The sequence below is a fragment of the Paenibacillus sp. J45TS6 genome (assembly GCF_018403285.1).
Classification (GTDB): Bacteria; Bacillota; Bacilli; order Paenibacillales; family Paenibacillaceae; genus Paenibacillus.
In genome coordinates this window covers 57,672-115,342 of the sequence record NZ_BOSJ01000012.1, presented here as the reverse complement: position 1 = coordinate 115,342, position 57,671 = coordinate 57,672, and the positions used below count along the sequence as shown (strand labels likewise).

56 protein-coding genes (2 of these 56 cut by a window edge) are annotated in these 57,671 nt (G+C 42.9%); 48 read left to right on the top strand and 8 right to left on the bottom strand.

All coding sequences use genetic code 11. From position 1 onward, the window contains the following. The 11 genes from dtd to KJS58_RS17445 all read left to right on the top strand — a co-directional run. A protein-coding gene (gene dtd, locus KJS58_RS17490) for a D-aminoacyl-tRNA deacylase (RefSeq protein WP_213534358.1) crosses the window boundary here: on the top strand, nucleotides 1-376 show its 3' portion. The gene continues 68 nt to the left of window position 1, outside the view; 376 of the gene's 444 nt are visible here — the last part of the coding sequence; the start codon falls outside the window, past its left edge; the stop codon is at nucleotides 374-376. A 109-nt stretch (nucleotides 377-485) separates the two neighbouring features. Beyond that, nucleotides 486-653 carry a hypothetical protein gene (locus tag KJS58_RS17485; protein WP_213534356.1) on the top strand — a complete coding sequence of 56 codons (168 nt, stop codon included), beginning with the start codon at nucleotides 486-488 and terminating at the stop codon, nucleotides 651-653. Nucleotides 654-830: 177 nt separating this feature from the next. Beyond that, nucleotides 831-1,337 (top strand): type 1 glutamine amidotransferase domain-containing protein, encoded by a 507-nt coding sequence (locus tag KJS58_RS17480; RefSeq protein ID WP_213534354.1) that lies wholly within the window; start codon nucleotides 831-833, stop codon nucleotides 1,335-1,337. A 49-nt stretch (nucleotides 1,338-1,386) separates the two neighbouring features. Further along, entirely contained in the window at nucleotides 1,387-1,833 is a 447-nt protein-coding gene (locus KJS58_RS17475; RefSeq protein WP_213534353.1) for a hypothetical protein, read from the top strand. A 749-nt stretch (nucleotides 1,834-2,582) separates the two neighbouring features. Next, nucleotides 2,583-3,827, top strand: coding sequence for a histidine--tRNA ligase (hisS, locus tag KJS58_RS17470; protein WP_213534351.1), 1,245 nt, complete (start codon nucleotides 2,583-2,585; stop codon nucleotides 3,825-3,827). Nucleotides 3,828-4,084: 257 nt separating this feature from the next. Continuing rightward, on the top strand, nucleotides 4,085-4,387 hold the full coding sequence (locus tag KJS58_RS17465; RefSeq protein ID WP_213534349.1) for a hypothetical protein: 303 nt from the start codon (nucleotides 4,085-4,087) through the stop codon (nucleotides 4,385-4,387). A gap of 74 nt (nucleotides 4,388-4,461) precedes the next feature. Next, on the top strand, nucleotides 4,462-4,593 hold the full coding sequence (locus KJS58_RS25675; RefSeq protein ID WP_283771301.1) for a hypothetical protein: 132 nt from the start codon (nucleotides 4,462-4,464) through the stop codon (nucleotides 4,591-4,593). A gap of 131 nt (nucleotides 4,594-4,724) precedes the next feature. Further along, complete coding sequence (gene aspS, locus KJS58_RS17460; RefSeq protein ID WP_213534348.1) at nucleotides 4,725-6,503, top strand: aspartate--tRNA ligase; 1,779 nt, start codon at nucleotides 4,725-4,727, stop codon at nucleotides 6,501-6,503. A gap of 22 nt (nucleotides 6,504-6,525) precedes the next feature. Then, complete coding sequence (locus KJS58_RS17455) at nucleotides 6,526-7,278, top strand: tRNA threonylcarbamoyladenosine dehydratase (protein WP_160034420.1); 753 nt, start codon at nucleotides 6,526-6,528, stop codon at nucleotides 7,276-7,278. Between the two features lie 111 nt (nucleotides 7,279-7,389). Further along, the gene (locus tag KJS58_RS17450; protein WP_213534346.1) at nucleotides 7,390-8,691 is read left to right on the top strand and encodes an NCS2 family permease; all 1,302 of its coding nucleotides are present in this window, start codon (nucleotides 7,390-7,392) and stop codon (nucleotides 8,689-8,691) included. Between the two features lie 232 nt (nucleotides 8,692-8,923). After that, nucleotides 8,924-11,092, top strand: a complete 2,169-nt coding sequence (locus KJS58_RS17445) for a HelD family protein (protein WP_213534344.1) — start codon at nucleotides 8,924-8,926, stop codon at nucleotides 11,090-11,092. Nucleotides 11,093-11,212: 120 nt separating this feature from the next. Here the strand turns inward: KJS58_RS17445 and KJS58_RS17440 are convergent, their stop codons facing one another. Continuing rightward, nucleotides 11,213-11,734 (bottom strand): hypothetical protein, encoded by a 522-nt coding sequence (locus KJS58_RS17440; protein WP_213534342.1) that lies wholly within the window; start codon nucleotides 11,732-11,734, stop codon nucleotides 11,213-11,215. A 112-nt stretch (nucleotides 11,735-11,846) separates the two neighbouring features. Here KJS58_RS17440 and KJS58_RS17435 point away from each other — a divergent pair, with 112 nt between their 5' ends. The 4 genes from KJS58_RS17435 (at nucleotide 11,847) to crcB (KJS58_RS17420) (ending at nucleotide 14,275) form a co-directional block, all read left to right on the top strand. Next, nucleotides 11,847-12,038 carry a hypothetical protein gene (locus KJS58_RS17435; RefSeq protein ID WP_213534340.1) on the top strand — a complete coding sequence of 64 codons (192 nt, stop codon included), beginning with the start codon at nucleotides 11,847-11,849 and terminating at the stop codon, nucleotides 12,036-12,038. Between the two features lie 48 nt (nucleotides 12,039-12,086). Continuing rightward, nucleotides 12,087-13,406: a replication-associated recombination protein A gene (locus KJS58_RS17430; protein WP_213534338.1), complete on the top strand. Its 1,320-nt coding sequence runs from the start codon at nucleotides 12,087-12,089 to the stop codon at nucleotides 13,404-13,406. Nucleotides 13,407-13,490: 84 nt separating this feature from the next. Next, nucleotides 13,491-13,895 (top strand): fluoride efflux transporter CrcB, encoded by a 405-nt coding sequence (crcB, locus tag KJS58_RS17425; RefSeq protein ID WP_213534336.1) that lies wholly within the window; start codon nucleotides 13,491-13,493, stop codon nucleotides 13,893-13,895. Next, nucleotides 13,892-14,275, top strand: a complete 384-nt coding sequence (gene crcB, locus KJS58_RS17420) for a fluoride efflux transporter CrcB (protein WP_213534334.1) — start codon at nucleotides 13,892-13,894, stop codon at nucleotides 14,273-14,275. The genes crcB (KJS58_RS17425) and crcB (KJS58_RS17420) overlap by 4 nt, the downstream gene beginning before the upstream one ends. A 92-nt stretch (nucleotides 14,276-14,367) precedes the next feature. Here the strand turns inward: crcB (KJS58_RS17420) and mnmA are convergent, their stop codons facing one another. Further along, a complete protein-coding gene (gene mnmA / locus KJS58_RS17415; RefSeq protein ID WP_374705831.1) occupies nucleotides 14,368-15,498 on the bottom strand; it encodes a tRNA 2-thiouridine(34) synthase MnmA in 1,131 nt (376 codons plus the stop codon). Between the two features lie 278 nt (nucleotides 15,499-15,776). Between mnmA and cymR the strand changes: the two genes are divergently transcribed. From cymR to KJS58_RS17390, 5 genes are all read left to right on the top strand, one after another. Beyond that, nucleotides 15,777-16,196: a cysteine metabolism transcriptional regulator CymR gene (cymR, locus tag KJS58_RS17410; RefSeq protein ID WP_191798711.1), complete on the top strand. Its 420-nt coding sequence runs from the start codon at nucleotides 15,777-15,779 to the stop codon at nucleotides 16,194-16,196. A gap of 77 nt (nucleotides 16,197-16,273) precedes the next feature. Beyond that, nucleotides 16,274-17,362 (top strand): cysteine desulfurase family protein, encoded by a 1,089-nt coding sequence (locus KJS58_RS17405; RefSeq protein WP_249717551.1) that lies wholly within the window; start codon nucleotides 16,274-16,276, stop codon nucleotides 17,360-17,362. A 155-nt stretch (nucleotides 17,363-17,517) separates the two neighbouring features. Then, a complete protein-coding gene (locus tag KJS58_RS17400; RefSeq protein WP_213534328.1) occupies nucleotides 17,518-18,039 on the top strand; it encodes a PRC-barrel domain-containing protein in 522 nt (173 codons plus the stop codon). Between the two features lie 11 nt (nucleotides 18,040-18,050). Further along, on the top strand, nucleotides 18,051-18,260 hold the full coding sequence (locus tag KJS58_RS17395; protein ID WP_160034442.1) for a hypothetical protein: 210 nt from the start codon (nucleotides 18,051-18,053) through the stop codon (nucleotides 18,258-18,260). Nucleotides 18,261-18,571: 311 nt separating this feature from the next. Further along, nucleotides 18,572-19,642, top strand: coding sequence for an AI-2E family transporter (locus KJS58_RS17390; protein ID WP_213534326.1), 1,071 nt, complete (start codon nucleotides 18,572-18,574; stop codon nucleotides 19,640-19,642). Between the two features lie 194 nt (nucleotides 19,643-19,836). Here the strand turns inward: KJS58_RS17390 and KJS58_RS17385 are convergent, their stop codons facing one another. After that, entirely contained in the window at nucleotides 19,837-20,037 is a 201-nt protein-coding gene (locus KJS58_RS17385) for a hypothetical protein (RefSeq protein WP_213534324.1), read from the bottom strand. 406 nt (nucleotides 20,038-20,443) lie between these two features. Here KJS58_RS17385 and alaS point away from each other — a divergent pair, with 406 nt between their 5' ends. The 10 genes from alaS (at nucleotide 20,444) to KJS58_RS17335 (ending at nucleotide 32,247) form a co-directional block, all read left to right on the top strand. Beyond that, the gene (gene alaS, locus KJS58_RS17380; RefSeq protein ID WP_213534323.1) at nucleotides 20,444-23,065 is read left to right on the top strand and encodes an alanine--tRNA ligase; all 2,622 of its coding nucleotides are present in this window, start codon (nucleotides 20,444-20,446) and stop codon (nucleotides 23,063-23,065) included. 142 nt (nucleotides 23,066-23,207) lie between these two features. Beyond that, nucleotides 23,208-23,468 carry an IreB family regulatory phosphoprotein gene (locus KJS58_RS17375; RefSeq protein ID WP_160034448.1) on the top strand — a complete coding sequence of 87 codons (261 nt, stop codon included), beginning with the start codon at nucleotides 23,208-23,210 and terminating at the stop codon, nucleotides 23,466-23,468. Nucleotides 23,469-23,484: 16 nt separating this feature from the next. Beyond that, nucleotides 23,485-23,901 (top strand): Holliday junction resolvase RuvX, encoded by a 417-nt coding sequence (gene ruvX / locus KJS58_RS17370; RefSeq protein WP_213534321.1) that lies wholly within the window; start codon nucleotides 23,485-23,487, stop codon nucleotides 23,899-23,901. Nucleotides 23,902-23,914: 13 nt separating this feature from the next. Beyond that, nucleotides 23,915-24,223 carry a DUF1292 domain-containing protein gene (locus tag KJS58_RS17365; RefSeq protein ID WP_213534319.1) on the top strand — a complete coding sequence of 103 codons (309 nt, stop codon included), beginning with the start codon at nucleotides 23,915-23,917 and terminating at the stop codon, nucleotides 24,221-24,223. Next, nucleotides 24,224-24,538: a DUF1292 domain-containing protein gene (locus KJS58_RS17360; RefSeq protein ID WP_213534317.1), complete on the top strand. Its 315-nt coding sequence runs from the start codon at nucleotides 24,224-24,226 to the stop codon at nucleotides 24,536-24,538. Between the two features lie 168 nt (nucleotides 24,539-24,706). After that, nucleotides 24,707-25,723 carry an endolytic transglycosylase MltG gene (gene mltG / locus KJS58_RS17355; RefSeq protein WP_213534408.1) on the top strand — a complete coding sequence of 339 codons (1,017 nt, stop codon included), beginning with the start codon at nucleotides 24,707-24,709 and terminating at the stop codon, nucleotides 25,721-25,723. A gap of 14 nt (nucleotides 25,724-25,737) precedes the next feature. Beyond that, entirely contained in the window at nucleotides 25,738-26,667 is a 930-nt protein-coding gene (locus KJS58_RS17350; RefSeq protein ID WP_213534315.1) for a peptidase U32 family protein, read from the top strand. Nucleotides 26,668-26,685: 18 nt separating this feature from the next. Beyond that, complete coding sequence (locus tag KJS58_RS17345) at nucleotides 26,686-28,014, top strand: peptidase U32 family protein (RefSeq protein WP_213534314.1); 1,329 nt, start codon at nucleotides 26,686-26,688, stop codon at nucleotides 28,012-28,014. Between the two features lie 174 nt (nucleotides 28,015-28,188). Beyond that, nucleotides 28,189-30,318, top strand: a complete 2,130-nt coding sequence (locus KJS58_RS17340; RefSeq protein ID WP_213534312.1) for a methyl-accepting chemotaxis protein — start codon at nucleotides 28,189-28,191, stop codon at nucleotides 30,316-30,318. 117 nt (nucleotides 30,319-30,435) lie between these two features. Further along, nucleotides 30,436-32,247, top strand: coding sequence for a peptidoglycan D,D-transpeptidase FtsI family protein (locus KJS58_RS17335; protein ID WP_213534310.1), 1,812 nt, complete (start codon nucleotides 30,436-30,438; stop codon nucleotides 32,245-32,247). A 64-nt stretch (nucleotides 32,248-32,311) separates the two neighbouring features. Here KJS58_RS17335 and KJS58_RS17330 read toward each other — a convergent pair whose 3' ends face one another. Next, a complete protein-coding gene (locus KJS58_RS17330; RefSeq protein WP_213534308.1) occupies nucleotides 32,312-33,442 on the bottom strand; it encodes an AI-2E family transporter in 1,131 nt (376 codons plus the stop codon). A gap of 158 nt (nucleotides 33,443-33,600) precedes the next feature. Between KJS58_RS17330 and KJS58_RS17325 the strand changes: the two genes are divergently transcribed. After that, nucleotides 33,601-35,049: a polysaccharide deacetylase family protein gene (locus KJS58_RS17325; RefSeq protein WP_306433101.1), complete on the top strand. Its 1,449-nt coding sequence runs from the start codon at nucleotides 33,601-33,603 to the stop codon at nucleotides 35,047-35,049. Between the two features lie 65 nt (nucleotides 35,050-35,114). Here KJS58_RS17325 and ilvD read toward each other — a convergent pair whose 3' ends face one another. Both ilvD and KJS58_RS17315 read right to left on the bottom strand, forming a co-directional pair. Next, the gene (gene ilvD / locus KJS58_RS17320) at nucleotides 35,115-36,803 is read right to left on the bottom strand and encodes a dihydroxy-acid dehydratase (protein WP_213534306.1); all 1,689 of its coding nucleotides are present in this window, start codon (nucleotides 36,801-36,803) and stop codon (nucleotides 35,115-35,117) included. A gap of 340 nt (nucleotides 36,804-37,143) precedes the next feature. After that, nucleotides 37,144-37,395 carry a con-10 family general stress protein gene (locus tag KJS58_RS17315; protein WP_213534304.1) on the bottom strand — a complete coding sequence of 84 codons (252 nt, stop codon included), beginning with the start codon at nucleotides 37,393-37,395 and terminating at the stop codon, nucleotides 37,144-37,146. Between the two features lie 249 nt (nucleotides 37,396-37,644). Between KJS58_RS17315 and KJS58_RS17310 the strand changes: the two genes are divergently transcribed. The 6 genes from KJS58_RS17310 (at nucleotide 37,645) to mgrA (ending at nucleotide 42,956) form a co-directional block, all read left to right on the top strand. After that, complete coding sequence (locus KJS58_RS17310; RefSeq protein ID WP_249717532.1) at nucleotides 37,645-38,607, top strand: sugar kinase; 963 nt, start codon at nucleotides 37,645-37,647, stop codon at nucleotides 38,605-38,607. Between the two features lie 78 nt (nucleotides 38,608-38,685). Continuing rightward, complete coding sequence (locus KJS58_RS17305; RefSeq protein WP_213534303.1) at nucleotides 38,686-39,354, top strand: bifunctional 2-keto-4-hydroxyglutarate aldolase/2-keto-3-deoxy-6-phosphogluconate aldolase; 669 nt, start codon at nucleotides 38,686-38,688, stop codon at nucleotides 39,352-39,354. A gap of 11 nt (nucleotides 39,355-39,365) precedes the next feature. Continuing rightward, nucleotides 39,366-40,157, top strand: a complete 792-nt coding sequence (locus KJS58_RS17300) for an alpha/beta hydrolase (protein WP_213534301.1) — start codon at nucleotides 39,366-39,368, stop codon at nucleotides 40,155-40,157. A gap of 114 nt (nucleotides 40,158-40,271) precedes the next feature. Continuing rightward, on the top strand, nucleotides 40,272-41,030 hold the full coding sequence (locus KJS58_RS17295; RefSeq protein ID WP_213534299.1) for an HAD family hydrolase: 759 nt from the start codon (nucleotides 40,272-40,274) through the stop codon (nucleotides 41,028-41,030). Nucleotides 41,031-41,060: 30 nt separating this feature from the next. Continuing rightward, on the top strand, nucleotides 41,061-41,798 hold the full coding sequence (locus KJS58_RS17290; RefSeq protein ID WP_213534402.1) for an NAD-dependent protein deacylase: 738 nt from the start codon (nucleotides 41,061-41,063) through the stop codon (nucleotides 41,796-41,798). Nucleotides 41,799-41,954: 156 nt separating this feature from the next. After that, on the top strand, nucleotides 41,955-42,956 hold the full coding sequence (gene mgrA / locus KJS58_RS17285; protein WP_213534297.1) for an L-glyceraldehyde 3-phosphate reductase: 1,002 nt from the start codon (nucleotides 41,955-41,957) through the stop codon (nucleotides 42,954-42,956). An 85-nt stretch (nucleotides 42,957-43,041) separates the two neighbouring features. Here the strand turns inward: mgrA and KJS58_RS17280 are convergent, their stop codons facing one another. Continuing rightward, nucleotides 43,042-43,929, bottom strand: coding sequence for an AraC family transcriptional regulator (locus tag KJS58_RS17280; RefSeq protein ID WP_213534296.1), 888 nt, complete (start codon nucleotides 43,927-43,929; stop codon nucleotides 43,042-43,044). A gap of 223 nt (nucleotides 43,930-44,152) precedes the next feature. Between KJS58_RS17280 and KJS58_RS17275 the strand changes: the two genes are divergently transcribed. The 11 genes from KJS58_RS17275 to KJS58_RS17225 all read left to right on the top strand — a co-directional run bounded on the left by KJS58_RS17275 (nucleotide 44,153) and on the right by KJS58_RS17225 (nucleotide 57,465). Next, nucleotides 44,153-45,331 carry a galactokinase gene (locus KJS58_RS17275; RefSeq protein ID WP_213534294.1) on the top strand — a complete coding sequence of 393 codons (1,179 nt, stop codon included), beginning with the start codon at nucleotides 44,153-44,155 and terminating at the stop codon, nucleotides 45,329-45,331. A gap of 3 nt (nucleotides 45,332-45,334) precedes the next feature. Further along, nucleotides 45,335-46,336, top strand: coding sequence for a UDP-glucose 4-epimerase GalE (gene galE / locus KJS58_RS17270; RefSeq protein ID WP_213534292.1), 1,002 nt, complete (start codon nucleotides 45,335-45,337; stop codon nucleotides 46,334-46,336). Nucleotides 46,337-46,349: 13 nt separating this feature from the next. Next, complete coding sequence (locus KJS58_RS17265; RefSeq protein ID WP_374705833.1) at nucleotides 46,350-47,966, top strand: UDP-glucose--hexose-1-phosphate uridylyltransferase; 1,617 nt, start codon at nucleotides 46,350-46,352, stop codon at nucleotides 47,964-47,966. 190 nt (nucleotides 47,967-48,156) lie between these two features. Beyond that, the gene (locus KJS58_RS17260) at nucleotides 48,157-49,320 is read left to right on the top strand and encodes an iron-containing alcohol dehydrogenase (protein ID WP_213534290.1); all 1,164 of its coding nucleotides are present in this window, start codon (nucleotides 48,157-48,159) and stop codon (nucleotides 49,318-49,320) included. 163 nt (nucleotides 49,321-49,483) lie between these two features. Further along, nucleotides 49,484-50,002, top strand: coding sequence for an NfeD family membrane protein (locus KJS58_RS17255; RefSeq protein WP_213534289.1), 519 nt, complete (start codon nucleotides 49,484-49,486; stop codon nucleotides 50,000-50,002). 28 nt (nucleotides 50,003-50,030) lie between these two features. Next, nucleotides 50,031-51,548: a flotillin lipid rafts scaffold protein FloT gene (locus KJS58_RS17250; protein WP_213534287.1), complete on the top strand. Its 1,518-nt coding sequence runs from the start codon at nucleotides 50,031-50,033 to the stop codon at nucleotides 51,546-51,548. A 140-nt stretch (nucleotides 51,549-51,688) separates the two neighbouring features. Beyond that, a complete protein-coding gene (gene glcT, locus KJS58_RS17245; RefSeq protein ID WP_213534285.1) occupies nucleotides 51,689-52,543 on the top strand; it encodes a glucose PTS transporter transcription antiterminator GlcT in 855 nt (284 codons plus the stop codon). 246 nt (nucleotides 52,544-52,789) lie between these two features. After that, on the top strand, nucleotides 52,790-54,835 hold the full coding sequence (ptsG, locus tag KJS58_RS17240; protein WP_213534283.1) for a glucose-specific PTS transporter subunit IIBC: 2,046 nt from the start codon (nucleotides 52,790-52,792) through the stop codon (nucleotides 54,833-54,835). Between the two features lie 106 nt (nucleotides 54,836-54,941). After that, entirely contained in the window at nucleotides 54,942-55,217 is a 276-nt protein-coding gene (locus tag KJS58_RS17235) for an HPr family phosphocarrier protein (RefSeq protein WP_160034496.1), read from the top strand. Beyond that, nucleotides 55,210-56,922 carry a phosphoenolpyruvate--protein phosphotransferase gene (ptsP, locus tag KJS58_RS17230; RefSeq protein WP_213534398.1) on the top strand — a complete coding sequence of 571 codons (1,713 nt, stop codon included), beginning with the start codon at nucleotides 55,210-55,212 and terminating at the stop codon, nucleotides 56,920-56,922. Before KJS58_RS17235 ends, ptsP begins: the two co-directional genes overlap by 8 nt. Before the next feature lie 204 nt (nucleotides 56,923-57,126). Next, nucleotides 57,127-57,465, top strand: coding sequence for a hypothetical protein (locus KJS58_RS17225; RefSeq protein WP_213534281.1), 339 nt, complete (start codon nucleotides 57,127-57,129; stop codon nucleotides 57,463-57,465). Between the two features lie 135 nt (nucleotides 57,466-57,600). Here the strand turns inward: KJS58_RS17225 and KJS58_RS17220 are convergent, their stop codons facing one another. Further along, nucleotides 57,601-57,671, bottom strand: the final stretch of a protein-coding gene (locus KJS58_RS17220; RefSeq protein ID WP_213534279.1) for a DUF2642 domain-containing protein. The gene runs 592 nt beyond the window's last position; 71 of the gene's 663 nt are visible here — the last part of the coding sequence; the start codon falls outside the window, past its right edge; its stop codon occupies nucleotides 57,601-57,603.

The following is a 57,671-nucleotide window of genomic DNA, read 5'->3' as shown; positions in this document are numbered from 1 at the left end:
TGATCAAGGTCTTATGCTTCTTGTGGGTGTTACTCATGAAGACGAGGAGAAAGATGCAGATTATCTGGCTGAAAAGATTGCAGGCCTGCGTATATTTGAAGACGAATCTGGGAAAATGAATCACAGTGTTCTTGATGTACAAGGGGCTATTTTATCGGTTTCCCAGTTTACGCTATACGCAGATACACGCAAAGGAAAACGACCTAACTTCATGGCTGCAGCGAAGCCAGATGTAGCTGAACCATTGTATGAATACTTTAACGAGCAGTTAAGAAAAAAAGGGCTGCGAGTGGAGACTGGAAAGTTCGGAGCCATGATGGATGTGTCACTTACAAACGATGGCCCTGTTACTTTGATACTGGAAAGTAAAGTGTGAGAATGCTTTGGAAGTTTGTTTAAGGAACGACTCTGACTAATAAGAAAAGGACCTGGACATAATAGGAGATATACCTGAAATGATCCGCTAAAAAGAAGGTGCTTTTCTTATGCGTCAATCTTTTAAACAAGCGAATATGAGTTACTCCTCTTTACTTCTGCCGAGCAGTGTTTCGGAAGCGATGCACCTTGCCAGGCAGGCATCAAGCAATCTACCGGCTTTTTTTGAAACAAGACAATTGGATAAACCGGCGAGAGAAAATATGCCTCGTCCTTAGAATTTATTGCGATCCTCCTGATTGGCTGTTAATTTTCAGTCAAACAAGGGGATCGCTTTTTTTGATGCATCGTTATGAAGAGAATACGACCAAGTATTTTTACCTTAGATGTTATAAAGACGGCATAGCAGGGTAATTACATCTCGAGGCACATTAGCCAGAAAGGAGACGATATCGATGAGTAAAATCGCATTTTTATTAGCAGACCAATTTGAAGATTCGGAGATGAAGGTACCTTACGATGAGGTGAAAAAAGCAGGACACGAAGTCGTTATTGTCGGACTTGAAGCAGGTAAAACCGTTAAAGGGAAACAAGAGAAAGCAGAATATAAAGTGGACAAAGCAATTGCGGATGTGAAAGCAAGTGACTTTGACGGCGTAGTCATTCCAGGCGGTTCTTCTCCAGAAGGACTAAGAGGTGATGAGAACATATTGAATTTTGTGAAAGAAATTAATCAATCGAAAAAACCAATCGCAGCGATCTGCCATGGTCCACAAATTTTAGCAAGTGCGGATCTGTTGTCCGGTCGGACCATTACTTCCTATCCACCACTGAAGGACGACATGGTTAATGCAGGCTCTACATTTGTGGATAAAGAAGTAGTCGTGGATGGTAACTTCATTACTTCCCGTACACCAGAAGATGAACCAGCATTTGTTCGTGAAATTCTAAAAGCAATTTAATTAGATATGTCACTTTACCTGGATAGATCACTTTAAAGGAGGGTTTGTCATGTCAAAGAGGATACAAGCGTATTTTAGAACGGAAAATGAGGCAGAAGGAGCAAGAACTTCACTACAGGTCTATGCGACAGAACAGCTTGAGGTTGGTGAATTAGAGTCCGGAGTAGGAAGGGAAAAACATATCCTGCTCCCCTTCGTACCGAATAACGGAGGTTCGGGCACAGCAAGCGGAACTGGAGGAGTTGGGGTAGCAGGTACAGGATCAGCTCAAGGCGTACCTATCGTACCTGTTATTACAAATGATGACCGTGGGGAAGTGACTACTGCTGATATTAACGGCAACCGGGAAGGCGGTATTCTAAATGCGGAGGATGTATCATCAGCGGATCATGACGACCTCCGGTATGTACTTTCTTGTAAAGTGAAAGATGAAGAATATAATGATGTAGTCAACAAAATTCGTCAGAACGGCGGTTTTGTAGAATCATTTGAATAACAAATAGTCAGTCAAGACAACAAGAGCTTTTTCCCAGGGGAAAGGGCTCTTGTTTTGTTATGATTTTTGTTATGATATGTATAGGAATCGACAAAATAATTAAAGCGCTTTCATATTTGTAACATACTTGTAATATAAACAACATCGTTCGTTAATATGGGCTGTTTATAATAACAGCATGACCCCCTTTTTTAATATATTTTTCTTTTAACCTACAAACCGTTTTTGTAGGTTTTTTTCTGTCTTTTTTTATTTGGTCAGCACAATAAGGCAATTTAAAATGGATATCCTTCACCTGTTGTGTAAATTTATGATGTGAAATGCTTGACTTTGAGGTATGGGTTCATTACAATCGAACAATAATAGATAATATAAATGATTCGATGACAGGACCAAGTACTCCGTGCCCCACATGCCTAGAGATGAATCCCTTTGGCTGGAAGGATTCTCATGATGACCGGACGAATGACTTCCTCGAGAACGAGTGGCGAAAGAAAGATGGAATCCTAGATGGGTTTTTGTTTGAGTAGCCATTACGCGCTGACGAGCGTTACACGTTGAAGCGAAGGAATGGCTGGTTTTTTCATGCCTGTATAAAGGGTGTGTACTAGTTCATCTTTCGAAATGTGGGTGGTACCACGGTAGATTCTTGCGATTCAGCAATCTCTCGTCCCTGTTTCAGTAATGAAACAGTGCGAGGGATTTTTTTGTTGTATAAAGATTGATTAGGATGTAGTGGAGGGATGAAAATGGCTTTTCAAAAACCGACAGGAACTCAGGATTTGTTACCAGGTGTCGTAGAAAAGTGGCAGTATGTCGAAGAGAAAGCAAGGGATCTCTGCAGACGGTTTAACTACCGCGAAATTCGCACTCCTATTTTTGAACAGACGAACTTGTTTGAACGTGGAGTGGGAGAAACAACGGATATAGTAGAGAAAGAAATGTATACGTTCCGCGATAAAGGGGATCGCAGTATGACACTTCGCCCTGAAGGAACAGCGGGGGTCGTTCGTTCTTATGTAGAGAACAAGTTATATGGAGAACCGGATGTAACTAAATTGTATTACACCGGACCTATGTTCCGTTATGAGCGTCCACAAGCGGGCCGCCAGCGTCAATTTCACCAGTTTGGTGTTGAGGTGTTCGGAGCTGTAGATCCTGCGATTGATGCTGAGGTTATCGCGCTTGGATATCAGTTCTGTCGTGAACTTGGGCTTCAAGGTGTTAGCGTAGAGCTAAACTCTGTAGGAAGTGCAGAGAGCCGTGCTGCGTACCGTGAGACTCTGCTTGGCTTCCTCAATCCAATGAAAGATACCTTGTGTAAGGATTGTCAATCTCGGATGGAGCGTAACCCGCTTCGTGTGCTGGACTGCAAAGTGGATCAGGATAAATTTACAGATGCACCTTCTATTTTAGATAGTCTTAGTGAAGAGGAAATGACTCATTTCAAAAAAGTGCAACAATACTTGGATGAAATCGAGATTCCATATACACTCAATCACCGTTTAGTAAGAGGTTTAGATTACTACACCATGACGGCGTTTGAACTCAAAGCCGAAGGAATTGGGGCGATTGATACCATTGGCGGAGGCGGAAGATATAACGGTCTGGTGGCTGGTATAGGAGGTCCGGATCAGCCAGGGATTGGTTTTGGTATCGGACTGGAAAGAATCTTACTCATCCTTGATAAACAGGGAGTAGATTTGCAGGCGGTCAAACCACTTGATGTTTATTTTGTAGCTTTAGGTGAAGCAGCTGAACATGAAATAGGAAAACAAATCTTCAAACTGCGTCAAGCAGGTTTCAGTGCAGAACGAGATTATTTGGGCCGTAAAATGAAAGCTCAAATGAAATCTGCCGATCGCTTAAAAGCACGTTACACTGCAATTCTTGGTGATGATGAACTTGAGCGTGGAGAAATTGCGATCAAGTCGATGGAAACCGGTGAGCAACAAGTTGTAAAACTAACAGATATCGAATCCGTATTACGTTAGAAGTTACAACAACTTAACATACAGCTCTATGCGAAGCAGAGCAGAACACGCCGAAGGCTAAGGGTTAAATCACTTGCCCTTACTGCTCCAAGCGAAGCGGAGTAAAACACGCCGAAGGCTAAGGTCTAAATCACTTGCCCTTACTGCCCCAAGCGAAGCGGGACAGAACATGCCGAAGGCTAAGGGTCTGAATCACTTGCCCTTACTGTCCTAAGCGAAGCGGGACAGAACACGCCGAAGGCTAAGGTCTAAATCACTTGCCCTTACTGCCCCAAGCGAAGCAGGGCAGCACACGCCGAAGGCTAAGGTCTAAATCACTTGCCCTTACTGTCCTAAGCGAAGCGGGACAGAACACGCCGAAGGCTAAGGGTCTGAATCACTTGCCTTTACTGCCCCAAGCGAAGCGGGACAGAACACGCCGAAGGCTAAGGTCTAAATCACTTGCCCTTACTGTCCTAAGCGAAGCAGGACAGAACACGCCGAAGGCTAAGGGTTTGGATCACTTGCCTTTACTGCTCCAAGCGAAGCAGGGCAGCACACGCCGAAGGCTAAGGGTCTGAATCACTTGCCCTTACTGCCCCAAGCGAAGCGGGACAGAACACGCCGAAGGCTACAAGGGTTTAAACTCTTTTAGATGTTTTTACCGGCGGCTCGAGCAAAGCTGAGCAGTGTACCAGCCGAAGGCGTATTCAGCGCATGGAAGCTGCGTCGGCGTATTTGCAAAGCAAGTACGCAAGACAAGCAGCGACTCCTTCCACAAACGTAAGTTTTTTCAACCATCCACTACCTGAGATCAGTTCGCTAGTTCCGGGTGTCCAGAGGGCAGCGCCTTCTGGGGTCCTCCCTGTCAGGGAGGATTTAGGTGGGTGCATTATAACTATAAGGGAGCAATCACAAATGAAAAGAAGTCATTATTGCGGTACACTGACGACCGAACATATTGGACAAACGGTAACACTGAACGGATGGGTACAAACTCGCCGTGACTTGGGAGGCGTTCTTTTTATTGACCTGCGTGACCGCAGTGGTATTGTACAGGTTGTATTTAACCCGGCATATTCCGGTGAAGCACTGAGTATTGCAGATCGCGTTCGTTCCGAGTATGTTATTGCCGTATCAGGAACCGTAGTGAAACGTGACGAAGAAACCGTTAACGCAAACTTGCCGACGGGGCAAATTGAAGTGCAAATCACAGAAATCGAAGTACTGAATGCAGCAAAAACACCTCCATTCTTCATTGAAGATGGAATTGAAGTAGATGAGTCTCTGCGTCTGAAATATCGCTATATGGACTTGCGTCGTCCTGAAATGCAAAAAACGCTTAAACTTCGTTCAAAAGCAGCAAAAGTATTCCGTGACTTTTTAGACGGACAAGACTTTGTTGAAGTAGAAACACCAATTCTGACGAAAAGTTCACCAGAAGGTGCACGTGACTATTTGGTACCAAGCCGTGTGCATGATGGAGAGTTCTTCGCTCTTCCACAATCTCCACAAATCTACAAACAGCTGCTAATGGTGAGCGGACTTGAGCGTTACTACCAAATCGCTCGTTGTTTCCGTGACGAAGATCTTCGTGCGGACCGTCAACCTGAATTTACACAAGTCGATATCGAAACTTCCTTCTTGCAGCAGGATGATCTGCTTCCAATGATGGAAGAACTCATGGTTAAATTGTTCCGTGAAACCAAAGGAATTGAACTTGAGACTCCTTTCCAACGTATTACTTATGCTGATGCCATAGGCAAATACGGTTCAGATAAACCGGATCTTCGTTTCGGACTGGAACTGGTAGAAATGAATGATATTGTATCCACAAGCGGAGTGAAAGTATTTGCTTCTGTCATTGAAAAAGGCGGAGAAGTAAAATGCTTAAACGCAAAAGGCTGCGGAACTTGGACGCGTAAAGAGATCGACGATCTTGGACCTTATGCTGCTCGTTATGGAGCTAAAGGGCTTGCATGGATTCAAGTAAAAGAAGGGGAATTCAAAGGACCTATCGTAAAATTCATGTCCCCGGAAGAAATTGAAGCAATTAGAGAGCGTACAGGCGCAGAAGATGGAGACTTGCTGTTATTCTCCGCGGATAACAAAAAAGTGGTAGCCGATGTACTCGGGGCGCTCCGTTTGAAAATCGGCCGTGACCTAGGTCTGATCGATGACAACAAATTTAAGTTTGCTTGGGTCGTAGACTTCCCTCTCCTCGGATATGATGAGGATGAAAAACGTTATGTAGCGGAACACCATCCGTTCACACGTCCAAAAGATGAAGACCTTCACCTGTTCGAAACAGATCCAGGTCAGATTCGTGCTCAAGCTTATGACCTTGTACTCAACGGTTATGAAGTAGGCGGTGGTTCGATGCGTATTTACAAACGTGACATCCAAGAGAAAATGTTTAATGCAATTGGTTTGTCTCCAGAAGAAGCAAACGATAAGTTTGGATATCTGATGGAAGCATTTGAATATGGTACACCACCACACGGCGGGATTGCGTTTGGATTTGACCGTCTGGTTATGCTTCTTGCAGGCCGTACAAACTTGCGTGAAACGATTGCTTTCCCGAAAACAGCAAGCGCAACAGATCTGCTTATGAATGCACCTTCCGAAGTTGATGCGAAACAACTCGAGCAACTTCATATCCGAGTGGCACGTAAAGTCAAAGCAGAAAAGAATTAAGTAAGGGGGACAAAAAGTCACCATGCTACATCAATTTTCTAGAACAGAACTTGCCATCGGAGCAGAAGGCCTCGACAAACTCAAGAACAGCACAGTAGCTGTTCTTGGAATCGGGGGCGTAGGTTCTATGGCAGTCGAAGCCCTGGCAAGATCTGGGGTAGGACGGATTATCCTGATCGATAAAGATGTCGTGGATATTACGAATATTAATCGTCAAATTCACGCGCTGACCACAACAATTGGTCAGAAAAAAGCGGATCTAATGGTAGATCGGGTAAAACTCATCAATCCAGAATGTGATGCAATCGCACTAAATATGTTCTACACGGACGAAACCTATGAAGAACTTTTTAAATACGATCTGGATTATGTACTAGATGCGTCCGATACGATTATTTACAAAATCCATCTGATTAAAGAATGCCGTAAGAGAGGTATTCCGATGATCTCTAGTATGGGCGCAGCGAATAAAATGGATCCAACCAAATTTGAGGTTGCGGATATTTCCAAAACATCAATGGATCCCATTGCAAGAGTAATACGCAATAAGCTTCGTAAAGAAGAAGGGATTAAAAAAGGAGTTAAAGTCGTTTTCTCTACCGAACAACCGATAAAGCCGCGTCAAGATGTGACTGAAAAGATTGTTCCCGAAAATGCACCTGAAATTCGTAAAGCAAAGCAGCCTCCGGCTAGCAATGCTTATGTCCCTCCCGTAGTTGGGCTTATTATGGTCAGTGAAGCCATTCGCGATCTGCTCGCTGACATTTCTGTGTAATGTAAGAGAACTATGTACAAACTAGATTTATCCGCGTGAACACTTAACGCTTGGTGTTCACGCTTTTCTATGTCTATAGGTGAATGTAGGAAAGGAAAGAGGAACATAAACATGAAGCAAAATGGGTGGACTCGTTCTCTGGGAATGAGGCAGGATGATGTAGTGAAGAAAGAAATAGGCGCGGGAATCATCTCGTATTTTGCCATTGTGTATATTGTGATGGTTAATGCTTCTATTCTGGCGGATGCGGGAATGCCGCTGCAGGCAGCAATGGTAGGTACGCTTCTGACTTCCATTGCAGGATGTTTACTGATGGCTTTCATCGGTAAATCACCTATTATTGTCGTTCCGGGTATGGGGATTAATGCATTTTTTACGTACACGCTTGTTCACTCTATGAATTTGAGCTGGCAAGAAGCGCTTGCAGTAGTTACCGTAACTGGGATCTTGTTTGCCGTGGTTGCTTTTACGAGTCTATATAAAGTGATCAGTGAGGCAATACCGCACAATCTGCAACATGGAATTACAGTAGGGATTGGACTCTTCCTTACGTTTATCGGACTGCAGAAGAGCGGGATCGTGGTTGCACATCAAACGACATTTGTTACGATCGGACATTTTGATGACCCAGGAGTGCTGACTGCCTGTATAACTTTACTGCTCGCGTTTGTTTTATTTGTTCGAAATGTGCCTGGAGGTCTACTGATCAGTATGGTATCGGGAACGGCCCTTGCTTATCTGCTGGGAGCGGCGGAACTTCCTGCACAAATGATGTCGGCGGCAGAGCCTCTTCAGCAATATGGCCAGCTCTTCGCTGAGTTGTCATTTGGGGGACTTGTACAGTTATCTTTTTGGATTGCTGTATTTTTACTATTGCTTATTGTCGTCTTCGAGAACATTGGACTCATTGCATCTCACACGAGTATTATTGGCCGGCCTGAAACATTCCCTGGGAGTCTGCGTGCTCTATCCATTACGAATGTGTTTGCCGGTATTTTCGGAACCAGTCCTGTCGTAGCTGCTGCGGAAACAACGGCAGGGATCGCTGCTGGGGGAAGAACCGGACTGACATCGTTTACGACTGCCATACTTTTCTGTGCTACCTTTTTCTTCATTCCTGTTCTTACGCTGATTCCGGATAGTGCAATTGCTCCAATTCTAATTGTAATCGGTGGACTTATGGTACAAAGCGTGAAAGATATGGATTTTTCCGAATACACGGAAGCTTTTCCGGCATTTTTAATTATGGTGATGATTCCATTCACATACAGTATTGTAGATGGGATGGCTTTCGGTTTTATTGCATACCCCGTAGCCAAAATCGCTGCTGGAAAAGCAAAAGAAGTACCTAAAGTCATGTATGGAATTGCGGCCCTGTTTTTACTTAACTTTATTATTTATGCACTCTTGTGAATCAATTTCATAACTCATATAAAGGTGCTGTGAAATTGAATCTTGTAAAATAAATAAGCTGTGAAATTTGTAAATGGAAGCTTCGCCCTAAGTGGCAAGGCTTCTTTCTTTATGCAATGTAGGGACAGGTAAACAGAATAGCTTTTTTCCATCAATTGTGTTATATTGATACTCCTTTTGCGGTACGGATAAACGTCCGAATGCAAAAACAATTCTTAGGAGGTAACTGAACATGGAGGAAACGTTTCAAAGTGCCTATCAAGAAGAAGAACAGAGGCTGAAAAACACAATGAAGGAAGTAGACCGGCAGCTCGCTAAGTTTAAGTCTATACCTGTGTATACAGGGCATGACTTTACAGAGCAAGTGCTTGAAGCAGGACGAGAAGAGCGCCGTCAGCGTCTTTCCAAAATTGTAAAAGAGCCTTATTTCGGACGTCTTGATTTTGAAGAACAAGGCACAAACAAGATGAAGCCGCTATACATTGGCAAGGTTGGTGTAGATCGGGAAGATTATACAGACCAGCCGCTCGTAATCGACTGGCGTGCCCCTATAGCTAGTCTCTTTTATTCCTTTACCGGGGGAGAAGGGCCTGCGGAGTATGAATCTCCAGAAGGGGTCGTAGAAGGACTTGTATATCTAAAACGAAATATCGTCATTAGACAACAAATTTTAGAACGTGTGGCAGATACCTATAATCGGGATAGTGATCAGCCGGCTGTATCGGATGAGTTTCTCGTTTACCGACTAGGTGAGAATAAAGATAATAAACTGCGTGACATTGTATCTACGATTCAGGCTGAACAGGACCGGATCATTCGGGCAGCACGGAATACAGCGCTGATCATACAAGGGGTGGCGGGAAGTGGTAAAACTACCGTTGCTTTGCATAGACTTGCTTTTTTACTGTATCAGTATAAAGAACAAGTATCTGCAGATAAAATGATCATATTTGCACCGAGTAATATGTTCCTTGATTATATTTCTAATGTACTGCCTGAACTGGGTGTCGGCGATATTCAGCAGAGTACATTTTCGGACTGGGCTCTTCAAATACTGAACCTTGATATACGGCTTGCCGATGCGACAGAGACACTGGATTATTGGTTCGAGAGAGAAGGAGAACTGCCTGAGATTACGGATGAAGTCCCGGGTAGGTTTAAGGGTTCAATGAAGTTCATGGACATCTTGCGTAGCTGTGTAGAGCAGATGGAGATGACCTCAGTTCCTGATATGGATTTCTCTCCATGGGATGGGAAGGTGCTGCCGCGGGCAGAGATTATGAAATGGTTTGACGAGGAATATAAACCTTATCCCCTTGCCAAGCGAAAAGAACGGGTGATGGCCCGGATCCACCGCTGGATCGAGATGGAGCTGAAGAAGGCCCCTTCTGCAGCGGTGCAGAAAGAGAGAAAGAAAAAAGCGTCAGCAAGAGAAAAAGCATATGCAAATAAATGGCCCAAATATGAGCCTCTTACTTTGTACAAACATATATTTAAGGTAGCTAAAGGCGGAAGTGTCATTCCAGACGAAATACGAAAGCAGATTCCGCAATCGGTAATGAAATCGACGGCAGCTGATCTCAAGCAAAATGTGGTGCGAGAAGAGGACCTTCCTGCATTGGTTTACTTACACGTACTCGTCAATGAAATTTCAGGCGAACAGCGTTTTGATCATGTTGTTATCGATGAAGCACAAGATTTCTCGCCGTTTCAGATCGCATTATTGGATCTGTTTGTGAAGGGTCACTCGTTCACGATTCTTGGCGATTTGTCACAAGGAATTCATGCATACCGGGGAGTTCACCGGTGGGAAGAGATGAGCCAACTTTTTGCCGAAGAACATAATGATTACTTTGCGCTTACTCGAAGTTACCGATCCACAATGGAGATTATTGAGTTTGCGAATACCATTCTCGAAAAAGGGGTACAAAGCGGCATTACAGCGGTTCCGGTGTTCCGGAGCGGTGACGGGGTTAGACTTATTGAGTATGGAGAGGATTCAAGAAAGAATACTCTCCAAAAGGCGATGCAGCATCTAATCGATAAGGAATACAGAACGGTTTCCATTGTGACACGTACCCTTCATGAAGCAAAGGAATTATACGAGGAGCTGAAAAGCGCTGGAGTAGAAGTGAATTTAATTGATGATGGGAAAAAGCAGTACGAGGGCGGTTACTCTGTATTGCCTGTGTATTTATCAAAAGGGCTTGAATTCGACGCAGTGATTGTAGCTGACGCCGACCAGGATCACTATGGAAACAGCTCTTGGGATGCGAAACTGCTGTATGTAGGATGTACCCGTGCACTCCATGAGTTGTGGCTTATGAATGGCAGTGAGCGTCCCGTTTACGTGGAGCAAGAAGCAAAAGAAGTGGTAATACATGGCTGGCCAAGCGAATAAGCTGCCTCGTGCCTGAATGTCACTAATAAAAAAAGCTGGAGGGAAGATCATAATCTCATTTATGAGAGCTATGCATTGCCCTCAGCTTTTTTGTTTAGAGCTAAAGTTGAAATGATTTTCTTAGTCATTGTACTCGTTCTCCCGCGATTCTTGGAGTGGGGGCAGTATAGCTTGTTTCTTTTTACGCTGTAGTTCCCGCTGGTTAAAATAAAGCTGAATAAGATTTAAGGCCCATAGAACAAGTAAATAAGAGTGGAGTAATATGGTGAATATGATATCAGTAATAATGTGTTCTTGTGACTTTGATCCAAGTTCTCTCAACAAGGGTATCGAGTCATGATAGATGACTGTAAAATAAATTTGTATAGCACTTGTTGCTAATCCAAAAATGGATATGACTAAATTTAGCCAAAAATTCCTCATCTCAGACGCAACCATCTGAACTGTCAAAACATCGTTTTTTTGGTCACGGTATTTTCTCATAAAGTAAATAGATAAAAGAGTAATAGTTATTACAAAACAGACACTGTATTCTAACAAGAGGATTTCTTTATCATAGTGGTAAGATAGAAAAAAACGACCTAATAAAATGATATTAATGGATAGGGCTGCGGTGATCGGATAATATTTTGAAATTTTCATAAACGAATCCCTCATTTACTTTGTTTAGATTAACTAATATTACCATATAAAAAAGGATTTCATGCGGCTGAACTGGAATGTTAGAAAATAAGTTTGTTATGGAGGTGTTCTCATGAGATGTGGCGCCAAACGATACGTCGTGATTACAGAAGCAGGCGGTCAAACAAAGGAAACGATTGTAAAAGCCAGAACTGCCATAGAGGCAAGAAAAGTAATTCGTAAACAATATGGACCCTCGGTTCCCATTCAGAACGTATATGTATTGCCAGAAGAACAAGTTCAAGAAGGCACTATGTTATCATAGAAGATAGAGTGTTTAAGGTCTTAAGTAAGTAAAGGAAGTGAATGCATCATGGATTTATTCTCGTTTAGTCAGGATTCAGAGCCGAAAGCAAGGCTTCTTGCTGACCGGATGCGGCCACAGAACCTAGATGAATATATTGGTCAGGAACATATCGTAGGACCGGGAAAGCTGCTAAGACGAGCGATTGAAGCAGACCAGGTATCTTCCATTCTTCTGTATGGACCGCCTGGATGCGGAAAAACAACACTTGCACACATTATTTCTCATCATACAAAGGGACATTTCGTTCGTCTTAATGCGGTTGATGCGACGGTTAAAGATGTTCGCGAAGTGATAGATCAAGCCCACAATAATAAAGCGATGTATGGAACGAAGACGATCCTGTTTCTGGATGAAGTTCACCGTTTTAACAGCTCAAGGCAGGATGCGCTTCTTCCTGCTGTCGAGAAAGGGACGATTATTTTTATCGGTGCAACAACGGAAAATCCTTTTCACTATGTAAATGGGGCCCTTCTCAGCCGTTCGACTTTGTTTCAGCTGGAATCTTTAACGAAGGAACATTCATTAGTAGCGATGAGAAGAGCACTACAGGACTCAGAAAAAGGGCTTGGATTCATGGATCTTGCAGCCGATGATGAAGCACTTCTTCATATTGCCACGATGGCGAATGGGGATATTCGCAGAGCGCTGAATGCGCTTGAACTGGCGGCGCTCACTACGCCTCCCCAGCAGGACGGAACGGTGCATATTACGCTTGCGGTAGCGGAGGAATCGATACGCCGGCCGATTGTAAAAGCGGACGAGTCAACGCAGTATGACGTTTTATCCGCCTTTCATAAAAGTATCCGCGGATCAAGTGATGCCGCCTTATTCTGGTTTTTATATGCTGTAGAAAAGCTCGGTATGGATCCGATGGTATTTATCCGCAGACTGATTGCGGCAAGCAGTGAAGATATTGGACTTGCTAGTCCAAATGCAATGGTACAGGCTGTTGCTGCACTGGATGCCTACCGAAATAACGGCTGGCCTGAAGCTAAGCTGAATATTGCGCAGGCTATACTATTTGCCGTGGAAAGTCCAAAATCTAACCGGGTATATACGGCGATCTCAAGCGCGATGAATGCGATTGAGGACCTGAAGTCTGCCGATGTTCCTTTACATCTTAGAGATGGTCATTACAAAGGTTCAGTACAGCTTGGTCATGTCGGCTATCAATATCCGCATAATTTCCCGGGACATTATGTAGAGCAGCAGTACTTGCCTAAAGAAATTAGTAATTACGTTTTCTATGAAGCTTCGGAACAAGGGAATGAAGCGAAGATTAAGGTTAACCAGGACCGTAGGCGTATACGTAATCAAGGGCGTTGACCATAGAATTAAATCAGGACGGGCATAGAGAGATTTGTATTGGTTCTAGCCCTAGCAATGTGTACAGAGGAGAATTTCGGAGTTATGAGAGAACTGATATATGTAGGAGCAGGCGGTTTTCTGGGCACGGTTCTTAGGTATGGAGTCCAGTTAGGGCTGGAACCTGCATCTTCTAACTTTCCACTAGCGGTGCTAATGATCAATTTAGCAGGGTGTTTTTTTCTAGGGTGGTTTTTCACCATTACCCCTACGAAGTGGCAGATCTCTGCTGAATGGAGATTACTTATCGGTACAGGCTTTACGGGTGCATTTACTACCTTCTCTACTTTTTCAGTAGATAGTATTCATCTGTTTCAGGATGGTCAAGTGGGTCTGGCAGTAAGCTATATTTTGCTCAGTGTTGTTATTGGACTGCTCATGAGCCTCATCGGTATAAAAGCAGGGGAACGGATGACTTCCTCCCGCTATCCAAGGGAGAGTAAGCGATGATTTGGTTAGCAGGATTGGGCGGGATTGCTGGAGCTATTATGAGATACTCGTTAGGACGTTACATCATGAAAAGGGTACACAATGATTCGCCGTATCCATTTCCTTTGGGAACATGGGTTATTAATATCAGCGGATCGCTTTTGCTTGGTGTATTGTTCGGTTTATCTAAAGCAGAGCTGTTATCCTCTGTATGGTGGGCAGTGCTTGGCACTGGATTTTACGGAGCGTATACCACGTTCTCCACATTCGGATATGAGACGATGCAGCTGATTACTGCAAATAAGGTAGGCAAGGCTTGCATGTATGTGATCAGTTCGGTTACGCTCGGACTTATCGCTGCTTGGATCGGAATTTGGGTTGTCGGCATCTTCATTCATTAAGGGATGGATGGAGAAGATTTTTCTTATAGGCAGGAAAAAAGCCATCCTTCATGGTAATACATGAGGGATGGCTTATATTTTAGAATTCTGTTTTATACCAGGATGTTAGACTCATATGGTACTTTTTCAACTTGATCAATCGTTCCGCCTCCAAGACAAACGTCACCATCATAGAAAACAACGGCTTGTCCTGGGGTGATTGCTTTTTGCTGTTGATCAAAAGCAACATGAACCGTACCGTCTTTACGCCATGTCAGAGTAACACCTTGATCAGGCTGACGATATCTGAATTTGGCAGTGCAATGGAATGGTTCCTTCGGCGTTTGGTCGCTGCCCGCAATCCAGTTCACACCTGTCGCAATAAGTCCTGTTGAATACAGACTAGGATGCTGATCACCTTGAACGACATAAAGAATGTTCTTCGTAAGATCTTTGTCAGCTACAAACCAAGGTTGTCCGTTACCTGAACCGCCGATACCCAGACCTTGACGCTGCCCGAGGGTGTAGTACATGAGTCCATCGTGACGGCCTTTTACTTCACCACTTTCGATGTCCACCATGTCTCCGGATTTAGCTGGCAAATAACCAGAAAGGAATTCTTTGAAATTACGTTCACCTATAAAACAAACGCCTGTACTGTCTTTTTTCTTGGCAGTATATAGACCAGCCTCCTCCGCTAAGCGCCGAACTTCCGGTTTAGGAAGGTGCCCGATCGGGAACATCGCTCTGGAAAGCTGTTCTTGACTGAGGGCATTCAGGAAGTAAGTTTGATCCTTGTTATTGTCTACGCCGCGAAGAAGTGTGTATTTCCCATCTTCTTGAACGAGTCTTGCATAATGTCCTGTTGCCACATAATCCGCGCCAAGATCAAGCGCTTTGTTAAGAAATTCTCCGAACTTGATCTCGCGGTTGCACATGACATCAGGATTCGGTGTCCGTCCGGACTTATATTCATCGAGGAAATAGGAAAATACTTTATCAAAATATTCCTTCTCGAAGTTAACTGTATAATAAGGGATATCCAGTTGTTCACAGACGCGGCGGACATCTTCCGCATCATCTTCTGCCGTGCAGTGTCCGAATTCATCGGTGTCGTCCCAGTTTTTCATGAAAATACCGATGACGTCGTAACCCTGCTCTTTGAGTAGCAGTGCTGTGACGGAGGAATCAACGCCTCCCGACATGCCGACGATGACGCGGGTGTTTTTGTTGTCGTTAGACATCGTCATCACCATCTTTAATTAGAATGTTTTTACGCGTTTTATTGTAACACATTCGTGGTTAACTTACGATAGAATGGAAAAGCTGTATTTATGTCCTTCCAGGACGGACATTTTTACTATTATCGTCAAGGTTTATTTTCCATATTCAGCATTCTTATGTTACCATTATCAAAGGGTTATGATCGGAATAGAGTGGATTGGTGAAATATAGAAAAAGACAAAGAGACTTTTACTGATATAACAAACAAATGACTATAAATTAATGAGGTGTACCTACTTTGAAAATATCAACCAAAGGCCGTTATGGATTAACAATTATGATGGAACTCTCTGGTCGTTTTGGCGAAGGACCAACTTCCCTGAAAAGTATTGCAGAGAAAAATCAACTTTCAGAACATTATCTAGAGCAACTGATAGCTCCTCTTCGTAATGCGGGACTCGTAAAAAGTATTCGCGGTGCGTACGGCGGATATATTTTAGCTCGTGAACCTTACACGATTACAGCAGGAGACGTAATACGTGTACTCGAAGGACCGATCTCACCGGTTGACTTTACAGAAGAAGATGATCCCGCTAAACGTGATTTATGGATCCGCATCCGAAACAGTATTGCAGATGTGCTCGATTCGACTACGTTACAAGATCTCATATCGTATAAAGAAAAATCCGACGCGGATAACTATATGTTCTATATTTAATGCGGGGTGAAAAGAAAGTGAATATCTACTTGGATCATGCTGCATCTACTCCTGTGCATCCAGAAGTTGCCTCTGCAATGTTTGAGGTAATGACTGGCCAGTTCGGTAACGCATCAAGCGTGCACGCTTTCGGGCGTGCCGCCAAGCGTTCCGTAAGTGAAGCTAGGGATAAGATGGCGGCTTATTTGGGCTCTTCTCCGGACGAACTTGTTTTTACTTCAGGCGGAACAGAAAGTGATAATTTAGCCATCTTTGGTATAGCAGCTGCTGCGCAGCATAAAGGAAAACATATCATCACAAGTCAAATTGAGCATCATGCAGTGCTTCATGCCCTTGCATCACTTGAAAAGCAAGGATATGAAGTTACTTATCTCCCTGTTGATTCCTATGGAATGATCGACACAGCTGACGTAGAGGCAGCGATCAGACCGGATACGATTTTAATTAGCATCATGTATGTCAATAATGAAGTAGGCACGGTCCAGAATATTGAGGAGATTGGCCGGATTGCAAAAGCTCACGACATTCCTTTCCATGTGGATGCCGTTCAAGCTTTGGGATCTATTCCAATACATCTGCATCAGCTGCCTGTAGATTTGATGAGTTTTTCCGCTCACAAAATCAACGGACCTCAAGGAATCGGACTGCTATATGTGCGCAAAGGAATGAAGCTTGAGCCGATGAACCATGGCGGGCTGCAGGAACGCAAGCGCCGTGCGGGTACAGAAAATATGGCGGGGATCGTGGGTTTTGCTAAAGCACTGGAACTCCTGGAGAAGACGATGGAGGAACGGATGCTTCAGGATGCGGCTCTGCGTCAATTTTTTATTGAAGAGCTACAAAAAGAAGCAGGAGAAAATGCGGTCGTTGTAAACGGACATCCGCAGCAAACGGTATCCCACATTGTGAATGTCAGTTTTCCAGAAGTGAAAACAGAAACGATGCTGATGAATTTGGATGTAGAAGGAATTGCTGCGGCAAGCGGCTCGGCCTGTACATCTGGTTCTCTTGAACGTTCTCATGTCCTTGAAGCTATGAATTTGCCAAAAGAAATTATGGATTCAGCGATTCGATTTAGCTTTGGTTTGGGTAATAGTAAAAAAGATTTGGAATATACGGCAAAAAAAGTTGGAACCATCCTGAAACGCCTGCGTAATAGAGCGTAAGGGTTTCCTTGTATAAGGACGAAGGAGGGATTATTACGTCTGTTGTCACCAGCCTAAGTGGAAAGGTATCTAATCTTAATATGTTTTCTTGTGCATACTAAGATGAGCATACGATTTCATAATTGACTCTAGGTGATGGAAGGGATAATCCTGTCATGAAATTTCAAGAAATGATTGGACTTGCTGTATTCGATATCGAAGAAGGCAAGAAGATCGGTAAAATTTGCGATTTTATTTTAACAACAGATTGGCAGCTTACCGGAATTGAATTGGATGGAAGATCTCTTTTTTCTAAACAAGTCAAAACGGTGTCTTGGGAAGACATCCTTGCTTATGGCAACGATGCTGTGATGATTCGAAACAAACAGGCTGTCCGTAAAACGGAAGCTGACAACATAAAATATAGTTATTTAAAAGGACATCATAAACTCAGGGATATGACCGTGATGACGCAGGAAGGTCTGCAACTCGGACGGATCACAGATGTTTATTTTGACCAAAAAATGGGGAAGAATATATTAGGACTTGAAATCAGTGATGGTTTTGTAATGGATCTGATGGAAGGTCGAAAATGGTTGCCTCGCACGGATGAAATGAAGATAGGTGAACATACAGTCGTAGTTCCTACGGCAAGCGAGCAGCATTTAGTAGATGCTATTCATTCTGTTAACGGATAGGTGGAAATGTAATGAAATGTCCAAATTGTAACTCAAAAGATATAGGTAAAATTGGTTCTCATCAATTCTATTGTTGGGGATGTTTTATAGAACTAAATGTAAATGGTGAAAAAATGTCGGTGTATCAAGTAGAAGAAGACGGTACACTGAGTTCACTTGACGATCTTTTCTTTGGAGAAGAGATCGTTCAGGAGTATCCAGGAATCCATCTTGCTCCTTAACTTTGTTAATAACTTCCTCTATAAACGGTCTGGCACACTTTTGTCGTAGATATGACTTGATTGTAGTTTAGCACTTATGATTAGAGGCAGGGCAAGGTACATAGGAGATGGGTAGACGAAAACTCAAATATAATAGAATGCTTTTCTATATAGAAACACTTGCGCAGCTTGAGATGATTTTTTCGAGCTGTACAAGTGTTTTTATATTTTTACAGATGAGGTAAGCAGATTTCCCCGCGATCTTCAGGATTAATTTATCCACTCATTACATATACTTACAAGGATAAGCCTGTCCGAGGAGGAAACTTACTGTGGAACAACTATCGAAAAACAAGCTGTTCCGTTACGGACTGCTCGTGCTGCTCGCCCTCGTCATTCTGTATTTTGTGTGGCTGCTGCGTCCCATGCTGCTGGGAATTTACGGTTTTTTAAAAGCCATATTTGCCCCTTTTCTAGTGGCATTAATTATTTCATATGTTCTTAATCCGATTGTTTCTATGCTTGGGGGACGTAAAGTTCCGCGTACTATCGCGGTTCTGCTCATCTACGCTGTATTTCTGACATCTTTGGCTGTCATTTTGATGAATGTCATACCGATGTTTATAGAACAATTGGAGCAACTGAATGAACATTTGCCTGAGCTGAATATGCATGCTCAAAGCTTGCTGAATAATATGAACAGTAATCTTATTCCACCAGGCGTTCGTGTAGGAATCAATGGCTGGATGTATCAGATGGAGAATAAGCTGGCTTCCGGGATTTCTGTCTTTATGGATAATATCGGGGCTACCATCAGCACCATTTTCAATATCTTCATTGTACCTTTCTTAATCTTTTATATGCTTAAAGATTTTGATGTGATGGAAAAAGCCGTGGTTTCTTATTTACCCCGGACGCAGCGGAAATCGATTGTTATGCTTCTCAAAGAGATTGATACTGCTCTTGGCAATTATATAAGAGGACAATTTCTGGTGTGTATTATTGTGGGTGTGTTTGCCTATATTGGGTATATGGTGATTGGTATGCCTTATGCACTTATTCTAGCAAGTATGGTGAGTGTCTTTAACATTGTCCCATATTTGGGACCGTTTCTTGGGGCAGCACCTGCCGTAGTGATGGCTTCAACCATATCGGTAAAAATGTTGATTTTCGTCATTGTCGTAAATACACTATGCCAAATTCTCGAAAGTAATGTGATCTCTCCTCAGGTTGTGGGGAGAACGCTTCATTTACATCCACTGACCATTATTTTTGCCCTGCTCGTAGGGGGAGAACTTGCAGGAATTGTGGGGTTAATTCTGGCTGTTCCGGTCTTTGCGGTGTTAAAGGTGGTATGCCAACATTTCTTTTTGTACTATATCAAGCGTAAAACCATTGAGTAGCAAAGGAACCGGGGGAACTAAAAATAGAGCTTATTTATTCTCAGATATGCCTCTGCAAAAGGTATTTAAAGGACCAGTGAAGAATCAGTAAAGAACCTGATAAGCTCAACCTGCTTGCATTGACACCATTCTGCTCTAAAGATATAATCGGATATATATGTATATCGTAAAATACAGTGATGAAATCAAGTACGTCAGGGTGTTTCTACAGAGAAGGGACTCCTACTATCTAAGGTACGAAGTGCTTTTTGGATAGCAGGCTGGAAGAGTCCTGAAATGAAGCGGCGGAAAGCTAATTTCGGAGTGCGGTTAAAAGCCGCCGGATGACCTCCGTTATCGGGTTCTAACAAGGCGATCGCCGGTTTTACACTTTTGCTTAGGACATGCTTATGCATAGCTCCCTTGCGATAGGATGTGAGGGCGATAACCAGGGTGGTACCGCGAACTTCTCGTCCCTGATTTATTCAGGGGCGTTTTTTTGTTTTTTTACAAGAGAAGTTCCGCTCGTTTTTTTGTATCTGTTACTCCTGTTTTTAGTGTAGGGAGTAACCTTTTCAATCTTTATATTTTTTAGCCCGGAAGATATGTCACCGCTACCCGTTAGCGTAATGACCAGCACGTTTGAAGAAGCGAAGCGTTCGTATTTGGTTCTGAAATGATTAGAGCAGGAAGCAATACTGGATCAGAGATTTCAGAAACAACGACGATCGGAAAACAAGCTGGGCATGAAGCGGCCTAAATTAGCGGGCAGGTAATCTTTTCGGCTAATCCAATATACAATTTAAACCGGAGGTTATGACCATGAAGGCAAGTGAAATCCGTTCCAAATGGATCGAGTTTTTCAAAACCAAAAATCATAAAATTGAACCGAGTGCATCGCTTGTACCTCATAACGATCCCTCTCTATTATGGATCAATGCAGGTATGGCGCCGCTTAAGCCTTACTTTGACGGCCGTGTAAAACCGGAGAATCCGCGTATTGCTAACTCTCAAAAATGTATTCGTACCAACGATATTGAGAATGTAGGGAAAACACGCAGACACCATACGTTCTTTGAGATGCTGGGGAACTTCTCCATCGGCGACTATTTCAAAGAAGAAGCAGTAACGTGGGCGTGGGAATTCTTGACTGATAAAAAATGGATCGGATTTGATCCGGAACGTTTGTCCGTTACGGTGTACCCAGAAGACGAAGAAGCATTCAAACTGTGGAATGAAAAAATTGGTCTGCCTGCAGAGCGCATCATTAAATTAGAAGAGAATTTCTGGGATATCGGTGAAGGTCCTTGTGGTCCTTGTACAGAAATTTTCTATGACCGCGGAGAAGCGTATGGCAATGACCCGGAAGATCCAGAACTGTACCCTGGCGGAGAAAATGAACGTTATCTTGAAGTATGGAACCTGGTATTCTCCCAGTTCAACCATAACAAAGATGGCAGCTACACGCCGCTTCCGAACAAGAACATTGATACAGGTGCTGGACTCGAGCGTTTTGCATCCATTTTGCAGAACGTAGACTCTAACTTTGATACCGATCTATTTCAGCCTACCATCCAGCGTACGGCAGAAATGGCTGGTGTGAAATATAACGATAGCGTAGAAATTGATGTAGCTTTGAAAGTTATTGCTGACCATGTTCGTACCGTTGCGTTTGCAGTTGGTGATGGGGTACTTCCTTCTAATGAAGGCCGTGGATATGTTATCCGCAGGTTGCTGCGCCGTGCAGTACGTTATGGAAAAGTACTTGGACTCGATCGTCCGTTTATGTATGAGCTGACACAGCAAGTTGCTGATGTAATGGGCGTATACTATCCAGAGGTCGTAGAAAAACGCGAATTTATCGCGAAGGTAATTAAAACAGAAGAAGAACGCTTCCATGAAACGCTAAGCGATGGTCTTGCTATTCTTGCGGAGATTAGCGGACAAGCAAAAGCAAACGGACAAAATATGATCAGCGGCAGCGATGCTTTTAAATTGTATGATACTTATGGTTTCCCATTTGATCTTACTGAAGATTATGCAGCGGAACATGGACTTACGGTTGACCGCGAAGGCTTCGATAAGGCGATGGAAGAACAACGGAATCGTGCACGTTCAGCACGCCAAGATAACGCGAGTATGAAAATTCAAGGCGGAGCGATCTCGGAGCTTACGGTTAAAAGTGAATTTGTTGGATATAATGACCTCGTGACCGAAGCCAAAGTCGTAGCCATTATTCGTGACGAACAGATGGTGGATTCCGTAAGTGAAGGCGATACTTGTCAGCTCGTTCTAGACCGTACTCCTTTCTATGCCGAAAGCGGCGGTCAAGTAAGTGACGAAGGTATTTTGCGCGGTGAAAGTGTATTTGCTAAAGTAAAAGGTCTCTTCAAAGCGCCTCTTGGACAACATGTTCATATGGTAACCATCGATTCTGGGGAACTTCGTGTTGGAGATTCCATCAAGGCTGAAGTAGATAAAACCAGTCGTGAAGCGATTGTAAAAAATCATACAGCAACACATTTGCTGCATAAGGCACTAAAAGAAGTGTTAGGAGACCATGTTAATCAGGCAGGTTCTCTTGTAGAACCAGGACGCTTGCGGTTTGACTTCTCTCACTTTGGCGGTATTACACCAGAAGAACTGGCTGTTATTGAACGTAAAGTAAACGAACAAATCTGGAGACAAATTCCGGTTGTTATCGAATACAAATCCATTGACGAAGCGAAAGCAATGGGTGCTATGGCTCTATTCGGTGAAAAGTACGGTGATATTGTTCGCGTGGTACAGGTGGGTGATTACAGCCTTGAACTGTGCGGAGGTTGTCATGTGAATAATACATCGGAGATCGGTTTGTTTAAACTTGTGAGTGAAAGCGGAATTGGGTCTGGCGTAAGACGGATCGAGGCTTTGACAGGACGCGGTGCATATGAATACATGGAAAGTCAGTTAGATCTTTTGAAACAAGCAGCAGCTTCGCTCAAGTCAAATCTAAATGATGTGCCAAAACGTATTGATGCAATGCATGCTCAAGTCAAGGAACTCACTCGTGAGAATGAATCTTTACAAGGAAAACTCAGCTCCATTGAAGCAGGACAACTTACGGATAAAGTAGTTCAGCATGGAGATACCAAAGTACTTACGGCTCGCGTTGAAGCAGCGGGAATGGATACACTTCGTACACTGGCAGATGAGCTTAAAGTGAAATTGCCTGATACGGTGATTGTTCTTGGTGCTGCAGCAGAGGAGAAAGTTAACTTCGTTGTCATTGTCCCACAAGACCATGTGAAAAAAGGCCTGCATGCCGGTAAAATCGTGAAAGAAGTCGCTGCAGTATGCGGAGGCGGAGGCGGTGGACGCCCTGATATGGCTCAAGCTGGCGGTAAAGATGCGGCTAAACTTGATGAAGCACTTCGTCTTGCTGAACAAATTATTGCGGGATAAGGTTTTATAACGTTTACAAAAAACATAATATTCTCACTTTCCTGCTATATTTACAGAGGACAGAATATGTTATTATAAAGAAGAAATCAATTCGGCATACCAAAATGAATAATTTTGATTTATGCAGAAGCGAGGTGTCGTTATGGACTCCATGGATAAGACAGTTAAATTTAATGTGAAAGGCGATGTGGAAGAAGCTTCTGCACAAGAGATTCTTCTTAAAGTGTATGACTCCCTTCAAGAAAAAGATTACAACCCCATTAATCAAATGGTGGGCTATCTTATTTCCGGGGATCCTGCTTATATCCCGCGCCACAACAATGCAAGAAGTCTGGTCCGCAAAAAAGAACGCGACGAACTGATTGAAGAATTAGTACGTTCTTATCTGGCCAATCACCGATAAGAATAAGGAGAAATGAATGAAGATCTTAGGCTTAGATTATGGCGACCGCAGAATTGGCGTTGCGCTTAGTGACGCCTTTGGCTGGACTGCTCAGGGTTTAGAAGTTATTGAACGGCGCCGTGAAGGGGACGAGATTGCACGAATCACTGAACTTGTCAAAATGAACGAGGTTAGTGAAATCGTCGTCGGGTTACCGAAAAACATGAACGGCACCGTGGGTCCCCGTGGTGAGATCTGCATTGAATTTGCAGAAACGCTACGGGAAACATTGGACTTGCCCGTACACCTATGGGATGAAAGGCTCAGCACCGTTTCGGCGGAACGTACGCTGGTTGATGCCGACGTAAGCCGAAAGAAGCGTAAAAAGGTTGTGGACAAAATGGCCGCAAGCCTAATATTACAAAATTATTTAGATGCCAAAAGTACAAGGTGAGGGGGAGTTTACTATGACTGATATTCAAATGGGTATGGAAGAGGATCGCGAGATCATATATATTACGGATGAAGAAGGTAATGACGAAGAGTTTGAGGTGCTCATGACCTTCGATGTAGATGGATCAGACGCTAAATATATGATGGTTGTTCCTGTCGATGTGAACGATGACGAAGATGAGTCAGAGGTCTATGCCTTCCGTTATGAAGAAGAAGGGGACGACATCAAGCTGTTTATGATTCAAGATGAAGCAGAATGGGCGATTGTGGAAGAAACTTTTAATACTCTCGTCGATTCAGAAGACGACGAGGAGAATGTATAGATGACTGATTTTCCTTTTACAAGAGCGGATCTAACTATTACGACTCGCTTGCAAGAAGCATTTGGAACAGAGGTTGAGCTCGAAGAAGCGAATGGTAAATCCGTTCCTTATGAACTGCTCGCTGAGTTCGAAGTGCAAGGTCAGGGTTATGCTGTATTGCAATCCTTAACAAGTAAGAACGAGGAATATGAACTTTTGCGTGTAGAATTTACAGCAGAAGGACATCCAGAGCTTCATACCATTGAAGATGATGAAGAATGGGAAAATATTGCGGAACTCTATGATGAATGGTCTTTACCTGACGACCAAGGTTAATATGAGGAGGCACCTCTACCGAGGTGCCTGCTTTGTATGTTATTATAGAATTCTTGGTATACTTACTTAAAATACGGTTGATGAGAGGGCGGAGCAGTCCGCTCTTTTTGGCTGTGAAGGGGTTGTGATTTTTTGAAAGCAAAATACTTCAGGCGATTCATTATCCTTATGGTCATTTTGGTAGTTCTTGCCGGCAGTGCATTATATGTATGGCAGTCGACAAAACCTGTTACAGCATCCACAGAACCCGTTATTTTCACGATTGATAAAGGGACGGGCACCTCTCAGATCGCTGATAATCTAGAGGAAAATGGAATCATTCGAAACAGTTTATTCTTTAAAGTATATTTGAAACTGAACAATGAAGGCGCGGGTTTTAAAGCGGGTACGTATGCATTTGTTCCTGGTCAAAGTTACAAAGAAATTGTTACTGCTTTAAATAATGGAGATGTACAGCAAGAAGAAACGTTGAAGTTTACGATTCCTGAGGGATATACACTGAAACAGATGGCGGAGAAGCTGGACACGGAAGGTGCGACAGTAAAAGAACTTTTCATGGATATTGTAAACCAGCCAGAGTTATTTAGTAGTATTCCGATCGTAGCTGAGATTAAAGACAACACAGATTATCTATTTAAGCTGGAAGGCTACTTATTTCCCGAGACATATGAGCTTGCAAAAGGAAGTACAGCAGAAGATATTATTGTACGTATGCTGACTGAAATGCAGGAAAAACTGGATTCTATCCCGGATTTTGAGGCCAAACTAAAAGCAAGAGGCCTCACGGTGCATGAACTCCTTACTGTGGCCTCACTGATTGAAAGAGAAGTTGTCGTCCCAGAGGAAAGACCTTTGGTAGCGAGTGTGATTTATAACCGGTTAGAGAGCAATATGAGGCTCCAAATCGATGCGACCGTTCAATATTTGCTGGGTAAGCAGAAAGAACGTCTGCTTTATAAAGATTTAGAAGTGGATAGTCCATATAACACGTACAGAAACACCGGACTGCCTCCAGGGCCGATTGCAGCCCCTAGTCTAAGTTCCATTGAGGCTGCATTATCACCGGAAACATCCGATTATTTATTTTATGTTACGAAAAAAGACGGAAGTTCGGAACACCTTTTTGCTAAGACGTATGAAGAACATTTGAAAAATATAGAAAAAAGCAAAGAAAGTGCGGAATAACGGAGGGATGACTTTTGACTCGGCCTTATGAATTGCTGGTGACGGCAAGTGATTTACAGGAAGCAGAAGTACTGCTTACAGCAGGAGCGGATGCAATACTTATCGGGAATGATCGCTTTGGGATGCGATTACCCGGCAGTTTTACTTTGGAAGAAACGAAGGAAGCAGTTAAGCTTGCTAAGAATTATCATGCCAAGGTATACGTTTCGATGAATAACATTATGACAAATGAGCTTCTGCCAGAAATACCAGACTATGTACGCGGGCTTAAAGAAGCGGGAGTTGACGGTGTTGAGTTCAACGATCCATCGGTTCTGCGGGCAGTACGTGAGATTGCTCCTGAAATCAAGCTTCACTGGAATGCGGAAATGACTTCTACCAACTACAGTACTTCGAATTATTGGGGACGCAAAGGTGCATCCCGAGTAGTGCTTGCAAGAGAACTGAACATGGATGAAATTACAGAAATGGTACCCATGCTCGAAATAGAGGCACAAGTTCAGATTCATGGTATGACGAACATTTACCATTCCAAACGTCAGCTGGTTGCCAGTTACATGCAGCAACAAGGACGTCCTGTAGAGGGAGATCTCGGACTGCACAGAGGACTTTTCCTTATCGAGGCTGAGCGGCAGGATGAGAAATTTCCAATCTATGAAGATGTGAACGGTACCCACATTATGAGCTCCGAAGATATTTGTATTATGGAAGATCTCCACCTTTTAATGAACGCAGGCGTGCATTCTTTTAAAATTGAAGGGATTCTAAAAAGCACAGCATACAATGAAGCAGTTGTAAAAGCTTATCGTAAAGCAATTGATGCTTATACGGTTGATCCGTTAAATTATCAGTTTGATGAGTCCTGGCTTGATGAAGTACGGGAAATGCAGGATCCTGAGCGCGAACTGTCATTTGGATTTTTCTATAAAGAACAAGTTTATTAATATGAGGTGGTAAAAGGAATGGACACGACTACGAAACCTAAGTATACGGGCAAACGTTATCGGCTCGACAAGCCTGAGCTGCTCGCTCCGGCAGGAAATTTAGAGAAGCTGAAGTTTGCGATCCACTATGGTGCCGATGCTGTATATATTGGAGGGCAAAAGTACGGCCTTCGTTCCAATGCGGACAATTTTAGTTTTGAAGAAATGCGCGAAGGTGTTGAATTCGCTAATAAATATGGGGCAAAAGTGTTTGTAGCGACAAACATTTATGCACATAATGAAGATATAGAAGGTATTGAAGCCTATCTCAAAGAGTTATATGAAGCAGGAATTTCGGCTATTATCGTAGCAGACCCGGCTATTATTGAGGTGGCACAGCGTGCCGTTCCAGGTCTTGAGGTACATCTTAGCACACAGCAATCAACGATTAACTGGCAAGCAGTGCAGTTCTGGAAAGAAGAAGGTCTGCCGCGTGTTGTTCTTGGACGGGAAGCAAGTCTTAAGGAGATTGCGGAGATCAAAGAACATGTAGATATCGAAATTGAGGCATTTATTCATGGCGCAATGTGTTCCTCTTTTTCGGGACGCTGCGTATTATCTAACCATTTTACAGACCGTGACTCTAACCGTGGAGGATGCTGTCAGTCTTGCCGCTGGAAATATGATCTGTTTGAAGATGCGAGAGAGAATGAAGTATGGGTATCGGAAGAAGATACAAGAGATTCGCAGATACTGAAGAATTTTGAGCTTGGTGTAAATCAGCTTCCGCTGTATGAAGAAGGAGATCAAGCGTTTACGATGGGTTCTAAGGATCTGTGCATGCTCGAAAATATACCGGATCTCATTGACGTGGGGATTGATTCCTTCAAAATCGAAGGACGAATGAAATCCATTCACTATGTGGCAACGGTCGTAAATGTATATCGTCAAGCGATCGACTCTTACATGGCTGATCCGGAAAATTATGTACTGAAACCGGAATGGCTCGAAGAAATTCAAAAAGCAGCCAATCGCCCGCTGAATACTGGATTTTTCTACGATACTCCAGATCATGAAGATCATATTTACGAACCGGAAGAAAAAGCAGTTCCTTATGACTTTGCAGGTCTTGTGATGGATTACGATGCGAATTCACAAATGGCTACAATTCAACAACGGAACTATTTTAAAACGGGGAACGAGATTGAGTTCTTTGGTCCGAATGGTACATTCTTCAAGCAAAAAGTGGGAGAAATCTATGATGAAGCTGGAAATTTACTAGATGCAGCCCGTCATCCACTGCAAATGGTGAAAATAAAAGTCGAACAACCCGTTGCGTATTTCGATATGATGCGCAAGAAAAAATAATACAATCAGGTCTAAAGCCCTCATCTTATGTGTAAGATGAGGGTCTTTTCATATGTTAAAATAGGAGAAAAGATTCAATTATTTTCATAAAAAGCAAAGGTTTTACTCTCGACTTGCCGAAGTAATAGTTATAAATTCATCTTGAAAACGATAACATTAACGGCGGTGAACAGAATGAAACCGGTTTTAAAGTTTAGAAAGAAGCAAGATTCTCAAGACTCAACGCATGTAAATAAGGAGGGAGTACAAACAAAATTATCATGGAGGCAGATGAATAGGCTGAATCCGATGGAGTCTGTAGGGGTTCGATTATTTCTTATTTTTATGATTGCCGTTCTGCTGGTTGTATTTGGTCTCGGGACCTTGTCTTATCAGACAGCCAAAGCGACAATTAAAGAAAAAGCTGCGGAAGCTAATCAGGAAACAATGGAACAGACGGCGCAGAGACTAAATATTATTATGGAACGTTACGTAGATATGTCGACTCAAATCTTTTTTGATACAAACTTACAAAAGAATTTAGAAGCTTTAAATGAAAGTAACGCATCCGCTTTTGATATTTATGAGTCTAGTTCCCAGCTCAGTGAACAATTGACGAACTTACAATTTACGAATCAATCCATTTCATCGATTTCCTTAGTTCATGAGAATCCAGATACTCCAACAATAAGTACAGGAAGTTCGGATTTAATAAAACTGCGAGAAGAAGAATGGTTTACGTCTCTTTTTGAAAATGGCGGAATATTATGGCTTCCTACGGAAGAAAAAGAAAATGGAACAGAAAGTACATATCGTATGGCACGTATTTTTAAAAATATTAATGCCAATATTGACACGTTTATGATTGTTTTTGAGATTAAAGCCAGTGCCTTAGAAGAGGAACTCAAGAAAGTTAACTTTGGCGAGAATGGAGTTATTCAAGCCATTTCCGAAGATGGTACGGTTATAGGATCAACTATAGCAGAACGAGAAGGGAAGCAAACTCAGCTCACATTTTTACAGGATCTCTCGGAGAAAAGCGGTTTTAGAGATACAATGAGCACAATGAATGGAAAGAATCAGGAAATGCTCGCTGTGTACACTACCCTTGAAATTACCGGTTGGAAAATTATTGGGATGATTCCTGTAAGCGAACTGGTTAAGGGAGCAAATCAGATTTTGCTTGTGACGATTATTTTTGCTGTTGCCGCAACCGTAATGGCTTTGTTGATTGGTATGTGGATGGTACGCATGATTGCTAAACCTCTATCCATTCTGAAAGATCTGATGCAACAAGGTGCAAAAGGCGACTTAACCGTACGAACAGCGCACCAATCAAAAGATGAGATCGGGCAACTGTCTGCAAGTTTCAACCAAATGATGGAGCAGATTACACGTTTAGTTCAGCAAACCAACCAAACAGCACAGGATGTATTACAGACTGCATCCGAATTAAGTAGTGCTTCACAGAAAACGGCTGCATCTGCAACAGAAGTAGCTGTAGCAACGGAACAAATCGCGGGAGGTGCAACAAATCTAGCAAGTGAAGCAGAGCGAGGTTCGGAAATGACGGAACTCATTTCTGCACAGATGCGGCAAGTTGTTGTCACCAATGAGGAACTCGGAAGTTCTGCACGTGAAGTAGAAGGAGCAAGTCAGCAAGGAAGCGCCTATTTAGCGGGGTTAACTAGCAAAACAGAACAAAGTGAAGAAATGATTCGTTCGCTTGTTCATAAAGTAGATCAGCTTAAGCAGAGCACAAGCTCTATTCTGAATATTCTAGATGTACTGCAAAACATCGCAAGGCAAACCAATATTTTATCTTTGAATGCGACGATTGAGGCAGCTAGAGCAGGAGCAGCAGGTCGTGGATTTATGGTCGTGGCTGGCGAAGTTCGGCAGCTTGCGGATCAGTCGAAGGAATCAATAGATATGGTCGCTGGTATAACGGATCGTATTATGATGGAAATGAATGAAACCGTATCGGCCTTGTCTGAGGCTTATCCACTGTTCCAGGAACAGATTATAGCTGTAAAAGATACAGGGGAGATTTTTCAAACGGTTGAAGACCAGATGGGCATCTTCGTGAAAAGATTAGAGGAAACATCGATGTCCATAGAAGAACTGAATCAGTCCCAGATTACCCTTTCCGAGACGATGATGAATGTAAGTTCGGTTGCTGAGCAATCTTCTGCGACATCTCAAGAGGTGGCATCACTGAGCAGTGAGCAGCAAAGTATCGGTAATCAGCTCGTCGAATTGTCGGCCAAATTGGAGAAGGTATCCGGTGAGTTAAAGGCAACGTTATCTGTTTTTAAGTATTAAAACGGTAATCGCAAGTACAATAAGTTCAAGCCCTGTTTCCTGAATGAAGGAGGCAGGGTTTTTAATATGCCCTAAAAGGGGATAATAGCAAAAAAAGTCGAAAGTAGGCACCTGGGTATGGACCTGTTAAGAAAGAGACGTATCTTCTTTACGTTGCTTCTATTAGGTGGTTTGCTAGCTGTACTAATGTTTCGTCTCGGATATATCCAGTTAGTTAGGGTGAATCAAGAAGTTCTTGAAACCGGAAGAACAATGAGAGAAATGTCGGTATTGCAGCGTGAACAAGGCATTATTTTGGACCCAGGCCGTGGACAATTTCTTGACCGTCACCATAAGTCTTTAACCGGAAAAATGGTTTATGTACCGGTCCTATTTCCACTGCCTGACGGAATTACGGAAGAACAAAGAAGTGAGCTCTTAGAGATGGCGGGCATCCTGAATATTAACCCTGACACCCTATGGACGAAATGGAATGCTTTAACTTCACCTGAATGGTGGACGCTTGCGAGTGGAGAACCGCGGATCCTCACATCTCTCGAAGTAGAAGCAATTCAAGTGAAGAATGTGGGGATGATTAAAGCGCTGCCCTATATGAAGCGATATATAGACTCGGAGAACGGGAGGCAGTGGCTCGGATATCTTGCAGAACTTCCTGAAAAGACAGCGAAGAGTAAACTTCATCAGGAAGTAAAAGATCCTTTTAATGTAAAATCAGGAGCTGGCGGACTTGAGCGGACCCTAGAACCCCTATTAAAAGGTCTTGGGCCAACCATTGTATCAAATATGGTAGACGGGCATAAACAGCCGTTAAACGGAACCCTCGGGGCAAGAGTGATTGCACCTCACAATCCGAGATACCCGCTAAATGTAGAGACTACAATCGATATAGATCTGCAAGAGCAAATAGAGAAAATAACGAAAGAGGCAGGGGTGACGGAAGGAGCCGTTGTGGTACTGGATGCCAAAAATGCAGATGTAGTGGCTATGGTATCAAGACCCTTCTATAATCCGCAGCGGATTAGTCTAGAGAAGAATGAATGGGCAAATCAGGCGTTAAAGGCGGCGGTACCCGGATCAATTTTCAAAATAATCACTGCTGCTGCTGCCCTCGAACAGGGAGTGGTGCATCCGCAAGAAAAATTCCACTGTACCGGTCATTATGGAAAATATGGACTAAGCTGCTGGAAAACAGAAGGTCATGGAACGTTGACATTTGCAGAAGGTTTCGCGAAGTCATGTAATATTGCTTTTGCAGAAGTGGCATCACGTCTGAATTCTAAACAGATAGCAGATGCAGCAGAGTCGCTTGGCCTTGGCAGAACAGTTGGATTTGAAAAAGATCATTATTTAGGACAGGATCATTTTCACTTGTTCGATCATGAGGAGAAGGGACGTATTTTTAATACGAAAGAGAGCATTCAGCTTAATGATGAAGGAACAAGGATACAGACGGCTATTGGACAGCGCGATGTACAGGTTACTCCTTTGCAAGCAGCTAATCTTATGGTGACACTGCTTCATGGGGGAAAAGTGCAGTCTCCACGAATCGTCTCTCATATTCATTATGCGGACGGATCTCTGCTCGCTGAAATTCCTCAACAGCGGTTATTAGATAAAAATGTGCCGGCCATTCATAAGTCAACAGCGAGTAAGTTGTTAGAGTTTATGGATAAGGTAGTGGAGGAGGGAACGGGACAGACTCTCAATGAAGCCTCGTGGCATCTTGCTGGGAAGTCAGGTACAGCCCAGGTAATGCAAAATAAGGTGAAGCGAAACCATCAGTGGTTCATCGGCTATGGCCCTGTGGAGTCTCCGGAATATGCGGTCGCTGTACTGATCAAGAATGTATCCCCTTCATCAAAGCACAAAGCGACCTCCTTATTTAAACAAGTTATGGACATGCTTGCAAAGACTCATTCTAAGCTATAGCAAATAAAAAAACTCTACAGTCACCATAAGGATGGACGGTAGAGTTTCTTTATTTGCATGATGATTACTCGGCAGGAGGAGCCGGTTTATCTACTACGAAAGGTGAGGATTGGAACTCATCTTCAGGCAGATGGATCCACCGCTGTAAATATCCCTGTTGAAGTAATTCCTTGATTAAGATCAGCAAGATTGGCGATAGGATCACCCCGGCAATTCCAAAAATAGATAAGGAAATGAGCATGAAAGACAGCATTAAATACGCAGATGTGACTCCAATTGAATTTCCCGATATTTTAGGCTCGGCCAGTTGTCTTGTCAGCATGGTCACTACTAATACAATTATGAGTCCTATAGCTGTCCCTGTATTACCTACAATAAACAAATAGATAATCCATGGAATAAAGATAACGGGAATACCCAGCAGTGGCAGCAGATCAAAAAATGCCGATACGAGTGCGATCGTCAGAGCATTGCCGGTTCCCACAATTAATAGTCCTACATATACAAGTACAAAGGTAATCGAAATGAGAATCAACTGTGCTTTCAAATAAGAACCGATCGAACTGAGAACATGATCTTTTAAAAACAGATAGGCTTTTTTGATCGTTTTTGGTGCTTTTCTTTTGGTAAGAGCCCGCCACATATCAATCTCTACACTAAGGAAAAAGGCAAGAATGATAGCAACCGCGAAATTTCCTATAAATGTAGAGAAGGAGCTGAGCATAGTAATAATATAACCAAGAAATGTTTTGCCCCAGTTCGACAGGGTTGCAGTAAGGATCTCAAAGTAATCATTGATCTGATTTATAACGCTTGCTGGCAGTGCATTGATTTGGGTATGTAAAAAGGTCATAGACTGATTAAATTGAGTTTGAATCATTTCAGTATAGTAAGGGATATTTTCCTGAAATTGAATGATAGACGAGACGATGATTACTCCCAGTCCGAAAAATATACCGAGCAGTATACCGAGAAACATGAGGACAGAAATAGCGGAGGCAATTGCTTTTTTTATTCCTTTTCGGTGCAGAAACTTGGCCAGTGGCTCAATAATAATAAATACAAGAAATGAAAGAAATACAGGTGCTGCAATGTGATACAGCTTGCTTGAGACAAACATAATTAAGAACACGGTGAGTGCAATCAGGCCGATATCAAAAGCAGTGCGCCAATACTTTTTATATAGGGGAAGCATACGTTAACAACGACTCCTTTTTTTAATTTTTGATGGGGATTACTTAGAGTATACGTAAAATTTGAATTCAAAGGTTCATTTTATTCACAATATGATAAAATAGCAATTAGTGTGGTTTGGATTGGCAGGCGAGTAAAGCGAGAGAAGTGAGGAATTACATGATGCAAAATTTGTTGCTTTTGCTTTTTTATATTACATCCTTTTATGCATTTATTCCTAGTTTAATCAGCCGGTTATTCGGTTTTCGTGTATTTCGAAAAGGGAAAAACGTAAAGGGTTATGCACTTACCTTTGATGATGGACCAGATCCATACTATACACCGCTTCTGTTAGATTTGTTGAAAAAGTACGATGCAAAGGCTACATTTTTTGTAGTGGGAGAACATGCAGAACGTAATCCGGACCTGCTGAAACGAATTCATGACGAAGGTCATTTGATTGGTATCCACAATTATAAACACTATACGAACTGGTTGATGTCACCTAAGCTTGTCCGCCAGCAAATTGAACGTACAGATAACATTGTGTTTCAGATAACAGGGTCGCATACGGAATATTATCGCCCGCCGTGGGGAATTACCAATTTATTTGATTTTTCAAAAAAGCATCACCATCGCATTATTCTCTGGTCTGGCATGTTCGGCGATTGGAAAGAACGTATCGGTGTGGATCGTTTAACGGAACGGATGAAGAAAAAACTTCGGGGTGGAGAAGTCATGGTTCTTCATGATTGCGGAACGACACCAGGAGCAGACAAACATGCCCCGCAAATTATGCTTCTTGCGCTGGAAAAAGTACTAGAAATGGCGAAGCAAGAAGGACTGAAAAGCATCCGCATTGACGAGATGATTGATCTTCACAATGCATCAAAGAATGCAAATTCGGTTAGAACACTACAATACGGGAAGGAGGGGCTTACGACGATGAGAACAGGGATGAAAAAAGTAGTCGTTAAACTATGGCTAGGCTGGGAGAAAGTATTTCATCTTGTTACTCATCTAAAGACGATTACCCCAGAGAATCCTTTTTTGCATTATCGAATTCGTCCCTATCAAGGAAAACGGGTAGCCATGACAGATGGGGAATTTCTTGAAAACGGCGATTCGATCGTTGAACTTCATTTTGATAATAAAAAATTATATCAGCTGGGAACGACATCACGGTCATCGGTTCATTTAGCTATTCGTATGATCCGGGCAATGGAAAAACAGCTTCCTGATCTAGCTCATCTTATTGCAAAGGATCCGGATGCAGCGGGTGTAAAAGCCCTGTATGGTGTAACCATGATTAACCGAGGGCCAGAACAATTTGGATTCCTTGTCAAAGATTTACCAAAAGGATGGTTTGCTGCTTCCAGCTCTATTTATCTCAAAATTTTGATGAGTGTAATTCATCCGCAAGGGCAGAAGCGTCTAAAAGAAGGCAGCCAGCAAATGGTACCCAAAATGATCATCATGCCTATGGATGTACTCTATGAACGATTCGGGAGCGTACATAAGCCTGAGCGAACTGCTCCAAGAGAAGTAAAAGACGAAAGGTATGAAGAAGAGGAATCAGGAATTCTTGCGGGAAATTCTGATTTAAGCAGAACGCCGCCGGTAGCTTAAGTAGAAATATATATCATAAAAGGATCCTCTGTTCTCATGAACGGAGGATCCTTTTTTATGAAATATTAGATTTTTAGAACGCCGCCGTTACTTGCGTTTGTTACAAGTTTGGAATAGCGAGCCAAATATCCGGTTTTTACTTTAGGTTCAAACTCCGTCCATTCTTCCGCACGGCGACGTTCCATTTCTTCTTCACTAATAAGCAGTTCAATCTTACGATTGTTCAGATCCAGTTCAATTAAATCTCCATCGTGTACGAAAGCAATCGGTCCGCCTTCCGCAGCTTCTGGGGAAATATGTCCGATACTGATTCCTCTGGATGCGCCCGAGAAACGTCCGTCTGTAATCAGACCCACTTTGGCACCCAGTCCCATCCCTACAATCTGGGAGGTAGGAGCGAGCATTTCTGGCATACCTGGTCCGCCTTTTGGACCTTCGTAACGGATAACTACTACGTTTCCTTCTGTTACTTTCCCGTTGGCAATGCCTTCGAGTGCTTCTTCTTGGGAGTTAAAGCAGATCGCAGGACCTTTATGATATCCGCCAACAGAAGGATCTACTGCTCCAACTTTGATGATGGAACCTTCAGGTGCTAGGTTACCAAAGAGAACAGCCAGTCCACCTCGTTCGGAGTGAGGATCATCCAAGGCATGAATAACGTTATGATCTTGAATTTCTACTCCTTCCACATTTTCACGAATTGTTTTTCCTGTTACGGTAATACAATCCCCATGGATTGCTCCTGGTTTTTTGAGAAGTTCATTTAGAACGGCACTTACACCGCCCGCATTCTGAACATCCTCAATATGATAATCTGAAGCAGGTGCCAGTTTTGACAGATGAGGTACTCGATTCGCTACTTCATTAATACGGTCAATTGGATAGTCAATTCCTGCTTCATGAGCAAGAGCAAGCGTATGAAGTACCGTATTCGTGGAACCACCCATAGCCATATCCAGTGCAAACGCGTTATCAATAGCTTCATGAGTTACGATATCGCGAGGTTTCAAATCCAGTTTGATCAGTTCCATCAATTGAGTTGCAGACTTGCGTACAAAATCACGACGTTCTGGCGAAACGGCAAGAATGGTACCGTTACCCGGTAGGGCAAGTCCCATCGCCTCAGCAAGACAGTTCATCGAGTTTGCTGTAAACATACCGGAACAAGATCCACAAGTAGGACAACCGAATTGTTCTAATTCGAGCAGGCTTTGATCATCAATTTTACCCGCTTGGTAAGCACCTACTCCTTCAAATACAGAAGTAAGAGATAATGCACGGCCATTACTATCACGCCCTGCCTTCATGGGTCCGCCGCTGACGAAAATCGTTGGGATGTTCACGCGAAGTGCACCCATCATCATTCCTGGCGTAATCTTGTCACAGTTAGGAATACATACCATACCGTCAAACCAGTGAGCAGAAACTACAGTTTCTACCGAATCCGCAATAATATCACGGCTTGGAAGCGAGTAGCGCATCCCGATATGACCCATTGCAATCCCGTCATCTACACCAATGGTATTGAATTCAAAAGGAACGCCGCCTGCTTCACGAATGGCATCTTTTACAATTTTCCCGAATTCCTGAAGATGCACATGTCCTGGTACGATATCGATATATGAATTACATACGGCAATAAACGGTTTACCAAAATCTTCCTCTTTTACTCCAGCTGCACGAAGCAAACTCCGATGTGGTGCTCGATCAAAACCTTTTTTAATCATGTCTGAACGCATTTTTTTCGGTGCCATGATGACTGTTTCCCCCCAGAATCAAAATGATTTGAATTACGCTTCGTTCTGTAATGCTTTACCGCAAATAGGCTTTACCGTAAATAGAATATATAATTTGTATGAGTCTATCACAGTTTCCGGCATATTTCTACAAAATTAAGGGATCTTAGGTATACAAAAACAAAAAAAGAGACCTGAATTTCCCAGTGAGCAAGACTCCGCAGCTTTACGAACTAGTATTTTCTTCCAAAAGATTTGCTAGATTCGTTTTATGTGAGCAGATGATTTGTCATGTGAAATAAAGTCTCTTTTATTTATCAAGTTTTTCATGTTTTTAAAATCAAGCATGCAAGATGTCTTAACGAAGGCCCCCTTTGCGTCCAATCTCACGATAAAATGTACGGTTATGGGAGCGGGCGGTAGCTTGTCCACCTTTGCTTCCAATCTCTTGGTAGAAATCTGCATTATGGTTCTCCGATGTCGTAATTCCACCCTTTCTTCCTATATTTTCATAAAAAGATCGATCAAATTTTTTTGAAGTGGCTTCCCCGCCAAGCCGCCCAGCTTCTGCACGAGTCATTTTGGGACGGTTGGTTTTTGAATTTGGCATTTGGACTCTCTCCTTTTTCATTATAATCATCTAATTACCACAGCTGAATTGCTGTGAAACGAAGAAAATCAGTGATTGTAAAAAAATATTGTTAAGTATATTATTTTAACAATTTTGTAATTGACAACGGTTTCAATGCAGATGACAATGGAGTTAATGAACCTTAATGGAAGTTTATGAACCGAAACGGAAATTATCTAAAGCAAAAACGCCTCCGTTTTTGTGATGAAAAGGTGGGATATCAGGATAATGCAAATTACATCCGTTCAGCCCGAAGTGGTTACTTTTGGGGAAAGCATGGGGTTGTTCACCGCGCAAGATACCAGGGGACTCGAGTACGCTTCAACCTTGCATAAATCTTTTGGCGGAGCAGAAAGCAATGTAGCCATTGGTCTTGCTCGTTTGGGACACCGAAGTGGATGGTGCGGATGGCTTGGTAATGATCCTCTAGGTCAGATGATCATGAAGTCGATTCGCGGGGAAGGAGTCGATGTATCCCGAGCGAAGTTGAAGGAAGAGATGGCAACAGGGCTTATGATTCGAGAAAATCTCCCGGGCAAGTCTTCGGTGCATTATTATAGGAAGCTGTCTGCAGCAAGCTACATGACACCATCTGCACTCGACAGGGATTATATTGCCAGTGCCAAAATACTTCATGTCACCGGGATTACAGCTGCTATTAGTCCATCCAGCTTAAAGACGGTGCAGGAAGCGATCCAGATCGCTAAAGATTCTGGTGTGAAAGTGAGTTTTGATCCTAATGTAAGGTTGAAGTTATGGACAATTGATGAGGCTAGACCTGTGCTTCTGTCTTTGGCCGAGCAGGCAGACTATTTTCTTCCGGGTCTTGATGAATTGAAGCTTCTATATGATGAGGAAAATACGGAACGAATTTTCGAGAAGTTATCGACTTTGCAAGCAGTGTCCATCGTAAAAGGCGGCCCCGATCTTACCTATGTGCTGGATGACGGAAGAATAGATCAGGTTCCTTATGTTAAAGCAGAGCAGGTACTTGATACCGTAGGGGCGGGAGATGGATTTTGCGCTGGTTTCCTTGCTGGTTTATTACAGGGGAAGACACCTTTAGAGGCAACGAAACTCGGAAGTTTAATTGGAAGCATGGTTATTCAGGCGGTAGGAGACTGGGAAGCGCTCCCGACACATGCTCAAGTAGAAGCTGCCCTGAACAATATTCAGCATATTGAACGATAGTATGGGGCTTTGGTCTAACGAATTTACCTTTTGAAATCGTAGAACAAATCATACATAATATAAGGAGTTGTGAGGACGATGAAAAAACTACAGTTAATCCAAAAAATCGTGGAACATGGTGTCGTAGCTGTCTTACGTGCAGATTCTGCAAAGCAGGTTGTTGAAATGGCAGAGCAAGCGATTGCGGGAGGGATTAAAGTAATTGAGATTACCTTGACCGTACCGGGTGCTTTGCAGGCTATCGAAAAACTAAGTAAAACTTACAGCTGGGACACAGCAGATGAAGAGCGTTTTGCGATCATCGGAGCGGGGACAGTGCTTGAACCTCAAACAGCAAGAGCTGCTATTATGGCAGGTTCCGCTTTTATTGTAGGACCTTCTCTAAATCCGGACACGGTAAGATTGTGTAATTTATACCGAGTGCCTGTGATGCCAGGTGTGATGACGATTGCTGAAGTTCAAGCAGCGCTTGAGCTTGGTGTGGATGTAGTCAAACTGTTTCCAGGCAACGTATACGATCCATCCATCATCAAAACGATGAAAGGTCCGCTTCCGCAGGCTAATTTTATGCCTACGGGTGGTGTGTCCTTGGATAATCTAGGTGAATGGATTAAAGGCGGAGCTGTTGCCGTAGGGATTGGCTCAGACCTAACACAGCAAGCAGTAAAAACAGGGGATATGACTTACGTGAAGCGAAAGGCTGAAGAGTATATCGAAGCTTACCGAAAAGCGATCCTCGAGAAATAAGAAAAGAAAAGGTGACTGAGTTGAACAGCAGCAAGACAAAACAACATCGAAAATTAAAAATAACAATTTGGAGCATTATCATATTAGTAGTGCTTGTTATTGGAGGTATGTGGGCTTATCTATCCATGAATACCCTTGAACCGCTGGAGAAAGCTCAAGCTGCAATGCAGTCTACAGAGCAAGTTGAAGTGATAGATCAGAAGAATTGGATCGAATTTCAACCAAAACAACCACAGGGTGTGAGTGTGATTTTTTATCAAGGAGCCTTTGTTGAAGAAGCAAGTTATGCTCCTTTAGCTCAGCTGCTTGCAGAAGGCGGCCATCCCGTGTATGTAATGAAAATGCCAGCTAATCTGTCGGTGGCTGGAGGAAATTCAGCTAGTAAAGTAATAGAAGCTTATCCTGATGAAACGTTTGTGATTGGTGGACATTCACTTGGCGGCGCTATGGCTGCAAGGTTTGCAGCTGGTCATGCGGATGAACTTGCAGGCATGTTTTTATTAGGTGCTTATGCAGATGAAAAAGGAGATGTGAGTGATACATCGCTTTCTGTCATCAGTATTATTGGGGAGAAAGATGATGTGGTAAATCGTGAGAATGTAAAGGTAGGCAGAGACTATCTTCCGCAAGATACCATCTATTACAATCTGCCTGGAGGTAATCATGCGCAGTATGGTGACTATGGTCTGCAAAAAGGGGACGGCACCGCTGATATCACGATGGAAGAACAGCTAACTTTAACTGCCGATTCTCTTCTTTCTTGGATGGATCAGATACAATCCACAAAAGGCAGTAATCTATAGAAATGATAACTTTCATTCTGATCGGGTATCCGGTCAGAATTTTTTTTACATAAGCTGTTGTATGATAAGGCGACGATTGTTTAATTATGGAATAGGAGAGGGGAGGATTGGGAGATGGCTTTACTGAAGACAGAAAAAGCAGAGGCATATGTCTCAGGGATTTTGTTTGATAAAGATGGAACTTTGCTTGATTTACATAAACTTTGGACGCCATGGGCCACATCTGTACTGGATCAATTAGAGAAGAAGCTTGCTTCATTAGGACATTCTTTTACAGGGCATAGAGATCAGGTACTGGGCACGCAGTATGACAATAGTGGTAGAGTCATTGGTTACGATGTACAAGGGCCGTTTGCCATTGCAACCGTAAGTGAATCTACGGCAGTACTTGCCTGGCAGCTGTACGCAGCAGGAATGCCATGGAATGATGCAATTACCTATGTACGAATGATCAGCAGGCAGGCGATGAGTAAAGTAAAGCAGGAGCATGCTCATCCCACACCGGGATTAGTCCCTTTTCTCATCAAGTGCCGTGAAAAAGGGCTGAGGCTCGGCGTGGTGACCGCTGACTCAACAGATACTGCTGAGCTTCATTTGAGATGGCTCGGGATATTAGATTATTTTGATGTTATAATCGGATATGATCAGGTAAAGAACAGTAAGCCTCATCCAGAAAGTGTTCATGTTGCCTGCGCCAAGCTCGGTTTATCTCCGCAAGATTGTGCCGTCATTGGTGACAGTAATGGTGATATGCAGATGGCTAAAAGTGCAGAATCAGCACTTGCTGTTGGTTTCATACAATCACATGATCCGTTCTATTTACATGATGCGGATACAGTGATTACGAGTTATACCCAAATATCGCTTGAATAGACCTTTTATGAAATGGAGTGCACTTTCATGATGGAACCCGTTGAACAATTAACAACCTGGATAAAGCAAAGTTCCAAAATCGTTTTTTTTGGCGGCGCAGGTACTTCCACGGAAAGTGGTATTCCTGATTTTCGCTCTGCGGCTGGTATTTATCAAACGGAACAGCATTCTCCGTACTCACCCGAAGAACTATTAAGTATCGATTTTTTTAAACTGCACCCCGATATTTTTTATGATTTCTACCGTAATAAAATGCTGCACCCGGACGCCATACCAAGCGGAGCACACCGTCTGCTGGCTCGTCTTGAAAAAGAAGGGAAGATGACGGCTGTCATTACCCAGAATATTGATGGACTTCATCAAGCAGCAGGCAGTAAAATTGTACATGAATTACACGGTTCCGTTCATCGTAACTACTGCATGGACTGCTCTAAATTTTATCATTTGAATTATATCCTGCAATCGGGGAGCGGAGTGCCGTATTGTGAAAAGTGTGGCGGCATCGTAAAACCGGATGTCGTGCTCTACGGAGAATCCCTCGATCAAGGTACGCTTTATCATGCCGTTGATGCCTTGTCGGAAGCAGACTTGCTTATCATTGGCGGTACTTCGCTCACCGTGCAGCCTGCTGCACAGCTCGTGACGTATTTTCAAGGGAAGCACATCGCACTCCTAAACGCTACGCCTACACCGTACGATAACAAAGCAGATCTTCTCATTTCGGAACCAATTGGTAAAGTGATGGATCAAGTAAATGCGTTGTTGTAGAGAAAGGTTACAATACAGCCTGTCTTGAATTATCAAGACAGGCTTATATTTTCATTCTAGTTGTAAACGTTTTCTTGCGTAGAATGGAGGTAAGGTCTATCATAAACAGTAGAAATGAATGGTGTGGCATGAGGAATAGGGAGAGGATGAACAATAATGGTTTATATAGCGAATGAAGCAAGATATGAGACAATGACATATAATCGGCTGGGACGCTCAGGCTTGAAATTGCCTGCCATCTCACTTGGACTCTGGCACAACTTTGGTGGAATTAATAGTCTAGAGAACGGTCGTGAGATGATTCGTACCGCTTTTGATTTAGGGATTACTCATTTCGATTTAGCTAACAATTATGGACCTCCTCCTGGATCGGCAGAGGAGATGTTTGGCCAAGTACTTGCGAGTGACCTATTACCCTACCGAGATGAGCTTGTGATTTCTACGAAAGCGGGATATCACATGTGGGCAGGACCTTATGGAGAATGGGGTTCACGTAAATACTTAATATCAAGCCTTGATCAAAGCCTGAAACGAATGGGACTAGATTATGTAGACATTTTTTACTCTCATCGTTTTGACCCAGAGACTCCGCTAGAGGAAACGATGCAGGCACTAGACCATATTGTTCGTTCGGGAAAAGCCTTATATGTTGGGATTTCTAACTATTCTGCGGATCAGACCAAAGAAGCAGTTCGTATTCTAAATGGGCTGGGCACACCGCTATTAATCCACCAACCGAGATATTCGATGCTTGATCGCTGGATTGAAAACGGACTTCAGGATGTACTTGAGGAAAATGGAGTCGGAAGCATTGCTTTTTGTCCATTAGAGCAAGGGGTTCTCACGAGTAAATATTTGAATGGGATTCCTGACAATTCAAGAGCGAAAAGCTCGTCTGTATTCTTGAACGAAAATCAGATCACTCCTCAGACACTGCGCAAAGTACGCGCACTCAATCAGATTGCAGCTTCAAGAGGTCAAAGTCTGGCGCAGTTTGCCCTGGCGTGGGTACTTCGTGGTGGAAAAGTCACCTCTGCTCTGATCGGGGCGAGCCGCCCTGGTCAGATTAAGGAGAATGTTGATACGCTGCAAAATCTCGATTTTTCTCCAGAAGAGCTAGAACGAATCGAGAATATTCTTCGAGACAATGAATCCTAGGACAGCACTTATATAGACGAATGAACATGATAAATTAATAAAAAATCCTGCCTTGTGTGATCTCGGGGCAGGATTTTTTGCGTGTTCAAGGGAATGATTTTTTGTCACCAGGCTGCTCTTGTACCTGTTTTCGATAGGCGGTTGGTGATTGTTTATAAAAACGCTTGAATTGTCTTGAAAAGTAAAGGGCATCCGGTAACCCGACCGAAGCAGAAACCTGTTCCACGGATAACTCGGGTCTCTCTCGCAGCAGTTGCCTTGATTTATCGATTCTTAATTTGAGCAGATAGGTTACAGGAGATAATCCCGTTTCTTTCTTGAAAATACGAGAGAGGTAGGCCCGATTATATCCAAGACTCGAACACATTTGTTCTATAGAGATGGGGTGAGCATACTGTGTCGACATGTACTGAATCATTTGCTTAACTGTTCCTCCGACTCTTGCATCTACAAGAGGCAATGCAGATTCTAAAAGAAGCCTTTCTTTAGCTAAAGCGAAAACAAGGTACAAACATCCTAAGGAGGTAAGGTGTGCGCTCTCTTTTTTCTCGTAAAAGGCCTCCTGCATCATACCGAGGAGCTTCGAAAATTGCTCTTGTTCTCCTGCAGATGATACGGGTAAGTCTAAAGTGAATCCGGTATACCGTACTTGTTCATCGGCTTCTGTCCCTGTAAAAGCAATCCATCGATATCGCCAAGGTTCTTTCTCATCAGATACATAGCTTACGAGCTGAGAAGGATGAATAAGAAACAGATCCCCTTTTTTTAAATGGTAAGTGTGATGTTCCGTTTTATAGATCCCTTTTCCCGACTCAATGTAATGAAGAAGGTAGTAATCATAAATTTTAGGCCCAAGTGCATGACTTGGCTTGGTTTGACTTTCGCCTGCAAACAGAACGTGCAAAGAACTATTTTCGTAAGAAACTGGATTAGAAGCTATAGAATACGTATATGAAATTTCGTTTTGCGTCATGGGGATGGGCTCTCCCTTATGGATTTATCTAGTTATTGATATAAGGATTATACCATAAAAAACAGGGTGAACACGCCCTAAATACCAATGTTTTCCATACAAATTTTTATTTGAAGGTCACATTTGTCCATATATAAAACACATCACTACATTACCATGTGTAACGCTTTCAAGTATACTGAACCTATAAATCAAAACAACTTATACAAGAGGTGATATACCCGTGAACGTGCAAAATCTTACAGCTTCTTTTATTAACCAGTACGGTAACAGCTCTTCTGACATTCGTGTATTTTATGCTCCGGGACGTGTAAATCTGATCGGTGAACATATTGATTATAACGGCGGTTATGTACTGCCAGCAGCACTTGAATTTGGTACAACTTTGCTCATTCGCGAGCGTGAAGATGATGAGATTCACTTCTTCTCTACCAATATTCCTTATACAGCAACTGTTAAGGTAGGAGAAATTGGTGCATCCAAGACAGATGAGTGGATCGATTATCCAGTAGGTGTCATGGTTGAACTGAAAAAAGCAGGAACTCCTGTAACCAGAGGATATGATCTGTTATTCCACGGCGAAATTCCAAATGGAGCAGGATTGTCTTCTTCCGCTTCGCTAGAAGTTCTTACTGGATTTGCACTGCTAACGATGGAAGGCGGTAAGATCGATACGGTAGAACTTTCCCTTCTTTCTCAGCGTGCAGAGAATCAGTATGTTGGCGTAAACAGCGGTATTATGGACCAGTTCGCGGTTGCAAACGGAGCGAAGGATCACGCAATTTTGCTCATGTGCGATACGCTGGAATACAAACATGTTCCTTTCCAAACGGGATCTTACAAACTCATTATCGGTAACACGAACAAACGCCGGGGATTGGTAGATTCCGCATATAACGAACGCCGCGAGCAATGTGACCGTTCTCTCTCGATTCTGAAAGAACATGTTCCGTCACTCGAGTATCTTGCTGAGCTGAAGCCAGAACAATATGAGCAGCTCGAAGTACATCTCGGAGAACAAGTACTGAAGAACCGGACTAGACACGTTGTAGAAGAAAATGCGCGTGTACTGGCTTCTGTTGAAGCGCTAAGCGCAAACGACCTTACGACATTCGGTCAGCTGATGAATGCTTCTCATGACTCGCTTCGCGACCTGTATGAAGTAAGCTGTACAGAACTCGACGTCATGGTAGAAGAAGCACGGAAAATTCCGGGGACTCTCGGTGCTAGAATGACAGGTGCAGGATTTGGCGGATGTACGGTATCTCTTGTACATGAAGATGATGTAGAACGTTTTGTTAAAGAAGTAGGAACTGCCTATAAAGAGCGTACAGGTCTTGAAGGCGAATTCTACGTATGCGGTGTTGGCGATGGAGTTAAAGAATGGGATGGGGAGGAATAAAAAATGGCGATTTTAGTTACAGGTGGAGCAGGATATATTGGATCTCATACGGTAGCGGCACTCCTTGAACGCGGAGAAGAAGTAGTTGTAGTGGATAACTTACAGACAGGGCACCGTGAAGCGGTACTTGGCGGAGCTTTTTATGAAGGCGACTTGCGAGACAAAGCATTTTTGGATCAAGTGTTTGCCGAGAATAAGATTGAAGCTGTCATCCATTTTGCAGCGAATTCACTGGTTGGTGAAAGCATGCAGAATCCGGCGAAATATTATGACAATAACGTATTTGGTACGTTAACTCTTCTGGAAGCAATGAATAATGCAGGGGTTAGCAAAATTGTATTCTCTTCCACCGCTGCTACCTACGGCGAGCCGGAAAAAGTACCGATTGAAGAAACAGATCGTACCGAACCTACAAATGTATATGGTGAGACGAAGCTCATGATGGAACGCATGATGTCTTGGTTTGATAAAGTACTCGGCATTAAGTATGTATCCCTTCGTTACTTTAATGCAGCAGGTGCTCATAAGGACGGAAAAATTGGGGAAGATCATCAACCGGAAAGCCATCTGATCCCATTGGTACTGCAAACTGCACTTGGACAGCGCAAACAAATCGCTATTTTTGGTGATGATTATGCGACAGAAGACGGTACTTGTATTCGTGACTACATCCATGTGAGCGATCTGGCAGATGCGCATTTACGGGCTGTAGATTATCTTCGCAAAGGCGAAGAAAGCAATGTATTTAACTTAGGAAATGGCACAGGATTCAGTGTAAAACAAGTGATCGAAACTGCGAAAAAAGTGACCGGTCTTGAAATCCCAGTTGTCATGGAACCACGCAGAGCAGGAGACCCGGCAGTTCTTGTAGCTTCTTCCGCAAAAGCTCGCTCTGTTCTTGGTTGGGAACCGAAGTATACAAATCTGGAAGATGTAATTGCGAGTGCATGGGGCTGGCATCAATCTCATCCAGAAGGTTATAGTACGAACAACAAAGGAGAGTAAACTAATGTCTGAAATGAATATGAACGCCGGTGCAGAAACAACTCCAGAAATTTCACAGTCCTTACCAGCTGCAGAAGAAGCGCTTCATGCCATTGAAAGGCTGGTATTGTTTGCTCATAGACACACACTCATTGAAGATGCAGATGTAGACTACAGCCGTAATCAGCTGCTGAGCTTGTTTCAATTCGATGAGCCTTTTGCAGGGGAGGTAGATGAGTCCGAACTTTCCGGACCGCAGCCTGTTCTCGATATTCTAATTGATTATGGTGCTCAGATTGGACTGATCGCAGAGAATACGGATACGTATCGTGATTTGCTTGATGCTCAGATTATGGGTCTTCTTATGGCCCGTCCATCTGAGGTGATTCGGGAGTTCCGCGAGAATGAGTCGAAATCAGGAATTCAGGCAGCTACGGACCGTTTCTACCAACTGTCCATAGACTCCAACTATATTCGGATGGAACGAGTTAAGAAGAATGTATACTGGAAACAGTCTACAGAGTATGGCGATATGGAGATTACAATCAATCTATCCAAGCCGGAAAAAAGTCCGAAAGAGATTGCAATGGCAAAACTTTTGCCGCCTCCTGTATATCCAAAATGTCAGTTATGCCGGGAGAATGTAGGATATCGGGGCCGGATTAACCATCCAGCTCGTCAGAATCTAAGAACGATTCCGCTAACTATAAATGAAGAAAAATGGTTGTTTCAGTACTCCCCGTATGTGTATTATAACGAACACTGCATCGTGTTCCATCATGATCACGTACCGATGAAACTGACTAAGGATACTCTTCGCCGTTTGCTTGGATTTGTTGATCAGTATCCGCATTATTTTATTGGATCCAATGCTGATCTTCCGATCGTTGGCGGAAGTATTCTTACGCACGATCACTTCCAGGGAGGACGTCATACATTCCCGATTCAGAAGGCCGTACAGGAAGCTGTATTTACGAGTGAAAAAGCTCCAGAAGTGAAGCTTAGTCTTGTGAAATGGCCAATGTCCGTGCTTCGTCTGACGTCCGAAAGTCCGGATGCGCTTCTTGAAACAGGAAATGAGATTTACGAGGCGTGGAAGGAATACAGTGATGCTGCAGTTGATATCCTGTCACATACAGAGGGAAGCGGAGAACGGGTACCGCATAACACCGTAACTCCTATTGTTCGCCGTACAGAAGACGGACAGTATGAGATGGATTTAGTACTGCGTAATAACCGTACGAGCAGCGAGTATCCAGACGGAATCTTCCATCCTCATCCAGAAATGCACCATCTCAAAAAAGAAAATATCGGCCTAATCGAAGTTATGGGACTAGCTATTTTGCCAGGTCGTTTAAAAGAAGAACTTGATCTCATCGCAGACATGCTCGCAGGAGATCAAGAACTTAGACAACAAACCGTAACGAATGAACAATCTGCTCTCTATAAGCATAAAGCATGGATTGAAGAGCTTACAGATAAATATGGAACTTCCTTATCGAAGGAAGAAGCAGTGGGTAAAGTTCAAGAAGAAGCAGGTATCAAATTCGCGAAAATTCTTGAACATGCCGGTGTATTTAAACGAGATGAAGCAGGTAAAGCTGCATTCCGCCGTTTTGTACAACATGTTGGTTTCACAGAACAAAAATAACAATAAAACACACCTTCGAATCGGGGGTGTGTTTTGATCTATATATCGTCCTGGTTAAAGCAACTAAAGGTATTATGAATTTGATTCTAGTCTATGAAATTTGTTTTACTATTCTTTGGCATTTATAATGATAGAACGTCGTTACTATATAGGCGCTATTCTTCTAACCAATCTGGAGGCGATTCTCAAAATGAGATCATTTCAATTTTATAATCCAACACGTCTAATTTTCGGAAAAGGACAGTTGGAATCTTTAAAAACAGAAGTACCGAAATACGGCAAAAAGGTTCTGCTTGTGTATGGCGGTGGAAGTATAAAACGTAACGGTCTCTATGATCGGGTCCTTTCCATTCTTAGCGAAATTGGGGCCGAAGTACATGAATTGTCTGGCGTGGAACCAAATCCGCGCTTGTCCACTGTTCATCAAGGAGTAGAGATTTGTAAAAGCAAAGGAATAGACTTAATTCTTGCTGTCGGCGGCGGCAGTGTAATTGACTGTTCAAAAGCCATCGCAGCAGGCGCAAAATACGATGGAGATATGTGGGATTTCTGCAAACGCACAGCAATGCCTCAAGATGCTTTGCCACTCGCAACGGTGCTGACAATGGCTGCAACCGGTTCAGAAATGAACAGCGGGTCTGTTATTACGAACCAGGATACTCAGGAAAAACTGGGCTGGGGAAGTCCATTCGTTTTCCCCGTATTCTCTATTCTTGATCCGGAACATACGTACTCTGTACCTCTAGATCAAACGGTATATGGAATGGTTGATATGATGTCTCATGTACTGGAGCATTACTTCCATTTGGATCCGAACACTCCGGTGCAACTTGGATTCTGTGAGACGCTGCTTCGCACGGTGATGGAAGCTGCGCCAAAACTGATCCATGATCTCGAAAACTATGAACTGCGTGAAACGATTCTATACTGTGGTACGATGGCTCTAAACAGTATGGTAAGTATGGGACTTGCTGGAGACTGGGCGACCCACAACATCGAGCATGCGGTATCTGCGGTATATGATATTCCTCATGGCGGTGGACTTGCGATCTTGTTCCCGAACTGGATGAAACATAACCTTCATGTGGATGTAGCTCGATTCAAACGCTTAGCAATCAATGTATTTGAAGTGAATCCAGAAGGGAAAAGCGATGAGCAAATTGCCCTTGAAGGAATTGACGCACTTCGTGCATTCTGGACTTCCATTGGAGCGCCAAGCCGCTTAGCTGATTATGATATTGACGAAAGCCAAATTGATACAATGGCAGATAAAGCCATGGTATTCGGCCCATTCGGTAACTTTAACAAACTGCAACGTGAAGATGTTGTGGCGATCTACAAAGCTTCATTGTAATTAGCAATTGTATATATATTAGGTATAACCAAAAGCCCTTTGCAGGTGTTTACTCTGCGAAGGGCTTTTTAATTCGTTTTCCCGCAGTTTCAAATTATTGAAACATTTTCCTAATCCATACGTATTAATTTACATGTGCAAAGGAGACGAGAGGGGGTGGAACATGGAAACTTTATACTGGTCTTGTCTAATTGGAGGAGCGCTTTTCGCAGTAATCGGCGTTTTATTTGGGGATTTGCTGGATGGCTTGTTTGAAGGTATTGCTGAATTTCCGGGTTTTGATTTTTTGAATACAACGGTCATTGCAAGTGTGATTACGATCTTTGGTGGAGCGGGAATCATGCTCTCAAAGTACACAGAGCTTGATACGGCAGGCCATCTTTTCCTTTCTTTGCTCATTGGACTGCTAGGCGGCGTACTTGTGTTTTTCGCCTATATAAAGCCAGCACGGAATAGTGAGATGTCCACAGGCTTTTCCCTTAAAGAGCTGACAGGCAAGATCGGTGAAATTACAATTCCTGTTCCAGAGAAAGGGTATGGAGAGGTCATGATTAAGCTGGTAAGCGGAAATACGGTACATACCGCAACTAGTTTTGAAGCCAAACCTATTCTTGCCGGAACCCAAGTCGTTGTTGTCGAAGTCGCTGATGGAGTTCTTCAAGTGGCTGAACTGGATTATTAAAATTGATTATGAATAGGGAGAGATGAGTATGCCAGATGTGTTCGTAGTTCCTGCTATTGTTGTAGGTGTGATTCTTGTATTAGGTATCGCTTTTTGGGCGAGGTACAAAACAGTTGGGCCGGATGAGGCCATGATCGTAACAGGTTCTTTCTTAGGGAATAAACACATCTCAGATGATGACAGCGGACGGAAAATAAAAATTGTTCGAGGTGGCGGTACGTTTATATGGCCGGTATTCCAGCAATCCGAATTTATCTCTTTATTATCTCACAAGCTTGATGTAATGACTCCAGAAGTATATACAGAGCAAGGAGTTCCTGTTATTGCGGATGGTGTAGCTATTATTAAAGTAGGAAGTTCAGTCGAAGACGTAGCCACTGCAGCAGAGCAGTTCATCGGGAAACCAGTGGAGTCCCTAAGAGGTGAGGCACAGGAAGTGCTTGAAGGACATCTGCGTGCCATTCTCGGTACCATGACCGTAGAAGAAGTGTACCGTAACCGGGATCGTTTTGCTCAAGAAGTGCAAGGGGTAGCGGCTAGAGACCTCAAAAAAATGGGGCTTAGTATTGTATCCTTTACAATTAAAGATGTACGTGACAAACATGGCTATTTGGATGCGCTTGGTAAACCGCGTATCGCTATGGTAAAAAGGGATGCCGAAATTGCCGAAGCAGAAGCAGTGCGGGATGCAAGAATTCAAAAAGCAAATGCAGAAGAGCAGGGACAAAAAGCAGAACTTTTAAGAGATACGAACATTGCAGAAGCTGCTAAAGAAAAAGAATTGAAAGTAGCTTCCTTTAAGAAAGATCAAGATACAGCAAAAGCGGAAGCGGATCAGGCTTATCATATCCAAGAAGCCCGTGCGAAACAGACGATGGTTGAAGAACAAATGAAAGTTGAACTCGTACGTAAAGAACGTGAAATTGATTTGCAAGCAAAAGAAATTATGGTTCGTGAGAAACAATACGATGCAGAAGTGAAGAAAAAGGCAGAAGCCGACCGCTATGCGGTTGAACAGGCAGCAGAAGCAGATAAAGCGAAAAGAATGCGTGAAGCAGATGCACTTCAGTATTCGATCGAAACGCAGGCAAAAGCTACTTCAGAGCAAAAAAGGCTCGAAGGTCAAGCGATGGCGGATGCAGAACTCGCAAAAGGTACAGCAGATGCAGAAGTTATTCGTCTGCGCGGTTTAGCTGAAGCCGAAGCAAAAGAAAAATTGGCCGAAGCCTTCCAGAAATTTGGAGAAGCAGCGGTACTCGATATTATCGTGAAAATGCTGCCTGAACTTGCAGGTAAGATTGCAGAACCAATCTCTTCCATTGATAAATTAACAGTTGTGGATACGGGGAAAGGCGAGGGTGCTACACGCGTAAGTAATTATGTAACAGAACTTATGGCGACCGCGCCGGAAATGCTTAAGAGTGTATCTGGCATTGACGTAGAACAGCTAATTCAAGGCTTAACCAAAAAAGGAAGTAAAGAGCCGGCAGCAATAGAAAAAATCAACATTCCTGCTGAAGTTGCAGCGACCAAAGATTCAATCTAAGGAATTACCTATTTAATTCGTTTTGTTTACAATGATCTACATTTGACCTCTGCCTCATAATTTGTTACTTTTAGCAGTATGCCTTATCTGAATCTACTGTGCGAATGTTACAAGAATTATGAGGCAAAAGAGGTGCAAAAGTGAACCTGAAAGTGGCAAAAGTACTGAACAATAACGTTATTATTGGAACCCATCCAGAACACGAGGAAGTTGTTGTTATCGGTAAGGGGATTGGTTTTCATCGCAAGTCCGGAGATATCATCCCGCTTCAAACGGTAGAGAAGATGTTTATCTTAACCAATCAGGAAGAACAAGAGCAGTACAAACAACTCATTCCGCGAGTGAGTGAAAAACTAATAGAGACAATAAATGATATTATTTTATATATAACAAGTGAGAGTAATGTGAAGTTAAATGAACATATTCATATTGCTCTAACGGATCATATTGCATTTGCACTGAAACGGATGGAACAAGGTATTGTATTACACAATCCTTTTTTGTATGAGACGAAGGAAATTTATCCTATGGAATACCGTTTAGCATCTTATGCCATAAATTTGATCAAGGAACGGCTTGGTGTAGATTTAGGAGAAGAAGAAATAGGATTCGTCGCTCTCCATATCTACAGTGCAATGACGAATCAGAACCTAAGCGAAGTGCAGCAACATTCTAAATTAATTGCCGATCTTGTAGCTATCGTGGAAGATAAACTTGATTATCAAATCCCTCGGCAATCCTTAGATTATTCAAGGCTTGTTACACATTTACGGTTTGCAATTGAACGAATTAAGCGCGGAGAAGAAGTGGCTGAGGTTCAAAAACTGGATTCTCTTCTAAGTAAAGAATATCCAGAAATGTACTCCCTTTCATGGACGTTAACCAAAGTTATGGAAAAACGAATGAAGCTCGCGGTGTATGGAGCAGAAGTCAGCTATCTCGCGTTACACTTGCAACGATTGTCACAAAAAAAAGAGCAAGAATTAAAAAAATGAATTTTTTTGTTGTAAAGGCTTGCACTCTTTTTTAGATGGTGCTATTATGTAGTCCTTGACAAGCTTACAACTTAATACTTACAACGTGTTACTGATACGATCAGGCATGAGTTGAGAAAAGTATGATTGATGAAGACCATATTGGGGCAAGATAACCCATAGGTCGAACAAGAATACTCTATTAACTCATGCTTTTTTTGCGTTTTCAATTAACACTATGTGGATTTTACAGAAGGAGTGACGAAAATGTTCAAAAAGCTTTTCGGCGTGTTGCAGCGTGTCGGTAAAGCGGTCATGCTTCCGGTAGCGATCTTGCCGGCAGCCGGTTTACTTCTAGGGATTGGTAACTTGTTAGTCAATCCAGACTTTCTGCAATACGTACCTGTCCTTGAAGCACACTGGGTACAGGTGATTGCCAATGTTCTTATGAACTCAGGGCAAATCGTATTTGATAACTTATCCTTACTGTTTGCCGTTGGGGTTGCAGTAGGCCTTGCTGGAGGAGACGGGGTTGCCGGGCTCGCAGCAATTATTGGTTATCTCATCATGAATGTAACGATGGGAACAGTACTGGGTGTAAACGAGTATGTATTATCACAACAAGGTGCTGCTTATGCTAATGTACTAGGTATTCCTACCTTACAGACTGGGGTATTTGGCGGTATTATCATCGGGATCTTGGCGGCGGCGATGTACAATAGGTTTTTCAAAATTGAACTTCCGTCGTATTTGGGATTCTTTGCAGGTAAGCGTTTTGTACCGATTGCTACTGCTGCGTTTTCATTATTAATCGGATTGCTTCTTACGCTCGTATGGCCGCCGATTCAAAATGGTCTAAACTTTGTGTCTCAGAGCATGATTAGTTCGAACGAGACACTGGCAGCGTTTATTTTCGGTACCATCGAACGCTCGCTGATTCCATTTGGTCTACACCATATTTTCTATTCTCCGTTCTGGTTTGAATTTGGAGAATATATCAACCAAGCAGGTGAAGTTATTCGTGGTGACCAGCGTATATTCATGGCTCAGCTTCGTGATGGGGTTGAATTCACAGCAGGTACGTTTACTACCGGTAAATATCCGTTCATGATGTTCGGACTTCCTGCTGCAGCGCTGGCGATCTATCATACAGCTAAACCAGAGAACAAAAAAGTGGTTGGTTCCCTGATGGTATCCGGTGCTCTTACGGCGTTTCTAACTGGTATTACAGAACCACTTGAATTCTCTTTCTTGTTTGTTGCACCGCTTTTGTTTGCAGTCCATGCCGTATTTGCTGGTCTGTCCTTTATGGTAATGCAAATCCTGGGCGTTAAGATCGGGATGACATTCTCGGGCGGTTTAATTGACTACATCTTGTTCGGGGTTATTCCTAACCGTACGCCATGGTATCTTGTTATTGTCGTGGGTCTCGCATTTGCGGTAATATACTACTTCGGTTTCCGTTTTGTTATTACGAAATTCAATCTCAAAACACCGGGCCGTGAAGAAAAAGTCATTGAAACCGGTTCGACGGGTACAGGTTCAAAAGACGAACTGCCTCATCAAATCTTGAAAGCTTTTGGCGGTTCGGATAATATTAAACACCTGGATGCATGTATCACCAGACTTCGTATTGAAGTTAAAGATAAATCGAGAGTTGATAAGAATCGTCTAAAAGATTTAGGCGCTTCGGGTGTTCTTGAAGTGGGTAATAATGTACAAGCTATTTTCGGTACACGTTCAGACACAATCAAGTCGCAAATGAAAGATATTATGGATGGACATACTCCTGAGGCACCGGAAGTTAATCCAGAACCAGAGGTAGAACAAGCTCAAGGAGAGTCTGGTGAAGCAATTATTCCTGAGCAAATTGTAATGCCTGCTAATGGTGAACTTCTGGATATCACGCAAGTTCCTGACCCTGTTTTCTCTGAGAAAATGACGGGTGATGGTTTTGCCTTCCTGCCACATGAGAATACGATTCATTCTCCGGTTAACGGAAAAGTATTTAATGTATTCCCTAGTAAGCACGCGATTGGCATTTTGTCCGATGGTGGAAAAGAAGTACTTGTTCATATTGGGGTTAACACCGTTAAACTTAAAGGACAAGGATTCAAAGTGTTGGTTGAAGAAGGCGATATCGTATCCGCTGGTCAATCAATTATGGAAGTAGATGTGGAATATGTGAAAGCAAATGCACCATCTATTATTTCCCCGGTAATTTTCTCTAATCTGCCTGAAGGTTCTGTGGTTAAGTTGGAAAAAACAGGCGTACAAAAGGCTGGAGAAGACAAAATTATCACAATTCATTAAAAATTTTGAGGTTCACAACCATTGAAAAAAAGGTAATATGTATTACGTGGTTTTATGGTTGAAAATGAAATCCAAACTAAAATAACAGAAAGTGGGATGAATCCATATGCAACAATCATTCAGAATTACAGACGAAGACGGTATCCATGCACGTCCAGCAACAGCGCTGGTAAACACAGCTAACAAATTCAAAGGTGCAGAATCTTTCGCAGAAGCAAAAGGTAAAAAAGTAACTTTGAAATCCATCTTGGGAGTACTTTCCCTTGGTCTTGAAAAAGGTGATGAAATCAGCATCATCGTTAACGGTGAAGGCGAAGCAGAAGCACTTCAAGCTTTGACTGATGTTATGGTTAACGAAGGGCTGGGCGAAATTAATGCCTAATGTTTCCGGGATTGCTGCTTCGGCTGGTATTGCCATTGCCCGAGCGTTTATCTTGGAGCACCCTGATTACTCTGTAGAGAAACGCTCGATTAACGACGTAGACGCAGAGATTGCTAAACTGGAGGCGGCTTTGGAGAAATCCAGAGCCGAACTCGAGGCAATCAAAGAAAAAACGTTACAGGAACTTGGAGAGAAAAAAGCAGAGATCTTTGCATCTCATCTTTTGATCCTGGATGACCCTGAACTTATTGATCCTGTAAAATCCAAAATTGCTGATGAAAAAGTAAACGCTGAGTTTGCTTTGGATGAAACAGCAACCACATTTATTCAAATGTTTGAAAATATGAAGAGTGCTTATCTTCAAGAACGTGCTGCGGATATGCGCGACGTTACTAAGCGTGTGCTTGGTCACTTGCTTGGTCTTAAAGTTGCAAATCCAGCAGAGATTGATGAAGAAGTGATCGTTCTTGCAGAAGATTTAACTCCTTCGGATACAGCACAGCTCAACCGTAAATATGTTCTTGGTTTTGCAACGAACATTGGCGGACGAACTTCTCACTCTGCAATTATGGCAAGATCCCTTGAAATTCCTGCAGTAGTAGGAACAAAAGACATTCTTACACAAGCTAAGAGCGGCGATCTGATCATCGTAGATGGATTAGATGGACATGTCCTTGTGAATCCGGAAGATTCCGTGGTTGAAGAATATAGATCTAAACAAGCCGCATATGCTGCTCAGGTTGAAGAGTGGAGAAAACTTCGCGACGAGCCGACTGTAACCGTTGATGGTGTTCATGTTGAGCTTGCTGCTAACATTGGTACTCCTAATGATGTAGCAGGTGTGCTTGATAACGGCGGAGAAGGCGTAGGTTTGTATCGTACTGAATTCCTATATATGGGACGCGATAAGCTTCCTTCCGAAGATGTACAATACAATGCATACAAAACGGTTCTTGAAAAAATGGAAGGGAAACCGGTTGTTGTTCGTACACTAGATATTGGTGGCGATAAAGAACTTCCATACCTTGATCTTCCAAAAGAAATGAATCCTTTCCTTGGCTTCCGTGCAGTTCGCCTGTGCCTTGATCGTCAGGATATCTTCCGTACACAGCTACGCGCATTGCTGCGTGCAAGTGTCCATGGGAACCTCAAAATCATGTTCCCGATGATTGCAACACTGGGTGAATTCCGTGAAGCAAAAGCGGTTCTTCTTGAAGAGAAGGAAAAGCTTGTGAAGGAAGGTATCGAAGTTGCGGATAACATTCAGCTCGGTATCATGGTTGAGATTCCTTCAACTGCGGTATTAGCGGATCAATTTGCGAAAGAAGTAGACTTCTTCAGTATCGGAACAAACGATCTGATTCAGTACACTATGGCAGCAGACCGCATGAATGAGCGTGTATCTTACTTGTATCAACCATATAACCCATCCATCCTTCGTTTGATCAAAATGGTCATTGATGCATCGCATCGTGAAGGGAAATGGACGGGAATGTGCGGTGAGATGGCAGGAGATACAACAGCTATTCCGCTTCTTCTCGGCCTCGGTCTTGATGAATTCAGCATGAGCGCAACTTCTATTCTTCCTGCACGCAGTCAGCTGACGAAGCTGTCTCAAGCAGAAATGAAAGAACTTGCAGCAAAAGCGCTGGATATGCAAACCGCAGAACAAGTCGTTGAACTTGTTCGCAGTATCGGACAATAGTTTTCAAGACCTCTATCGTTTTCCAATTAATTGATAACTGCTTTTGCAGTAACTACGGTATTCGCTTTATGCGGATACCGTTTTTTTTATTGAACCGGGTGAAGCAGATATGTAAAGCATTGCTTCTTCATGAATGACAGGGTAGACTTTAATCAAAAAGGATGAGGTGAGTATTTCTTGAAGAGCGTCATGATGAGGATAGGAATGATAGTTGGCTTTTTTATCGTCATTATTGGAATCATGTTGTTACCATACTTTAATGTAATCAATCCAGAATCCATCTATATATCTGAAAGCAAGGTATCCGAACAATCTATATCTTTAACAGGTGGAATTATAGATAGTGCCAGTCTGTACAAAGGTTACAAAGTAGATTACCGTGATCATGCCCTTTATGTACAGATCCAAGGAAATCTACTCAGCCTCCAAAAATCCAGCGGTGACTTCCATCTCAACATCAAAAATAAATACAAAGATCTACATAAAATATATATTCAGGGATCGGATAAAACAAATCTTGAGTTAGTGTGGGAGAAGAGGTAGCTCCATTTTCCAATGTGAAAGATTTTTTTGAATGAGCATGCTTAATATATAGAAATAATTTTAGAAATAAAACGATTGAAAAAAGACCTTGCCGGGAATAGATCCTCAGTAAGGTCTTCTTGTAGTTTATACTGATTATGGTACATGAATTGCTTGGATATGGTCCGTGTGCATCAGCAGGGATGTGCCTTCCGCCTCTACCAATT

Bases quoted from the DNA above. Each gene is read 5' to 3' on its own strand.
- ruvX (WP_213534321.1), top strand. From the start codon at position 23,485: ATGAAGATCTTAGGCTTAGATTATGGCGACCGCAGAATTGGCGTTGCG.
- KJS58_RS17315 (WP_213534304.1), bottom strand. From the start codon at position 37,395: ATGCCAAATTCAAAAACCAACCGTCCCAAAATGACTCGTGCAGAAGCT.
- KJS58_RS17225 (WP_213534281.1), top strand. From the start codon at position 57,127: ATGATAGTTGGCTTTTTTATCGTCATTATTGGAATCATGTTGTTACCA.
- KJS58_RS17405 (WP_249717551.1), top strand. From the start codon at position 16,274: ATGTTTGAGGTAATGACTGGCCAGTTCGGTAACGCATCAAGCGTGCAC.
- KJS58_RS17430 (WP_213534338.1), top strand. From the start codon at position 12,087: ATGGATTTATTCTCGTTTAGTCAGGATTCAGAGCCGAAAGCAAGGCTT.
- KJS58_RS17365 (WP_213534319.1), top strand. From the start codon at position 23,915: ATGACTGATATTCAAATGGGTATGGAAGAGGATCGCGAGATCATATAT.
- KJS58_RS17360 (WP_213534317.1), top strand. From the start codon at position 24,224: ATGACTGATTTTCCTTTTACAAGAGCGGATCTAACTATTACGACTCGC.
- KJS58_RS17435 (WP_213534340.1), top strand. From the start codon at position 11,847: ATGAGATGTGGCGCCAAACGATACGTCGTGATTACAGAAGCAGGCGGT.
- hisS (WP_213534351.1), top strand. From the start codon at position 2,583: ATGGCTTTTCAAAAACCGACAGGAACTCAGGATTTGTTACCAGGTGTC.
- KJS58_RS17440 (WP_213534342.1), bottom strand. From the start codon at position 11,734: ATGAAAATTTCAAAATATTATCCGATCACCGCAGCCCTATCCATTAAT.
- aspS (WP_213534348.1), top strand. From the start codon at position 4,725: ATGAAAAGAAGTCATTATTGCGGTACACTGACGACCGAACATATTGGA.
- ptsG (WP_213534283.1), top strand. From the start codon at position 52,790: ATGTTCAAAAAGCTTTTCGGCGTGTTGCAGCGTGTCGGTAAAGCGGTC.
- KJS58_RS17445 (WP_213534344.1), top strand. From the start codon at position 8,924: ATGGAGGAAACGTTTCAAAGTGCCTATCAAGAAGAAGAACAGAGGCTG.
- KJS58_RS17385 (WP_213534324.1), bottom strand. From the start codon at position 20,037: ATGCATAAGCATGTCCTAAGCAAAAGTGTAAAACCGGCGATCGCCTTG.
- KJS58_RS17260 (WP_213534290.1), top strand. From the start codon at position 48,157: ATGAGATCATTTCAATTTTATAATCCAACACGTCTAATTTTCGGAAAA.
- mnmA (WP_374705831.1), bottom strand. From the start codon at position 15,498: ATGTCTAACGACAACAAAAACACCCGCGTCATCGTCGGCATGTCGGGA.
- KJS58_RS17475 (WP_213534353.1), top strand. From the start codon at position 1,387: ATGTCAAAGAGGATACAAGCGTATTTTAGAACGGAAAATGAGGCAGAA.
- KJS58_RS25675 (WP_283771301.1), top strand. From the start codon at position 4,462: ATGTTTTTACCGGCGGCTCGAGCAAAGCTGAGCAGTGTACCAGCCGAA.
- KJS58_RS17340 (WP_213534312.1), top strand. From the start codon at position 28,189: ATGAAACCGGTTTTAAAGTTTAGAAAGAAGCAAGATTCTCAAGACTCA.
- crcB (WP_213534336.1), top strand. From the start codon at position 13,491: ATGAGAGAACTGATATATGTAGGAGCAGGCGGTTTTCTGGGCACGGTT.
- KJS58_RS17325 (WP_306433101.1), top strand. From the start codon at position 33,601: ATGATGCAAAATTTGTTGCTTTTGCTTTTTTATATTACATCCTTTTAT.
- KJS58_RS17265 (WP_374705833.1), top strand. From the start codon at position 46,350: ATGAATATGAACGCCGGTGCAGAAACAACTCCAGAAATTTCACAGTCC.
- KJS58_RS17250 (WP_213534287.1), top strand. From the start codon at position 50,031: ATGCCAGATGTGTTCGTAGTTCCTGCTATTGTTGTAGGTGTGATTCTT.
- galE (WP_213534292.1), top strand. From the start codon at position 45,335: ATGGCGATTTTAGTTACAGGTGGAGCAGGATATATTGGATCTCATACG.
- KJS58_RS17400 (WP_213534328.1), top strand. From the start codon at position 17,518: ATGAAATTTCAAGAAATGATTGGACTTGCTGTATTCGATATCGAAGAA.
- mgrA (WP_213534297.1), top strand. From the start codon at position 41,955: ATGGTTTATATAGCGAATGAAGCAAGATATGAGACAATGACATATAAT.
- KJS58_RS17330 (WP_213534308.1), bottom strand. From the start codon at position 33,442: ATGCTTCCCCTATATAAAAAGTATTGGCGCACTGCTTTTGATATCGGC.
- KJS58_RS17335 (WP_213534310.1), top strand. From the start codon at position 30,436: ATGGACCTGTTAAGAAAGAGACGTATCTTCTTTACGTTGCTTCTATTA.
- KJS58_RS17455 (WP_160034420.1), top strand. From the start codon at position 6,526: ATGCTACATCAATTTTCTAGAACAGAACTTGCCATCGGAGCAGAAGGC.
- KJS58_RS17305 (WP_213534303.1), top strand. From the start codon at position 38,686: ATGAAAAAACTACAGTTAATCCAAAAAATCGTGGAACATGGTGTCGTA.
- KJS58_RS17485 (WP_213534356.1), top strand. From the start codon at position 486: ATGCGTCAATCTTTTAAACAAGCGAATATGAGTTACTCCTCTTTACTT.
- KJS58_RS17450 (WP_213534346.1), top strand. From the start codon at position 7,390: ATGAAGCAAAATGGGTGGACTCGTTCTCTGGGAATGAGGCAGGATGAT.
- KJS58_RS17375 (WP_160034448.1), top strand. From the start codon at position 23,208: ATGGACTCCATGGATAAGACAGTTAAATTTAATGTGAAAGGCGATGTG.
- KJS58_RS17480 (WP_213534354.1), top strand. From the start codon at position 831: ATGAGTAAAATCGCATTTTTATTAGCAGACCAATTTGAAGATTCGGAG.
- KJS58_RS17280 (WP_213534296.1), bottom strand. From the start codon at position 43,929: ATGACGCAAAACGAAATTTCATATACGTATTCTATAGCTTCTAATCCA.
- KJS58_RS17255 (WP_213534289.1), top strand. From the start codon at position 49,484: ATGGAAACTTTATACTGGTCTTGTCTAATTGGAGGAGCGCTTTTCGCA.
- alaS (WP_213534323.1), top strand. From the start codon at position 20,444: ATGAAGGCAAGTGAAATCCGTTCCAAATGGATCGAGTTTTTCAAAACC.
- mltG (WP_213534408.1), top strand. From the start codon at position 24,707: ATGGTCATTTTGGTAGTTCTTGCCGGCAGTGCATTATATGTATGGCAG.
- KJS58_RS17290 (WP_213534402.1), top strand. From the start codon at position 41,061: ATGGAACCCGTTGAACAATTAACAACCTGGATAAAGCAAAGTTCCAAA.
- KJS58_RS17395 (WP_160034442.1), top strand. From the start codon at position 18,051: ATGAAATGTCCAAATTGTAACTCAAAAGATATAGGTAAAATTGGTTCT.
- KJS58_RS17345 (WP_213534314.1), top strand. From the start codon at position 26,686: ATGGACACGACTACGAAACCTAAGTATACGGGCAAACGTTATCGGCTC.
- crcB (WP_213534334.1), top strand. From the start codon at position 13,892: ATGATTTGGTTAGCAGGATTGGGCGGGATTGCTGGAGCTATTATGAGA.
- ptsP (WP_213534398.1), top strand. From the start codon at position 55,210: ATGCCTAATGTTTCCGGGATTGCTGCTTCGGCTGGTATTGCCATTGCC.
- KJS58_RS17310 (WP_249717532.1), top strand. From the start codon at position 37,645: ATGCAAATTACATCCGTTCAGCCCGAAGTGGTTACTTTTGGGGAAAGC.
- KJS58_RS17235 (WP_160034496.1), top strand. From the start codon at position 54,942: ATGCAACAATCATTCAGAATTACAGACGAAGACGGTATCCATGCACGT.
- ilvD (WP_213534306.1), bottom strand. From the start codon at position 36,803: ATGGCACCGAAAAAAATGCGTTCAGACATGATTAAAAAAGGTTTTGAT.
- KJS58_RS17295 (WP_213534299.1), top strand. From the start codon at position 40,272: ATGGCTTTACTGAAGACAGAAAAAGCAGAGGCATATGTCTCAGGGATT.